The organism is Candidatus Paceibacterota bacterium (assembly GCA_041663045.1).
Taxonomy (GTDB): Bacteria; Patescibacteriota; Minisyncoccia; order Phycocordibacterales; family GWA1-40-21; genus Bog-1340.
The window spans coordinates 1-57,671 of record JBAZRH010000002.1 but is presented as its reverse complement, the minus strand read 5'-3'; the positions used below and the strand labels follow the sequence as shown (position 1 = coordinate 57,671).

Genomic DNA, 57,671 nt, shown 5'->3' with positions numbered 1-57,671 from the left:
CAAAAATGAAAGTTTGAATCTTTCAATCGTCGGTAAGTTCAAAGATACAAAAGAGTTTGAGAATATTTTGAAGTTTTAGAATAGGCTCGCTCAACAGTATCCTTTTTGGAGCACGCATAATTTTCTGCTGAAAATTTGCTCCCTCTCATGCCGTCGCATTCCGAGAGTCTCCAAAAAGGATACTATTTCGCTCGCCTACAAAGGATCATATTCTCCCGTTGCTTTTTAAAAAATATTGTGCTAATCTTACGCGCATGAGTAAAAAGGAAAAAGTAGTCAAAAATAACGAGGAAAAGGTATACGAAATCGGATACCATGTCATTTCTTCTGTTGCAGAAGAGGGAATACCCGCTGAAGTAGAGAAAGTAAAAGCCATCTTGAACAAAGAGAAAGCCGAAATCATATCCGAAGAAATTCCTAAACTAAGACCTCTTGCATATTCAATAAAGAAAGCCTTCGGAGGTCAGTATAAGACCTTTGATAAAGCATATTTTGGCTGGATTAAGTTTAATCTTCCCCTTAGCGGAGATATAACAAAGATAGAATCTGCGTTAAAAGGAAGTGATACTCTTTTGAGATATTTGGTAATAAAAACTATTAGAGGAAACACAATGTATTCTCCCAAGATTACAGTATTTTCTGACAAAGAAGCAAAGATAAAACCAATGGCAGTAAAAGAAGCGAAAGAAGCAAAGCCAGCATCTATCGAAGAAATAGATAAATCAATAGATGAGCTTGTGTCAGAAGAGGTAAAAGTATAATATATAAGTATGTATTTAAACAAAGCATTTGTCATAGGGAATCTTACAAGAGATCCAGAACTCAAATCACTTCCATCTGGTATTCAGGTAGCATCATTTTCTGTCGCCACAAATAGAGTATGGAAAGACAAAAATGGTGTTAAGCAAGAATCTGCAGATTTTCACAACATAGTAGTATTTGGTAGACAGGCAGAGACCACAGCTCAATATTTGAAGAAGGGTAGCAATGTTTTGGTTGAAGGTAGAATGCAGACAAGAAGTTGGGAGACAGAAGGGAAGAAAAATTATAGGACGGAGATAGTAGCGGACAGAGTGCAGTTTGGGCCAAGAGTTGGTGGAGGTGGTGGTATCCCGTCAGGTAAGCCAGTAGAAGCAAGCTCAACGGCTCCAAAGGCGAAAGCACCAGAGATGGATACCATAGAATATCCAACAGAAGAGATTAATCCAGAAGACATTCCATTTTAAAAATAAAATATATGAAGCAGTGCTTTTTTTCACAAAATAATATTAAACAAATAGACTACAAAGATGTAGAGCTTCTTAAGAAGTTCTTGAATCCCCATGCAAGAGTGCAGGGTAAAAAGAAGACTTATGTTTCTGCAAGAAGCCAAAGACAGCTCGCTCAAGCAGTAAAAAGAGCCAGATTTATGGCACTTATACCTTATCTAGCTCGCTAATTAATAGTTTTTAGGAAATTTTTTCTATAACAGCTAGAAACTAACACCTAATACCTAACTAAAATGGGAATGCTTGAGTATAATGAAGTCGTAGAGAAGAAGTTTATAATTCATGAGGGTCAGCCTTATGAAATTTTAAATTCCCATGTTTTTAGAAAACAACAGAGAAAACCAGTAAATGCCGTGAAGATGAAGAATATGATTACAGGTAAAGTTACTGAGGTTTCTTATCATGTCTCTGAAAGGGTGGAGGAAGCGGAAATAGATTATAAGGATGCCAAGTTTTTATACACAAATAAAGGTAAATTTTTCTTCTGTGATCCAAAAAATCCGGCGGATAGATTTGAGATTGGTGAAGATCTTATCGGAACTCCAGGAAAGTTTTTGAAACCAAACAGTGAAGTTGAGACAATGATTTTTGAAGAAAAGATTATCGGAGTAAAGATACCTATAAAAGTAGAGCTGAAAGTGACAGATGCTCCTCCGGCAGTGAAAGGGGACACTTCAAGTGGTGGCACAAAACAGATTACTCTTGAGACCGGAGCTATTATCTTGGCACCACTGTTTATCACAGAAGGTGAATTGATCGCGGTAAATACAGAGACGGGGGATTATGCGGGGAGGGTCAATAGCTAGGCAGAAGTTAAAAGTTCATAAAGTTTTTAAAGTATAAAGAAAGAGGGGTTTCGCTTCGCGAAACCCCTCTTCTGTCATCCCATTGAAGAATGGGATCCAGGAATCAGAAAAGTCTGGATTCCGGCCTACGCCGGAATGACAATCGGGGAGGATTGCAATGACGAGGAATCGCCAGAAAAGGGCTTCTCGAAGCCATTTTTGGGCTGTTTCTATAACAAAATGCGAAAAAGTTTGACAAATGGGTTCAAAAGGTGTATACTAGTAGGATAGTTCTTTGATAAGCACTTGGAGTTTTAGCTATAGCAGAAAGTTGATTATATCTTAGTCATCTTTCTGCTATAGCACAAAACCGTGTGGTGAAAAGCTGTAGCAGTAAACAAAAAAAGAAAGTCGAAGGAGAAAGTTGTGAAAACAAACGATACCCTAGACGGAGTTACTGCAGGATTCGTAGCGGCCATTGCAAATGCACTAAGTCGGAACATCAGTTGTGATCGGATGAAAGAGCTCATCGGGAATCCAGAGAAGTTGCGGAAACTTCTGCTCCCCGTCGCCAAGGATGATTATATATTCCTGATGCGGGAGATCGCTCGCCTGAGACCCAATGGAATAGCTGATTTGTGGAGATTGGCGTGCGTTCGCAACTGTGAGTGGCGTGCAAGCCCGCCGACAGTAAGAAACCTTCTTAAAGAAGCTTATGAGAGGAAATACTCACTTCTGAATGAAGAACAGGCTAAACACCTATGTGAGCTCGCGGCCGGGTATTTATACTATTGGGTCGCGTTTCCTTACATTAAATCTGGGAAGATTCGCATATGCAAGCCGACCGTCGAACAGACTGGTGGTATATGTGATATCGCAGTAGACCTGGACAAAATAGATGGACAACTCGAAAATGTCACGTACTTCTTTATGAGTGGGTGGCACGATCGGTCCGACGGCTTCAAGTGCTGAATACACTGCCGACTCGAATGACAACGGAAAACTGCCGTGTCATTACGAGCGGCAGTTTTCTTTTTGTAAATTCTTATACAAGAGGCGGGTGCGAAACGCCCGCCCTTTTTGTATTTTTTTATATCTCTTTCAATTTCTCTCTTATCACTTTCAATATATTATCTGCGACTTTTGGACTCTCTTTTAAGAATGTTCTTGCAGAATCATAACCACGGCCGATCTTCTCACCATTGTATTCATAAGAAGAGCCGGATTTTTTGACTATGCCCATCTTCTCACCGAGGGCGAGCATTTCACCTTCTTTTGAAATACCTTCGTTATACATAAGGTCAAATTCTGTTTGTTTGAAAGGTGCTGCCACTTTATTTTTCACAACTTTCACTCTCACTCGTCCGCCCATTATTTCTTCGCCTTTCTTTATCTGTGCGATTCTCCTGATATCAAGCCTTACCGAAGTATAAAACTTCAAAGCTTTTCCACCTGGAGTTGTCTCCGGATTGCCAAACATTACACCTATCTGCATTCTGATTTGATTTATGAATATTACTATTGTCTTTGACTTCGCCACTATCGCGGTGAGCTTTCTAAGTGCTTGCGACATAAGCCTTGCTTGCTTACCGACATGATACGCTCCCATATCGCCTTCGATTTCATCTTTCGGTGTAAGTGCAGCCACAGAGTCTATGACAATGACATCCATTTTGCCGGAGCGAACCAAGCTGTCCACAATATCAAGTCCTTGCTCGCCTGTATCTGGCTGGGAAATCAAAAGCTCATCGAGCTTTACGCCAAGTTTCTTTGCATACTCTGGGTCCATAGCATGTTCTGCGTCTATATAAGCGCAAATACCTCCTATCTTTTGTGCTTCAGCTACTACATGAAGTGCCAAAGTGGTCTTTCCTGAAGATTCTGGGCCAAATATCTCAACTATTCTTCCACGGGGAAGCCCACCAACACCAAGTGCCGCATCAAGGCCGATAGAGCCAGTTGGAATGGAATTTACATTTACTTTTGGTTTTTCTCCAAGCATCATTATCGCTTCATCACCAAATTTTGTCTTGATAGCCTGCATCGCATCTTCAATCTTACTCATACTAGCTTTGCTAGGTTTATTTTCTGTGCTTTTTCCTTCAGTAGTAACGTCTTCTCTTACTTCTTCTTCAATCTTTTTTTCTTTTATTTTTTTTGCCATTTTTTTAAAATTATAATTGTCTTCATTTTATCACACTTACAAATCACTTGTAAACGATTTCAAGCGTTTTTTCTGTCTTTCTATTAAACTTATCGCTTGCTTTTAGTGTTATAAGATTATACCCATAAGATAGAAGGATTTTTTCATCGAAATTACCAGTTTCATCTATAAAGATTTTCCTGTCATTCATACTTATATCCTTAATATTTTCTGCTTTACCCAATATATTAACAAAAGATTCAGATACAAGGGAACCATTTTTTGGTGTAAGAATTGTTATTCTTGGTCCATAGGCTATTCTCTGTACCTCATAAAGAGCATAGCAAACTACGAACAGAGTAAAAGTACTTATTGAAATTATCTTTATCCATTTTCTTGTTTTATGCCTATCGGTCATAGATAATCTCCATCTTTATGTTCCACTCCAGCTTCTGCTATTTGCTCTTTCAACTTATTTTCTTCTGCTTCGGCTGCACTTCCTACGAGTACATCCCTTGGCTTGGCACCATCGCCCGGACCTATAATACCCCTTTGTTCAAGCATATCCATAATTCTTGCTGCCCTAGCGTATCCTAGGCGCAACTTTCTTTGAATATATGAAGTGGAAGCCTTGCCAGCTTTTATAACCTCATCTTTCGCTTGTTCATACATGTCGTCGTCTTCACCCATCTCTCCGGCCTCAAGCATGGAGCCGAGGGCGTCGCTGTTTTCTCCGCCGACAGATTCAGGTGTAAGGTTTAATTCTCCGCCAATAAGCTCATCCCTATATGCATTTACTAAATATTTTACAACCCCCTTGACTTCTGCTTCAGAGATAAAGGCTGACTGGATTCTTACGGGCTTTGACATTTCTCCACCGAGATAAAGCATGTCTCCGGCACCAAGGAGTTTTTCTGCACCGCTTGTGTCTAGAATAGTTCTTGAATCAACCTGCGATACCACCTGAAGGGCTATTCTTGCAGGAACATTTGCTTTAATAAGCCCTGTAATAACATTTACGGAAGGTCTTTGTGTTGAGAGTATGAGGTGAATACCGACGGCACGTGACATTTGTGCGAGACGAACTATGGCAGATTCAAGTTCTCTCGGGTAAGACATCATAATATCAGCAAGCTCGTCTATAACGACAATGATGTAAGGCATAAGCTCTGGTGCTGTATGTTTCTCTGGGTCATATTGTCCCTTTTTCTTGAGTTCCTCTATTTTCTTCAACTCCGGAGAGAGAATGTTTTTATGATATGAATCTATATCTTTACATGCTTCTGCTTCTAAAATATCATATCTGCGATCCATTTCTTTTGTCGCCCATTTCAAAGCGAGGATAGTTTTCTTGGCTTCTGTGATAACTGGTGTTAAAAGATGAGGGATTTTATTGTACAAGGTAAGTTCCACACGCTTTGGGTCTATCATTATGAATTTAAGATTCTCTGGGGAATTCCTATAAAGTAGGGAAGTGATGATAGTGTGAATTGTGACAGATTTACCGGAACCGGTCGATCCTGCCACAAGAACATGGGGCATTTTAGCCAAGTTTGCATAATGTGATTTACCGGAAATACCTTTTCCTAGGGTGATCATAAGGGGCTTTTCCGATTTCTGGAATTCTTCAGTACCGATAAGAGAGGCAAGGCCTACGATAGATTTTACTGTATTTGGTATTTCAATACCTACGAGTGATTTACCTGGTATAGGAGCTTCGATTCTAAGTGGATGAGCTGCTAAAGCAAGGGCGAGGTCATTTTGTAAGCCGACTATTCTTGAAAGTTTCATGCCCTCTGCGGGTTTAAATGCATATCTTGTGATAGATGGGCCGATAGAGACTTCATCCATTTCTACATCAATACCGAAATTCTGTAGTGTACGTTTTATAATATTTGCATTTGCTTTTATGTCACCAACTCCTGGCTTGCCTTTGTCATTTTCAAGCAGGGATAGTGGAGGGGGAGTGTATTGTGTGTTGCCCACAGCTCTTGGGGTCATTTTAAATTCTTCCTCTTCTTCAGACTTTCTTACAACAACAGCCCTAACTTGCCTTTTTGCTTTCTCGACTCTTTCTACGTCCTCCGTCTCTTCTTCAGAGTTATCTTCTCCTTTTGTGACTCGGAGCTTTTTCATATCCATTTTATTCTCTACTCCTTCTTTCTCAGTTTTCTTCCATTTTCTCCAGAACAATATCGATTCGACAGTTAACTTTGTCTCAAAAAGTACAAGGCAGGAGATAATAAGTACAGCGACAAGGATAATGGTGCTAGCATAGAAACCGAATAGTTTTAGAAGGGGAGTGGAGATGAGCCAACCGATCTTTCCACCTTGTGCTATCCAGTACGTCTTTGAGACGAGATCTATGAGACCAAGTCCAGAAATAAAGAAAAATATTCCACCAGTGACTTTTAGTTTATTAAATTCTCTTTCCTCAGCTTTCAGGAATGAGACAGATAGAAGAAAAAAGAAAAGGGGAATTAGGAAATATCCAATACCCAATAAAACAGAAAGTATATAATAAATCTTATCACCCACGACTCCTGCTTTAGAAAGAGATGCTAGGGTAAAAATTGCCGCAAGGACAAAAAAGGTTACCGCCCAGATTCCTTGTTTTGTTTCATTTTTTACACCGTGCCATAGGCCGGTTCTCTTTTCATTTTTTTCTTTTTGTTTGATAGCCATGATACTTAAATTATAACAAATTTTTTAACTTTTTTCTCCCTTCTCTTCACATCACAGCCCTTTAATAATTTTCAAGCAAGTGTATAACTACTTTTGTTGTGCGGAAACTCTCTCCTGCGGAGAGTTTCCTAATCCTCGGCGGTTTCCGCTGTGGCATAATTATGCCTTGTGATTACACTCGGCATAATTACACCACATCGTGCCAAGCAAACTCGCCTGCGGACACAACAAAAGTAGTTATACACTTACTGTCAACTTGCATCTTTTTTTGTCCCATATATAATGGACACAAATATTTGCTCGTCCTTAAAGATTTTTTAAGAGACATTACTTAAAAGACACTTTTGTTTTAAGGACATTTTATTAAAAGTCATTGTAATCAGCCAAACTTTATGGATAATCAAAATAACAATAATCAAATAGATCCAAATAATCAAAAGACGGCTATAAAAAAGGTTGATGCCAGTTTAATCTTTGGTGATGATTCTTATGGCCTTTTTATATATAAAAAGACAGAGAGACTTGTTGCTGGTATCTATCTCCTGACCAATTATTTGTCCGATAGGGAAGCTCTAAAATGGAATCTCCGAGAGTCAGCGAACACCCTTCTTTTTAAAGTCCTAGCATTGTCCGATAGGGTGTGGGGTGAAGATGGTATTAATAAAGAGATCCTAGTCTCAATCGGGGAGATGTTTTCAATGTTAAATATTACAAAAATAAGCAGTATGATTTCCGAAGTCAATTATGTAATTATTACAAATGAATTTGATAAACTGGCTGAATTTATATCTAGTTCGTCCAAGAATATGTCCTCCGCCAAGATTGCTTTTGGTAGCAATCTCTTTGACGGAGACTATAATTTTATCCCGACTCAGACTTATCAGGGCAGGACATTAGATGGACAGAAAGGGTTGGCGGGAAATTCAGGAGATTTTTATAAAGGACAGAAGGACATAAAGGACAACCATAATAGCTCTGTCTTTAACAAAATGACCGATATGAAAAAGAGTCCCACAGAAAAGAATATAAAGGACAAAGATAACAGACAAAACATTATAGTTTCAATGCTAAAGAGTGGATTGCACCTAACTATAAAGGATTTTGCTCAAAACATAAAAGATTGCAGTGAAAAGACAATTCAGAGAGAACTTTTGGCCCTAGTCTTAAAAGGTGTCTTAAAGAAAGAGGGTGAGCGTAGATGGTCTAAATATTACTTGTCCTAGAAGATCAATATTTTAGATTCCCCCACAAAAATCATCCCAAATATAAGCCTTGTCCATACTTAGGTGAAATACATCAGATGATTTTTGTGAGAGGTTCTGTGCTTTCTTGCATTTTGACCCCAAATATGCGACAATGCACCCTGTGGATTATGTATCAAAAACGGGCCGAAAAAGCCCATTTTGAGTTATCCACAGCTATAATTTTGCTAGATATTCTAGCAGGATATATAATATAGCTTGAGGTTTATGCATGGCGCCAAAAGCGCTATACTAAACCTTATGTAAGTTGGCTCAAAAGCTAGCTTACTCAGGCGACCCGAGAGGGATGTCTGATTTTCAGAAACGCTTTCATCGAGCTCGCTCAAGCTCGGTTGTCAGTGGTCGAGAACTTTGACAACAGAATATTCAGGATTACAGAAAGTCAGTTTAGTTTACGCAAACTAATCCAACTTTTTTGTGTCGAGCCATTCACGAAAAAACTTCTATCTGCTCAAGGTAGTTGTGTGAGTGGAAATATAAAAGAGTCGGAATAGTAGAAAGAAAGTCGTTTGCATTTTTGCCGGTGCAAATGTTAGCAGAGAGTTTAGGGAAGGTCAGTCCCGAAACTGGAAGCACAAAGGCTATCGTCAGTTTTAGAAGATTTGTTTTTAGTCGAAACATTTTTTCTAGTCTGCGGAGATCTTCGGATCAAATCAGATAATATTGACGTGATACTTCAAGAAATAATTCTTTCCAAATTATTAGCGGAGGACACAGTCCTTTATTATTAGTTAACTTAGGAAAAGATTTTTTTTGAAAAAATTAATTAGTTTATGATAATTACAAAATCAAAATTGGTAGCAGGCATTGTCGCTTTGACAATGGTTCTATCATTGGTTGGTGCTACATCAGCTTCAGCTTTGACAGCTCAAGAGATGCTTCAGTTGCTTATCGCAGCCGGAGTTATCGCTCCTGACAAAGCCGCCGCTGCTACAGCTGCATTGAATGCAGTTTCAGCTCCAGCTTCATCATCTTACACATTTGCTAAGGACCTTACAGTCGGAAGCAGAGGTGCAGATGTCACAGCATTGCAGAACTTGCTCGGAGTTTCTCCAGCAACAGGTTACTTTGGTTCATTGACCAAAGCCGCCGTCATTCAGTATCAGTTGTCAAAGGGTATTACACCCCCAGCTGGTTATGTTGGTCCTAAGACAAGAGCAGTATTGAATGCTTCTGTTACGACAACCACAACCACAACAACTATCCCATCTGGAACAGATTTGTCAGTCACATTGGCTGCCACATCACCAGCTGCTGGTTCAATAGTTGCCGGACAAGCTGCAGCAAATCTTGCCGAGTACACATTTAGAAACAACTCAGCTGCACCAGCCGTTGTTACAAATGTAACTCTACAGAGACTTGGCGTTTCAGCCGATACAACACTTTCAAATGTTTATTTGTTTGAAGGAGCTGTTAGATTGACAGATTCAGCCACAGTTTCATCTGGTAAGATTTCATTCAATTCAGGTGCAGGTTTGTTCACAGTTGCCCCTGGTACTTCAAAGACAATTTCAGTTAGATCAAATATTCTAACTGGTACATCAGGACAATTGGTTGCAGTAGCTCTTTCAGGAGTTACAGCTGGTAATGTAGCTGTTTCAGCTTCATACCCAATCGCAGGTGCTTCAATGAACATTTTCACTGCATCTGATATTTCCACAGTTACTTTGGCTTCAACTTCAGTTTCTACATCAGTACAAGCTGGAACATTGGGTCAAACAATCTGGGGTTCATCATTCTCACTCTCAGGAAAAGCAGTTTATCTTAGAAGCTTAGCTGTTAAGGTAATCGGTTCAGTTCCTGCAGATTCACTACAAAACATAAAATTGTTCGTTTCAGGAATACAAGTTGCTTCAGCTTCTGGTATAGATGCAAATGGTATGATCACTTTTGATCTAACATCAGCACCTTACAAGATTGATAGCAATAGAAGTCTTGAAATCAGAGCAGACGTTGTAAATGGTTCAAACAGAACATTCAGCGTTTCAATGCAGAACGTTGCCGATATCTCAATCATAGATTCAAACTACAATGTTGGAATCGCTGCTTTGGGAACACTTCCTACAACCAACACAATAACAATTTCAGCTGGTACATTGTCTATGTCACTTGACACAACATTGTCAGCCGGAAACGTTGTCTACGGTTCAACAGGTGTTACATTGGCAAGATACACAGCAAAAGCTTTTGGTGAGAATATGAAAGTTTCTTACCTTAACGTTGCTTCAACTCAAGATTTAACAAACGTCGCGATTTATGCAAACGGTGCTTCAATTTCAAGCACACAGAACGTTGCATCAACTTCAGCAACTTTGTTCAGCCTTGGTTCATCATTGATAATCAACGCAGGTCAGACAACAACTCTTGAGGTTAGAGGAGATCTAAAGAACTCAGCAGGCACAAGCATTGCTACAAGTTCTACGGTTTATGTTACTTTGAGTAGCTATACAAATAACACTCAGGGTTCATATTCATCCGCATTGACTTCATACCCTACAACAGCTCTTGTTGGTCCTACAATGACAGTTGTTGGTGGAACATTGACAGTTTCTAAGAATGCAGGATATTCAAACCAGACTCTTACTGCTAATACAAATGCAGTTAAAGTTGGTTCATTCATCTTGTCATCAAATTCTTCAGAAGCCGTTAGAGTTACAAGTGTAAAGGTTGGTTTGTCAGGTACAATGCCTACAACCGCTTTGTCAAACTTGAGAATTTCTGAGAGTTCACAGACAGTTACACCTCAAGCTTCAACAACATTTGGAACAGACTTTACAATCGCAGCCAACGGTTCAAAGACAGTTGATGTCTATGCCGATGTAGGCGCTATTGCTTCAGTCGCAAATGCTGCTGATACACAGACATTGGTTACAGCAACATCGACCCCATCTTCAGCTGGTAGAGCAGCTACGGGTACAGTTACATTCACAACAGGATATTTGGATATCGGTGATACTGTTTCTGTAAACGTTCAGGGTCAAAACTTCACATATACTTCATCAGTTGCTTCAACAACAGCAACAACATCGATTGCAGCTTTGGTTACTTACATAAATGCAGGAAGCAGTTATGTAACAGCCGCAACTACAACCAATGATCTTATCCTTCTTACAGCGATAACAGCAGGAACAGCTGCAAACAGCTATACTTTGGTCGCTTCAGAATCAGGTCATTTGGGTACAGTTTCAGCTAACAATGCAACTTTGGTTGGTGGTATTGCTCCTGTCGCACAAATTGCTTCAGTCACACCAGCAAACGTTGAAGTAGGAGATGTATTCACAGTAACAGTCGCTGGTACTTCAGTTAGCTATACAGCTGCTGCAGCTACAGTTGCAGATGTTACTGCCGGTTTGACAGCCGCAATCAATGCTAACGCAACAGTTGCAGCTCTCGTAACAGCAGTTGACGCTACAACAGCAGTCACAGTTACATCAGATACTACAAACTCAGCTACAGCTATTATTTCTGCAGCTACAAACGGTACACATAGCACAACAAACACATTGGCAGCAGCTTTGGAAGTCGTTGCCGCTGGAGTTACAAGCAATGTGGACGCTTCATCAGGAGTTGTAGGAGGTCAGACTCTTACAGTAGGATCAGGTACACTAGGTGCACCAACACGTGTTGCTACATCACCTTCAGCTAGATATGTTCTTGGTGGTACAACAGGTAGTTCAATTGCAACCTTTAACTTTAAGGCTACAGTTGGCGCTGCTACAATCAAGGAGTTGAGCTTCGTTATGAACCCAGCCGCTTCACCTGCAATCACTTCGATTACAGTTGGTGGAGTTACAAAGTCAGTTGCCCTCAGTGCTACAACAACAGTTTCTGGTCTAAACATTAATGTTCCAGTTACAAATGCTGGTACAGATGTTCCAGTTACAGTTGCTTACAACACAGTTGGTAACAATGGTATACCTTCAAACGTATCAGCTATCCTAAAACTTGGTACAGTCAAATATCAGTCAGGTAATACTGAAACAACAAGCAACGTATCCGTTTCTTCAAACGCTATGTATCCTGTTGCCGGTGTTCCTACAATTGATATTGTTGATAGCTCAAGCGCTTTGGCTAACGGTTCAACTGAGATTGCAAGAGTTGCATTCACAGTATCAGGAAGCCCTGTAAGAATTCGTGAAATTCCTATCAAGCTTTCATACGGTGCAACAGCAACAACAACAGCAGTTCAAATCTACGATGGTAGTACAGAAGTAGGTTCAACAACTGCTGCCATGAACGCTGACGGAACAGGAACTATAGTTCTTAACGATGGAGGATTTGTTCTTTCATCATCTAAGACCTTTAGACTTCTTGCTACAATCACCGGAGCTACAGCTGGTGTTGGAACAGACGCTGTTACAACACAACTCGGTGCTGCCGCAAGCTTCCTATGGGATGATGTAGAAGGAGATGTCACTACAGGTGTAGGAACATATATTCCTTCATACTCAACCACAGACACTTCTTTCATCTCAAACTAAAATTAACAAAACCTCTTGTGGTTCTATCTATAGGAATTCGCTATAGAAGAATAGGTTAAGAAAAAATCCGCCGAAAGGCGGATTTTTTCTTTGTCTAATTTAGCGTAGTTTTATTCATAATATATGGATAATAAAAGACCACCCCATGGGGTGGTCTTTTATTATCCACAGTTTTCAATATATTTGCTTTCCTTTGATATTGGATGGTATAATTATCTCAATTATGGATCCAGAAAATAACAAGCCAACCTTAATTAGAATCTTGTTGACTTTTATTGCTATTGTTATTTTATTTTCTGTTGCCTATTCTTTTCGTGATTCACTTAAACGTTTTTTTGGTGTAGCTACAATCTTCTATTCCGTAGAGGCAGAAAGAGCAAGACTTCCTGGTAATAACTGGACAGTTTCAACCACCTCCTCGGCAGTACACTATGCTTGGGGAGAAAATGTCGGCTGGATAGATTTTGCTCCAACAGGCGGTAGTATTTATGTTGCTGATGACGGTCTCTGGGGTTGGGTCTATGGAGAAAATATAGGTTGGATTTCTCTAAATTGTCATAATGATGAACAGACTTGTACAAGTGATGAATACGGTGTTGCCAATGATGGCGAGGGTCGGCTTTCTGGATATGCTTGGGGAGAAAATGTCGGCTGGATAGATTTTGGTACATCAACTTTAGGTTCAAGACCATACGGAGTTACAATAGATTCAAGCGGGGATTTTACAGGTTATGCTTATGGAGAAAATGTCGGCTGGATTTCTCTCAATTCTGCAAATGGTGGAGGTGTTGATTATAAAGTATCTACAAACTGGAGACATCAATCTGACCGCCCGCAATGTAATAATGGTATAGATGATGATAGTAATGGCATCACAGACTATTCTGCTGTTGGAGGGGATCCAGGATGTTCTTTACTTACAGATACTATAGAGAGAACTCCTCTCAAGAGTGAGAATCCAGATGAGCTAGCTCCGGTTATTACTGTTTATGATCCAACGGGCGGTGATCAATGGACTACAGGTAATGATTATAATATAAATTGGGAGCCGATTTCTACTTCCACAGATACATTTGTATATTTAATTAATGGAGGCTACGGAGAAGAGTATGCCCAACCCATTGGTTTTGGTAGTAGTACAGTAGCTAATCTGAAACACTTTGCTTCAGATGCAGATCTTCCAAAAGTCCTTGGAGCAAGTTGGAAAATAGCCGTATGTTCTGGTAAATATGACCCAAGCAATACTGCAAATTGTGGTTTTTCAGGGGTGGTGTATATAAATAGTGGCGGAAAGAAGGTAGATCCAAAACCTTCCATACCATTTATAGCAACCACAACAGAAAGTCCAAATATACCAGTTCCTTTAGCACCGATAAATACAGTCTCTTTGCCGGTAACGATCCCTCAATCTCTTAGACTTCCAGACTTACCAGTATTTAGTGGTAAAGGAAAAGGTGCCTTCACATTTATTCCCCAAATAACCACATTCCTTTTCTCTCCTCTTCCCGAACCACTGAAAAGCACATTAGATAAGTTTCCTAAATTAAAAGATTATTTGGCATCGGTTGGTATTTCCAGAGAACAAGATCTTGTATCAATAGGTATAAATCCTAAATCTTTACCTATGCCACAAGGAATTCCGCCAGAAGGATTATTTATATTAACAACAGGAAGTACAACATTGAGAGCAACGCTTTCAAGTGATTCAAACAGAAAGCTCTATGAGAATTTTAGAATTGCTTCAGGTACTCCCGTAACAATTTCCCTTGTACCTACTAAAAAAGGCGAGGTAACAGCCGTTTGGAATGATAAGATTATTAAATTCACACAAGACGGACCTTATGTGAGGGCAAATTTTGTTTCCGGAGTTCCAGGTAGAAATATTATAACAACATCGGCTTCACCCCTTACCCTTATAATAGAAGTAAAGGCACCAGTATTAAGACAAACAACCCCAACTGTAACACCTTGGTTGTCGAGGGTGCGAGGGTGGTTTGGTTTGTAGTATTGTGATATAATACATTTATAAATTATTAATTATTATTAAATATATGATAACGCTTCAGTCAGGTGTTCTAGATAGAACACGTTTAGTCTCAAACTTTCTCATGTTAGTCTTGGTATCTGGGAACATTTTTTTCAGTATTCAATATACAGAGAATCTTAAACAGCAACAGGTACAGAAAGAAGATAAAATCGGTACTAATATTCAGGTGTCCCGTTTTCTTAAGCTCTTTGTGGACATTGTTTTGAACACAAATGAAGGCCAACAGATCTCTTATGATGATCGTGTTCAACTAGAGAACGATGTAAGACAGATTAAAGACGCTGAAGTTATAGCACAATGGAATTCTTTCGTAGGGAGCAAAGACAGCAAGGTGGCACAGAAGAATGCGGTGGCTCTTATGAAGCTTCTTACAAACAAATTACTTATCGACTAATCAATATAACTAGCCGACCTGTATTTAACTTTAATAATAGAGCCTCCGTGCGTAAACCGGAGGTTTTATTTTGTGAGGATTTTATATAAAACACTTTCTCGAAATAGAATCTTTGCAAAAGTTATCCACAGTTTGCGAGTCGATAGAATAGAGTGGTAAAATGTTTCTCAATTATGCCCAAAAGATATAGTAGATTCTTCATTATTATGATTTTAATATTGACTGGTTTTTCATTTGCCCGACATGTGTCGGCCACTCTTCAAATTAATGAAATTATGTATGATGTAGATGGGTCAGATACAGACAGAGAATGGATAGAAGTATTTAACTCTAGTAATGAGGACTTAGATATTACAAAAGTTAAACTTTCTGAGGCTAATACTAATCACGGAGTAATTGCTTCAGACGGCAACAGTATTTTAGGTTCTATAGGTTATGCTGTTATTGCGGATAATCCTTCAAAATTTAGAACTAACTTTCCAGATTATAACGGTTTACTTTTTGATAGTACTTTTTCTCTTAGCAATGAAGGCGAGTTATTGTCGTTGAAAAATGAAGCGGGGACAATAGTGGATTCTGTAAATTATGATATCTCTATTGGGGCGAAAGGAGACGGTAAATCATTGCAAAAGGTTAATGGCGTATGGATTTCTGCTATCCCGACTCCTGGCGCAGAAAATACTGCTTCTGAAAACGCTACTACCACAGAAAATGTTGCAACTACAACAGAGAATACTGAAAAAGAGACTTCGACGAGCACAAGCAATACAAATCAGAGTACACAAACAATCACAAAGACCGCTATAAGATATGTTTCTGTACATTCAAGTCCAGAAGAATTGAGTGATTATGAAGAAAATTCAACATTCGATATTTCAGCAGGCAGAGAAAGAGTGTCCTATGTCGGTACGCCTATAAAATTCTTGGCAAAATATAAGACTTCTAAAGTCTCAGAATGTGGAACGCCAACCTTTTCTTGGTCTTTCGGAGATGGGACCAAAAATATTGGTTCAGAAGTGAATCATACATATATATACCCCGGTGAATATAATATTGTCTTAAACGGCTCTTGTGGGACAAGGAATTCTGTTTCTAGGACGGTTGTTAAGATATTAAGACCAGAAATCGCCTTTTCTTATCTCCCATCTGGTGATTTAAGATTTTCAAATATGGGCAAGACAGAGATAAATCTTGGTGACTGGAAGGTACGCGGAGATTCGGGAAGTTTTGAAATACCAGAAGATACTATTATAGGAGCAGGGAAGGAGGTGGTAATTTCAAAAGATTATTCAAGAGTGGATTCTGGAAATATTGTTATATCACTTTTTGATCCATCTGGCTCCTTAATCTCTAAAATTAGTTCATCGATTACGGTTGCAACCTCATCACAAATATCGATTGATACTAAGACCAAGTCTGATGACGTTGAAATAACAAAAGCACAAGCGGATGATTTTATTACAGAGTTTAAGAGAGTTTTTGCATCTCAAATGGCTGTTAATAAAGATATCAATACAGGGCCTAAATCACCATCTAAGCCGGACGGGGACATTCCTTCAATAAAGAATATCCAAGTGGCTTCTGTTGCCGAGGCGGTGTCTACTTTTGACGAAGCGAGCTCAACCGGTGGTTTTTGGAGGAAGTTTTTTGGTTTGCCAGTCTGGGGTGTAAAGGTGTTGGCAAAAGTTTTTTATGATATTGAATAATGTTATAATTAACGAGTAAACAATATGTTTAATAATACTTTTCTAAAATTTCTCATCACCTTTGTTGTCTTTATTTTAGTAAGCTTTTTGATTATGGGTTTCGTCAGTAACATAAAATATTAAAATCTTAATCTCTAATCAAGATTTATTATATATAAATTAAGCCAACTTTTCGCCAGTTGACTTTATTTTTGTTTTTGCTAGTATACAGGCTCGAGCTCAGGAGAGCTTATTTGTTTTGATTATATAAAAAAATGGCGAGATCACTAAAGAAAGGACCTTACGTAGATGAAAATCTATTGAAGAAAATCGCAGGAAAGAAACCCGTGGAGACAGGGGTTATTAAAACATGGTCAAGAAGAAGTCAGATCTCACCTGAAATGGTTGGATTTAATTTTGGCGTACACAATGGCAGACAACATACAGAAGTTCTTGTTACAGAAGACATGGTAGGTCATAGACTTGGTGAATTTTCTCCTACGAGGAAGTTTACAAGACACGGCGGTAAGATGCAGAAGGAACTTGATATGAAAGCCAAAGAAGCCGAAGTTTCAGCAGCACAGGCAGCCAAAGCCACAACAGAAGCTAAGCCAGTCAAAAAATAATCACCATGATAACAGCAAGACTAAATGATTATAGACAGTCACCGAGAAAGGTAAGGTTGGTAGCCTCGCTTATTGTTGGTAAGACAGTCGATGATGCGAGAAATAATCTCAGACTTCTCATAAAGAGAGCATCTAAACCCCTTGCTGATTTACTTGATTCCGCTATTGCCAACGCAAAAAACAATTTTAGTATTGATGCAGACAAACTTTTTGTAAAAGAATTTAGAGTAGATGCTGGTGCCACCTTGAAAAGGAGAATGCCAAGAGCAAGGGGTATGGCATATCCTATAAACAAGAGAACAAGTCACGTTTTCATAAAATTAGACACAATAGACAATATGCCAAAGAAAGGCAAAAAAGTAGAAGAAAAGCCAAAGAAAATTGCTAAAACAAAATAATTATTATGTCACATTCAGTACATCCATATGCACATAGATTGGGAATACTTAGAGATTGGAAATCTCGCTGGTTTTCTACTGGCAAAAATTACAAAGAATTTTTGAAGAGTGATATAAAACTTAGAGAATATCTTGAAAAGAAGATGAGGGGTCAGTATGTTGGCTCTATTGAAATGGAGAGAAATGACAAAACCTTTAGACTTATAATAAAGACGACAAGACCAGGTGTTATCATTGGTAGAAGCGGAGAAGGTTCTGTAAAGTTAAGAGCAGAAATATTAAAATTCGCCAAGAGAAGCAAGATATCTATCCCTCTTGATTTTAAACTTGATATAGAAGAGATCAGATCACCAGAATCAAACGCTGCGATAGTTGCTTATATGATAGCCGAGAGTTTGGAAAAGAGATTACCCTTCAGAAGGGTTATGAAGCAGACAGTAGAAAAAGCTATGGCAAATCGTGACGTCAAAGGTATAAGAATTTATCTTGGAGGTAGATTGGGTGGTGCTGAAATTGCAAGATCAGAAGAATTAAAAAAAGGAAGAATTCCACTTCAGACGCTTAGAGCAGATATAGACTACGCCCAAGAGAAAGCCCATATGACATACGGTGATATTGGTATAAAAGTCTGGATATACAAGGGCGATATCTTTGAGAAAGATAATAAACCTAAACAATCATAAAAGCCATGTTATATCCTAAAAAAGTAAAATTTAGAAAGGCACACACATTCAGGGAACACCCTGACAAGATTGGTGTTGCAACAAGAGGGACAAAGATCTCTTTTGGCTCTTTCGGTTTGAAGGCTACGACTCCAGGAAGGATTAGATCAAATCAGATAGAAGCTGCAAGAAAAGCCATTGCTCACTCAATGAGTAAGAGCGGAAAGATTTGGACGAGAATTTTCCCAGACCATCCTTTTACACAGAAGCCTGCCGAGGTGAAAATGGGAAAAGGCAAGGGAGATCTTCAGGGCTATGAGGCCATTGTAAAGCCAGGAAGGGTGCTTTTTGAAGTAGATGGTGTAGATGAAATCTCGGCCAGAGAGATGCTTAGAAAAGGAGGTACAAAATTGTGCGTCAGAACAAAAGTGATAGCTAGAATTTAATTTAAAATATATGGATACCAAAGAATTAAGGAAAAAGACAGCCAGCGACTTGACCAAAATGCTTACAGAAAAAAGAGAGGCTTTGAGTAAATTTAGATTTGGTATTGCCGGAAGCAAAATAAAAGATGTAAAAGAAGGCAAAAATTTAAAAAGAGAAATCGCTCAGATTTTGACTATCACTAAAGAGACAAAGTAATTTAATAATATGGAAAATATTTCAGTAAAAAATAATAAAGGGAAAGTTTTGAAGGGGAAGATTGTCTCTACCAAGATGAAAGACACTGTTGTTATTTCAATAGATTCTTTCAAAAAACATCCAAAATATGGCAAATTCATCAAGAAACAAAAGAAGCTCATGGCTCACGATGCCGGCAATAAACACAAAGAAGGTGAAATCGTGGAAGTAATAGAGACAAGACCAATTTCAAAGAATAAGAGATTTGCAATTTTGGAAAAATAAAACACCAATATGATACAACCAAGATCAATAGTTAAAATATCAGACAATTCAGGCGCCAAGCTCGGCCGTATCTTCAAGGTACTCGGAAGTGCGAAGAAGAGATGGGCAAAGATAGGGGAGATTGTCGTCCTTTCTGTGCAGAAAGCTGAGCCAAGAAAGCAGGTTAAGAAAAAAGATGTGCTTTATGCTGTTGTAGTAAGACAAAGACAACCATTCAGAAGAGCAGACGGCTCTTATATCAGATTTGACGAAAACTCTGTTGTTATAATAGAGAAAGGCAAGAAAGACCCAATAGCAGGAAGAATTTTCGGTCCTATTCCAAGAGAATTGGCAGACTTAGGTTTCCAAAAGATCGCTTCTTTAGCGCCAGAAATCGTATAAAAACAATATGAAAATTAAAAAAGGAGACAGTGTAATAGTGATAGCTGGTAAAGACAATGGTAAAACCGGCAAAGTTGTAAAAGCTTTTCCAAAAGAGAATCTTGTTATCGTTGAAGGTATAAATAAAATAAAGAAACACCAAAGACCGACAAAATCTGGAGCAAAAGGTCAGGTTATAGAAAAATCTATGCCTATGAATGTTTCAAATGTCATGATAGTAGAGGGCGGAAAAGGTGTGAGAATAGGCAAGAAAGAAATAGGCGGGAAAAATGTTAGGATAAGCAGAAAGTCTGATAAGGAAATTTAATGTTAAAAGATATGAAAAACGTTTCACTAAAAGAAAAACAAAAAAAAGCATTTGATGCCATGAAGGCAGTTTTTGGATACACAAGTGTTATGCAGGTGCCTAAGGTTACAAAGATTGTTGTCAGTTCGGGTACCGGTTCGCTCAAAGACAAAAATAAAAACAAAATCATTGCCGACAGACTTGCAAAAATCACTGGCCAGAAAGCTGTCTTAAAAGTTGCTAAGAAATCCATTGCGACATTTAAGGTAAGAGAAGGGGATCCTGTGGGATATCAGATTACATTACGAGGCAAGAGAATGTTCGATTTTCTGGACAAACTTGTATTTATCGCTTTCCCAAGAACAAAAGATTTTCGCGGGCTTTCAGCAAAGGGAATTGACGAAATGGGAAACTTCACGATCGGTTTCAAAGAGAACACAGTTTTTCCGGAGACTTCCGATGAAGAACTAAAAGATGTCTTTGGTCTTTCAGCTACTATAGTTACTACAGCTAAAAGTAAGAAAGAAGCCAAAGCCTACTTTGATTATCTAGGTTTTCCGTTTAAGAAAGAGGAAGTAAAGAAGTAATTTAAAGGAAACAATAGAAAAGCCGTCCGCCTTTGGCGGACGGCTTTTTGTATTTAGTTATCCACATTTCCCTCACATATTTCTTTACTCTACAAATTACGATATAATAATACCAATGCCTAAATTTAAACGTACACTTCTTTATACTCTCTTCTCCCTCGGTATTCTCACTGTCGTAGTTATAGCTGGCTCTCTCACCCCTTCTGCCACCCCCCTTCCCACATCTTACACTCTCAACGACCTCTACAATATATTAACCGCAGGTACTGAAGCCACAGCAGGTAATCACACACTCTCTACTACTACAGAAGCTACAGCTACTACCTCCCACTCTATTGGAGAAATCTACGCTCTCTTAGCCAATCTCATAAATCCCAACAATATTAAATCAGGCACTACTTACTTAGGTATAACATCAGGCGATGCTGTTCCTACGACAGTCTCTGCTTCCTCCTCTTCTCTCTACCCCACCACAGACCAAGGTACAGCCACAGGCTACTCTCTAGCAGACATTTACAACCTTGCAGTATCACCCTATACCAGAGTCCTTTCCTCCTCCCATACCCTTACCACAAGTAATGCAGTCAACGCTACTATGTACTCCATTACAGAAATCTATGATGCCCTGGTAGCATTCAAAGCAACTCTAAATGCAGCCAATATCAACTCAGGGACAACATATATGGGAGTGGCAGGGACATATATTGATCCCTACACCGATCCTGCTCTTGTAGGTTGGTGGAAGCTAAATGGAGATTCCACAGATTCATCGGGGAATGGCAATGATGGGACGTGGACAGGGACATATACAAACGGTTTCAATGGTGCACAGGCGGGGAGTTTTGATGGGACAAGTGTTTTTGATTCAAGCCAGGTATCTCTTTCTTCAGCTAACAGTCACTCCGTTAGTTTTTGGTTCAATAAAAGCAGTCTTTCTGTCGCTAACACTAATTTGCTCGGTTTTTACAATCCAGCCAGTAGCGGGAGTCTTCAATCTGGTATATCTTACACGGGCAGTACTCTCCAAGCAGTGATTTGTAAAGTGTGGGTTTCGTGTTCTGCAATAAGCACGCATCCAAATATGTCGGATAATACATGGCACCTTATTTCAGTAAATTATCGAGACAACCAACACATGGATGTTTATCTTGACGGAGTATTTATAGAGACAGTAAATCAAACAGTAGCCACGACTTATACTGGAGTAATCCATTTTGGAGTTGCTGGAAATCCAGGGAGTTTCAGTGGGTATCTCACCGGTAGTATGGCCGATATTGCCATCTGGTCCCGCGCCCTCACCGCAGACGAGATATTAGATATTTATACCCGAGGATTCAAACCAGTCGGAGGTTCCTGCTCTGCCAATAATCAATGTCAATCAGAAAACTGTAGTGGTAGCGTTTGTGCCGCAGCCCTCGTACCCTTAGGAGGTGTATGTACACAGACAAGCGATTGTCAATCAAATCTATATTGCGGAGGTAGTGCCGATTACGTATGTACTGATGGAGCTATAGGTGCTTATTGTTTCAATAATGCAAGTTGTGCTTCTAACTTTTGTGACTCGGGTACTAGTCAGTGTGCGGTATCTCCATAGTTAGTAGAAGAGTTTGTGGAGGTGGAATTTCCGCATAAGTAAACGATCTCTATTTTTTATTACTAAAGTAGATAGTTCCAGTAATGGTGTTTCTGACGCCTTAATAAAAGTGTAAAAAACGCGCGGTACTACGCACGCTTCTGCTTTGTTTGACTTTTTTAGTACTTCTTGCTAATATTCACAGACGAGCTTTACGAAGCTTTTATTTAATTATGGCAAAAACATCAGTAGTAGCAAGATCGCAAAAGAAACCAAAATTCGCTTCACGAGTAGTGAGGAGATGTTTTCGTTGCGGAAGGAAAAACGGCTATATGAGAGATTTTGACCTTTGCAGAATTTGCTTTAGAGAATTCGCCAATCAAGGAAAGATTCCTGGAATTAAAAAATCATCATGGTAATTACAGATTCAATAGGAGATTTAATAATAAGATTGAAAAATGCAAACAGAGTAGGCAAAGAGTCTGTTTCTATTTCAGCATCAAAACTAAAAGAAGCTGTCGCAAACGCACTCAAGAGGGCTGGTTTTGTCAGTGCTGTTTCAAAAAAAGGTAAAGATTCAAGATTTTTGGAAATCGCACTTGCTTACGGTGTTGAAAAAGCTCCAAAGATTGTCGGAGTACAAAGAATTTCAAAACCATCGAGGAGAGTCTATCAGGGTTCAAAAGATATAAAAGTATTTAAAAACGGTTTCGGTGCCACCATTCTTTCAACGCCAAAAGGCATACTTTCTGATAAAGAAGCAAAGAAAGAAAAAGTCGGCGGAGAAGTAATGTTTAAGATTTGGTAATAATATGTCAAGAATTGGAAAAAAAGGAATAGTTATCCCTGCAAAAACCGAAGTCAAAAATGAGGGTGGTGTTGTTACTGTGAAAGGTCCTCTCGGTGAATTGAAAAGAACATTTAAAAAGAATATTTCAATAGAAATCGTTGACGGAAAAGTAACACTTAAGCCAATCAAAGAAAGCTTGGAAAACAACGCTCTTTGGGGAACATATACATCACATATTTCAAATATGGTGGATGGTGTGAATAAGCCATATGAAAAGAGGCTTATAATAGAGGGTATTGGTTTCAAAGCAGATGTTACTCCCACAGAGATGACTTTTAAAGTAGGCCTTTCTCACCAGGTTAAAATGCCTATTCCAAAAGGTCTAAAGGTGACTTCAGATAAAGGCATTATTTCAGTGTCGGGCATAGACAAAGAGCTTGTCGGTCAATTTGCAGCATCAGTCAAAGCTGTGAAAAAACCAGAGCCATACAAAGGTAAAGGTATAAGATTTGAAAATGAGGTTATAAGGAGAAAAGAAGGTAAGAAGACCGCATAAAAACATGAGTAATTCAAATACAAAAAGTTTAAATATAAAAGTAAGACATAAGAGAATCAGAGCGAAGGTTTCTGGCACACTTCTCATGCCTAGACTTTCTGTTTTTAGATCAAATAAAAATGTTTATGCCCAGATAATAAATGATGATAAGGGGATTACTATTGTCGGACTTTCTTCAGAAAAAGTAAAAGGCAAGGGTTCGATGGAAAGAGCAGGAAATGTTGGTAAAGAGATCGCCAAACTTGCTATGGAGAAGGGTATTAAAAAGGTTGTTTTTGACAGAGGAGGCTTTCTATACACAGGAAAGATAAAAGCAGTAGCTGATGGTGCAAGAGAAGGTGGACTTAAATTTTAATAAAGATTATGGATACAGCAGTAGAAAACAAAACAAATAATATAGCAGTTGCGGGAGCTCCAGTAAGGGCGGATGCAAAACCTGTCGCTCCTATTGCGGGGAAACCAGCTTTTAACCCAGGTGTAAGAGGTCCAAGACCTTTTGGCACTTTTGGTAGAAGCCCAGGCGGAGATAGATCAAAGAATCCTAGGAAGAGCTTTGGTGGAAGAGGCGAGAGAGTTAAGCCAGAATTCGATCAGAAAATTTTAAATATCAGAAGAGTTACTAGAGTTACAAAGGGAGGTAAGAGATTGAGTTTTAGCGTAGCTACTGTCGCTGGGAACAGAAAGGGTTCTATCGGCGTTGGTACTGGAAAAGCAGGAGATACATCGCTCGCTATAGACAAGGCATATAGAAGTGCCAAGAAAAACATGATGCACCTCGCTCTTACAAAGACTATGTCTATTCCTCACGATGTTTCGGCAAAATATTGTAGTGGAAGAGTTTTGATAATGCCGGCTCCAGGAAGAGGAGTTTCCGCAGGAAGCGCTGTCAGAAGTATTCTTGAACTTGCTGGTATCAAAGATGTTACAGCAAAGATTATTTCTCCATCAAAAAATAAGCTAAATATTGCGAGAGCTTCTATAGAAGCACTGAAGATTTTTAGCAGAAAAGGTGGTGCAGTACAGCCTGTTACAACCCAAGTAAAAGTACCTTTTGTGAATAAGGTTGAAGTTAAAAAAGAAATAAAGAAATAATATGCAGGCACATAATTTAAAAAGAAAGACAGCAAATAGATCTGTTGCCATCGTAGGGAGAGGTGGTAGAAGAGGCAAGACTTCTGGCAGAGGAGGCAAGGGTCAGACCGCAAGAGCCGGGCACAAAGTCAGACCAGAAATTAGAGATTTGATAAAGAGAATCCCTAAGCTTAGAGGCTATGCTTTCAAAGGCTTTGGAGTAAGACCTATCGCTATAAACGTTGGTGATTTGAGTTCTGTCTTTTCAAGCGGCGATGCTGTTAATCCAAAATCAATTGTTAGAGCTGGTCTGGCAGAGCTCGGTGCAGGAAAGAACCCAACAATAAAGATTCTTGCAGGTGGTGAAATAGATAAGAAGTTAATTATCTCAAATTGCAAAGTCTCCGTAGATGCCAAAGCGAAAATAGAAAAAGCTGGAGGACAAGTAAAATAATCCAATGAACTTTTGGAATAAAATAAAAATGATTTTTTCGGATAAAACCCTAAGAAACAGGATCTTATTTGTCGCGGGCGCATTAGTGATTTTTAGACTTTTGGCTACTATTCCTATACCGGGTATAGATGCGGCTAAGCTTTCTACGCTATTTTCTGGAAATCAATTTTTAGGATTTTTGAACATATTTTCAGGCGGAGGAATGAGCAATCTTTCCATAATGATGCTCGGAGTTGGTCCATACATCACCTCATCTATTATTATGCAGCTTTTGACCATGATGGTTCCGAAACTCAAGGCAATGTATCAGGAAGAAGGTGAGGCCGGCAGAAAGAAATTCACACAATATTCAAGGTTGCTTACCGTACCTATCGCTTTCATGCAAGGTTTTGGTTTTTTGACCCTTCTTGCAAAATCTGGAGTTATAACAAACCTAGATTTTATGAGTATGCTTACAAATATTATGGTTATAACAGCCGGCTCTGTGCTTCTTACATGGATCGGTGAGCTTATGACTGAATTTGGTATCGGAAACGGTACATCAATGATTATTTTTGCAGGTATTGTGGCGAGTTTGCCTACGCAGATAAGTCAGATGACTTTATCTTTTGATATTTCCCAAATACCGATGTATATACTTTTCATTGTAGGAGCACTTCTAGTAATTTATGGAGTTGTGGTTGTCTCGGAAGCGGAAAGGCCCGTACCCGTGACTTATGCGAAGAGAATAAGGGGTTCGAAAGTTTATGGCGGAGTTTCTACATATCTACCTTTGAGAGTAAATCAGGCAGGTGTCATTCCGATTATCTTTGCGATGTCTATTCTTCTCTTTCCGCAAATGATATTCAATTTTTTAGCCACAGCGGCTAGCAATGCAACAGTAAGAGGTGTTGCCGGAACATTGAATGACTTTGTATCAAATTCTTGGGTATATGCCATATCATATTTTATTCTTGTATTCTTGTTTACATATTTCTACACCGCAGTCACCTTTGATCCAGATCAGATTTCAAAGAATCTTCAGCAAAATGGAGCATTTATCCCAGGTGTAAGACCCGGTCAATCCACATCAGAATATCTTGGAAAAGTTCTCACAAGGATCACCCTCGTAGGCGCATTATTCCTTGGTTTTATCGCTGTCTTGCCACTTATTGTAAAAGGAATCACGGGCATTACTTCTATCGCTATCGGTGGTACTGCCCTGCTTATCGTAGTATCTGTCGTTATTGATTTGATTAAAAAAATAGAGGCACAGATAACGATGAGGGAATATTAGAGGCTCACTCACATCCCCGCTTTTCTGTGCAGAAATTTTCCCCAGCCGGAAAATTTCCTAATCCTCGGCGGCTTGCGCTGTGGTATACTTTTGCTCGTGAATACACTTCGCAAAATTACACCACATCGCACCGTGCAAGCTCGCCTGCGGACACAGAAAAGCGGGGATGTTCATTCGCTTACGGAAGAGCAGAAACCCCAACTTTGAATTTATAATTTAAATTGCTATAATCTTCTCATGTTGAATATATTTAAAAATAAGGAAGATAAAAAAGCCGAGCCGATGGCTTTTATTTTTATTGGTAGATCAGGTTGTGGTAAGGGTACACAGGTTGAGTTATTTAAGAAGTCTCTCGGAGAAAGAACTGGCTCAAAAATACTACATATTGAAACGGGGGCTTTTTTCAGAGAGTTTATAAAAGGAGACTCTTATACTCAATCTCTGTCAAAAAAGGTTGTAGAATCAGGAGGTCTTATGCCAGGAGCTATGGCTCTAGACCTCTGGGTAAATTATCTTGTCAAGAATTTTTCCGGCAAAGAAAATTTGCTTTTTGATGGAGCACCAAGAATAGTTTATGAAGCAGAGTTGCTTGACGCTATGTTGAAGTTTTATGGTATTCCAAATTATAAAGTAATTTATATAAATACAAGCAGGAAATGGTGTACAGATAGACTTACAGCAAGAGGAAGAAAAGATGATACTGCAGAGGGTATTGATAAGAGAATGTCTTGGTTTGAGAAAGATGTCTTACCTTGCATAGATTTCTTCAATAAGGATAAAGATTGCCAAGTGTTCGACATAAATGGCGAGCAGACTATAGAAGCAGTTCACAAAGAGTTGATAGAGAAGGTTTTGGGATAAGATATATTTTAGTCATTATTGAGAAAATTTCTCATATATTTTGGCGACTAAGTCAAGATGTATTTTGGGAGAGTTTTTTGTATAATTTAGTCTTAGATTTGTTTTTAGAACAAAACACCCAGCAAGGATGTTTTTTAATGTTTTAAGAGTTAATTTTATTAGTAATTTAATTTATTATGGCAAAGAACAAAAAATTCGTTTATTCGTTTGAAGAGGGAAATAGGGATATGAAAGAGATTCTGGGTGGTAAGGGAGCAAACTTAGCAGAGATGAAAAGTTTGGGTATCAATGTCCCTCCGGGTTTTACTATTACAACCGAATCATGCAGACTTTATTATGAAGACGGCAAGAAGATAAACAATGAAATAAAGAAGCAGACAGATATCAAGCTTGCAGAGTTGGAAAAGAAAATGGGCAAGAAGCTTGGGGACGCCAGCGATCCTCTTCTCGTATCCGTTCGTTCGGGAGCAGCATCTTCCATGCCTGGTATGATGGACACTATTTTAAACCTTGGTTTGAATGACAAATCTGTTGAAGGTTTGGTAAAAAAGACCGGCAATGCCCGTTTTGCTTGGGATTCATACAGAAGACTTATGCAAATGTTTGGAAGCGTTGTTATGGAAATGGAACATTCCGATTTTGAGCACATTTTAGAAAATGTAAAAGACACAAAGGGTGCCAAATACGACACAGATTTGACGGCCGAAGACTTGAAAGAAATCGTCAAAAAATACAAAGCTAAAATCAAAGCAGTGAAAGGTGTCGATTTTCCACAAGATCCTATTAAGCAAATGTATCTATCTATAAATGCTGTTTTTAATTCATGGAATAACTATAGAGCTATAAGATACAGAGAAATAAATAATATCAAAGGCCTTATCGGAACTGCTGTAAATATACAAGCCATGGTCTTCGGAAACTTGGGTGATGATTCAGGCACAGGTGTCTGCTTCACGAGAAATCCTTCTACAGGAGAAGCAAAATTCTACGGAGAATATCTGATGAATGCGCAAGGCGAAGATGTGGTCGCTGGTATAAGGACACCGCTTCCTGTTTCAGCTTTGGCAAAACAAAACCCGGCGATTTACAAAGAGCTTGTAAATGTCTGCAATAAAGTTGAAAAGCATTATAAAGATATGCAGGATATGGAATTCACTATACAGCAAGGCAAGCTTTACATACTGCAAGCGAGAAATGGTAAGAGAACCGCCGCCGCTTCTGTCCGTATCGCCGTTGATTTGGTAAAAGAAAAGCTCATTACTCTAGAACAAGCGATATTAAGAATTGATCCAAATCAGCTAAATCAGCTTCTGCACAAACAGCTCGATCCTATTGCAAGAGACAAAGCGGAAGTGATTGCACAAGGTCTTCCTGCATCTCCTGGCGCGGCTGTCGGAGAAGTTGTTTTTACAGCTTCGGAAGCATTTGCAAAAGCTAAATCCGGACTTGATGTTATTTTGGTTCGTACAGAAACATCACCGGAAGATATAGACGGTATGCATTCTTCAAAAGGTATCTTGACAGCAAGAGGCGGTATGACATCTCACGCAGCTGTCGTCGCAAGAGGTATGGGCACATGCTGTGTGGCTGGTTGCTCGGATATCATTATTAATGAAAAAGCAAAAACTCTGACGATAAAAAATAAAGGGATTGTTATAAAAGAAGGAGGATTTATTTCCCTTGATGGTTCCACAGGAAAGGTTTATGCGGGTAAGCTCGGCACACAAGACCCATCACTTTCCGGAAATTTTGGAACGCTCATGTCATGGTCGGATAAGTTCAGAAAAATAGGTGTGAGGACAAATGCCGACACTCCGCACGACGCAGAAGTCGCGAGAAAATTCGGTGCAGAAGGCATCGGTCTTTGCAGAACAGAGCATATGTTTTTTGAAGGTGCCCGTATCAAAGCAGTCAGAGAAATGATTTTGGCTTCAGATCTACCGGCGAGGCAAAAAGCTTTGGCAAAACTCGCTCCATATCAAAAAGGAGATTTCGCCGGACTATTTCGCGCTATGGATGGATATTCTGTCACAATTAGACTTCTAGATGCACCACTTCACGAATTCCTACCGAAAGAAAAGAAAGATATTGAAGAGCTTTCAAAAGAAATGAAAGTCGATGTGAAGACATTGGAAGCAAAGATAGAAGACTTGCACGAATTCAACCCAATGCTTGGGCACAGAGGTTGCAGACTTGCTATTACATATCCAGAAATTTATGATATGCAAGCGACAGCGATCATCGATGCCGCAATAGAGGTTAAGAAAGGTATAAATGGTAAGAAAGTGAAATCCGTTATTCCGGAGATAATGATTCCGATAGTTGCGACAACAAAAGAATATACTATTTTGAGAGATAGAATAGTAAATATTGTTGAGAGCAAGATTAAAGAGGCAAAAATTAAGATAGATTATAAAGTTGGAACAATGATAGAAGTTCCAAGAGCTGCCCTTATTGCCGACAAGATAGTGGAATCTGGAGCAGAGTTCTTCTCATTTGGAACAAATGATCTTACGCAAATGGGAGCCGGACTTTCAAGAGATGATGCCGGAAAGTTTTTGAAAGAATATGTTGCTCAAGATATTTTTGCCTATGATCCTTTTGAAGTCCTCGACCAAGAAGGTATTGGCGAACTTATCCGCATAGCCATAAAGAAAGGACGCGGAGTGAAGAAAGATTTGAAAATTGGAATTTGTGGAGAACACGGTGGTGAACCAAGGACGGTAGAATTCTGTCATAGAGAAGGATTCTCATATGTTTCTTGCTCACCTTTCAGAGTGCCGATTGCAAGACTTGCTGCAGCACAAGCGGTAGTGAGAGAAAAAAGTAAGAAAATATAAAGAACAAAAATACCCAGTCTTTCCAGAAAGACTGGGTATTTTTGGGTTGAAAAAAGCCTATTTTGGGGTATAGTTAGGCTAATGGTAACAATCAAAACCAAGGATGAAATAGAGATATTACGCGAGGGTGGTAGGCGTTTGGCTTTGATATTGCAAGAAGTTGCTAAGATAGTAAAACCAGGCGTTTCTACAGCCGAGCTAAATACTTTGGCTGAAAAATTGGTTTCTGATAATGGCGATAAGGCTGCTTTTTTAAATTACAAACCAAAGGGTATGCGGCCGTATCCAGCGTCTATTTGTGTCTCCATAAATGACGAGATTGTACATGGTATACCAAATGAAAACCCTAGAATTTTAAAAGAAGGAGATATTGTATCTCTTGATATGGGACTTACTCACAAAGGTCTTATTACGGACTCAGCTATAACTGTGCCGGTTGGAAAGATTGACGTTGAATCTCAAAAACTTTTAGATGCTACGAAATTAGCACTTTATGCTGGTATCAAGACTATCAAGGCGGACAAATACACTGGTGATATTGGTTTTACAGTAGAAAGGATAGCAAAAGCAAATGGATATGGAGTGGTAGAAGATTTGTGTGGGCACGGTGTTGGTTATGAGGTTCACGAGGATCCATACATTCCGAATTACGGAGAAAGAGGTTCTGGTGACAAGCTCAAATCAGGTATGGTGATAGCAATAGAGCCGATGTTTAATATGGGAGGAAAAGAGATTATTCTTGCGGACGACGGATGGACATATAAAACAAAAGATGGGAGTAGGAGCGCCCACTTTGAACATACTGTAGTAGTGACAAGCAAGGGTGCGGAAATAATTACAAAACTATAATTTAATAGGATGAATTTAGAGAAATTAAATATCAATAGTGGACAACAGAATCCGGTAGAAACACCCATTACAGGATTGAGTAATAATGTAGAAAATACAAAAGAGGCAATGTCTGCAGTAATAGCATCAAATAATTTTAATGAACTTTTGCTATCCCTTTCTCTATTAAAGAGTGAGAGTGAAGTTGGAAGCGAATCTTATAAAGATTCTGTTTATTGTGCAGCTTTAATAGACTTGATTAAAAAGGGACACTGGCAAGATAAACTAAATTTACAATATATAGATGACGAGAAGATAAGAATAAAGATCGAAGAATTACAATTTGAATATAGAATAAGTCTTGCAAATAGCATTGACGACTTGAAGTCTATAATAACAGAAGTAGATGAAATAAATAAACATAACACTAAAGATATGTGTAAGCATATGGATGAAGCCATATCTTTAAACGGGACAAGATTCCTCAAAGAAGCTTTAAAGATGATAACAAATAAATTCGGTTTGAGGGATAGAGTTAAAGAAATCCTCGAGAAAATGCCGAAATCAGAATTAAAACCAGAAGAAGAAATACCTCCAGATGGCCCATTGATTCCAGAAGATGGCATTGAAATTATTGGACACACTCCGATTGAAAGCCATACTTCAGACACTGTGACTAAAGAGGTTAAAGAAGTAAAACCAATCAAATCTGATAGTGGCAAGTCCCGTTGGAGAAAATTGCTTGGTATTTAATCAAGATAAAAGTCGCCTCACATTGGCTGTGATTAGGGGGGCGACTTTTGTTTTAGATTTGATATAATATTGTGATAAATATAAGAATATGTCAGAAAATTACGGCCAAATTGAAAATCCTCAGAAAAAGTTTACTAATCCGCAAGAAGAATTAGTCTTTCTGCGTTCAGAAGTCTTGAAAAAGGAGAAAGAGATAGCCGAAAATGGTGAATTAACTACGAGAGAAGAGGTTGTAAGAGGAGAGCTTGATGAGCATAAAGATAGAAGTCCAGAAGATATTTTACATCCTGATTATGTTCTTAAGCCGAAAGAAGTAGAGTCTATTGTCTTAAACCTTACACCAGAAGTGCATGACTCAAAAATGGAAGAACTCGTTGTCTTACTCCAAGAAAAAGGGATTTTGAATACGTTGTCTGTAGTCGATCGCATGAAAGACCCACATATTGAAGATGATTTCCACAGATTCCTGGTTCAATATATAAAAGCTGGACTTCTTTCAAATAATAAGGACGAAAAAAGCCCAGTATTTAAGGCTTTGAAGATGACTCTCTTTGAAGTATCTTTGCCGAATACTGATAAAGAAGAAAATCAGAAAGCGAAGAATCTGAAGGAACTTGTCTCAAAGATGGAACAATTCTTCTCAGGTATGTTTTCAGTAAGAGATATAGACACAACGAATTCTGGCTATTTTGTGTTGGAGCTTACAAATGCAAATCATAGTAATGAAATAATATTCTATATGGCGGTTCCAGATCAGAAGATTACTTTATTTGAAAAGCAGATTCTCTCGATTTTCCCGGAAGCAAAGATTCTAGAAAAGAAAGACGATTATAATATTTTTAATGAACAGGGCAGCTTTGTCGGTTCATACGCCGAACTCTCCACCAATGATATTTTCCCACTAAAGACTTATGAGCAGTATGATTATGATCCACTGAACGTTCTCATAAATAGCTTTTCTAAAGTAGACAAAGATGGCGAGGGAGCCTCAGTACAGATTATTGTAAAGCCAGCTGATCCTTCTAAGGCAGGTTTTTATAAACGAGTGTTGAAGGAGATGGAAAAAGGGGAAAAGTTTAAAATAGCTTTGGAGAAATCGGACAGTTCTTTGTGGGCTAGTGTTAAATCTGTCGGGAAAGAGCTTTTTGGAAAGAGCGATGAAAAGAAAGATGGTGAAAACAAACCGAAGATTCCAGATCAAACAGCGATAGATAATATAAAAAATAAGATTAGTAGCCAACTTGCAAGTGTAAATATAAGGATTTTGGCTTCGGCTAGGACGACTGAGGAGGCAGGGGCTATTATTGCTGATATTGAGTCTGCCTTCAATCAATTTGAGAATACAAACGGAAATAAATTTAGATTTAATAGAGTCTTAGGGAGAGATCTGGCAAGAATGAGCCAAGATTTTTCTTTCAGAATTTTCAAAGACAGTTATTCACAAGATTTAAATTTAAAAGAGCTTACTACAATAATGCATTTACCAGAGTCGGAGCTTAGGGGTTCAACACAATTAAAACAGACAAAAGCTGGCACCGCACCAGCTCCACTTGATTTGCCAGAGAATGGTATTTTGTTGGGTGTAAATAAACACAGAAATATAAATACAGAAGTACATATAACACCAGAGGATCGCCTTAGACATTTCTATGTTATAGGTCAAACAGGTACAGGTAAGACGACTCTTTTAAAGACAATGATTCGTCAGGATATTTTGGCTGGGGAAGGAGTCTGTATGATAGATCCACATGGTTCCGACATTCAGGAAGTTCTTTCTTACATTCCACCTGAAAGATATGAAGATGTAATCTATTTTGATCCAAGTTACACGGCAAGGCCGATGGGTCTTAATATGCTCGAATACGATCTAAGATTCCCAGAACAAAAGACATTTGTTGTAAACGAAATGATGTCTATTTTTAATAAACTTTTTGATATGAAGACGGCCGGAGGTCCGATGTTTGAACAATATTTCAGAAATGCCGTTATGCTTGTTATAGAAGACCCAGAGACAGGCTGTACTCTTCTTGATGTTTCAAGAGTGCTTGCAGATAAAACATATAGACAACTCAAACTTTCAAAATGTAAAAATCCTATAGTCGTCCAATTTTGGAAAGAGATCGCCGAGAAGGCAGGGGGGGAATCATCACTTGCAAATATTGTGCCTTATATCACAAGCAAATTTGATATTTTCCTTTCAAATGAAATTATGCGTCCGATAGTTTCTCAAGAGAAATCCGCTTTCAACTTTAGAGAGATCATGGATAATAAAAAAATCCTTCTTGTTAATCTAGCCAAGGGTCGCTTGGGAGATATTAATTCAAATCTTATCGGTCTTATTATTGTAGGAAAGATTTTAATGGCGGCACTTTCTCGTACTGATACATTCGGCGAAGATCTTCCACCTTTTTATCTTTACATAGACGAGTTTCAAAATGTAACGACAGATTCTATATCTACTATTTTGTCTGAAGCTAGAAAATATAAACTTTCTCTTACTGTGGCACATCAATTCATCGCCCAGCTTGAAGAAAAGATTAAAAATTCTGTATTTGGAAACGTTGGCTCTATGGCAGCATTCCGTGTTTCTTCGGAAGACGCAGAGTATTTGGAAAAACAATTTACACCGACTATCACAGCAAAAGATTTAATGAATGTTGATAATCATAATTCTTATGTTAAGATACTTGCAAATGGTAGACCAGTAAAACCATTTAGTATGGAGACAAATATGCCGCCAAGAGGCAACAAGATTTTACTGGACAAGGTCAAAGAGCTTTCATATCTTAAATATGGTAAAGACAGAGTTTCTGTAGAAGAGGAGATTATGCAGAAATATAGAAAACCGGAAATTAAGATTGAAACGCCTATCATGCCGAAAATTTAATTAATTAAAATAAAATAATCATGAGAACAGAAAAAACTTTCGTTATTATAAAACCAGATGGAATCCAGAGGACATTAGTTGGAGAGATTGTAGGAAGATTCGAAAGAATAGGCCTTAAGCTCGTCGCTGTGAAGATGCTTGTTCCGACAAAAGATCTAGCCAGAAAACATTATACATTAGATCCGGAATGGATCAGAAAAGTCGGAGAGAAATCTATTGCCGGCTATATTAAAAAGGGGATAACTCCTCCTTCAACTGATCCTATTGTAATTGGAGAGAAGGTTCTTGAAAGATTAGTAAGGTATTTTACCAGTGGTCCAATTATCACTATGGTCTGGCAGGGAGCACATGCTGTGGGCATTGTCCGAAAAATAGTTGGTGGGACAGAGCCACTCACATCAGATGTCGGTACAATAAGGGGAGATTTTGTCTTGGATTCATATCAGATAGCTGACATAGACGACAGGGCGATAAGAAATCTGATCCATGCATCTGGAAATGTAGAAGAAGCTAAAGGGGAGATAAATCTGTGGTTTAAAGACAGTGAAATAATTAAATATAAACATATTCAGGATGCTATTCTCTATGATGTGAATTTAGATGGAATACTTGAATAAAGACTCTTTTACAGACTAGATAAAGATAATATATCTCTCAAAATAATTTAGATTTAAAAATAACCCTTAAAATAGGGCTATTTTTAATGGGGAAATAGAAGATAGAGAAATACACAAGAGAAAGTGTAAAAAGGCCTTGCAAATTATTTTGTTTCGTATATACTACTCCTTACACAGATTATGTTGATAAAAAACCCATTTTTAAAGCGGAAAGTTTAAGTCAGCGTCATTTAGATGTTGTCTCAAATCACCGCGAAAAAGCGGTTTTTTTTACGGAAAGATTGTAAATTGACAAATAACTCTCGTTAGAAAAAGGTTATAAAATAACCATTCTAATCGAGACACATGCTGTCGTAATATCACCAATTTATCACCAGAGGGTGATTTGGGTCTTTTATAGATATTATAGACAGGCAGGTAAGTCTAATTATTTTTCTTGAAGAAAATAGTTAGATATAAATACTGTTTATGTGACGAGTCGGGCGATGAATTATTTATAATTCATTTTGCGCGATTGATTTTACATAACAGGTTAAAACAAATTTGTCCGTCTTGTAGGCGGATGAATAATTGTGGTTTTTAAATTTCCTAATGGGAAATTTAAGGGCGTATGGTGGATGCCTTGACTCTAATAAGCGATGAAGGACGTAGTATAGCTGCGATAAGCTTCGGGGAGGTGCCTAGCAACCTTTGATCCGAAGATTTCCGAATGGGGAAACCCTGCCATTTATTGGCAATCTTATGCTTGACATAAGATGCAGACCCTGGGAAGTAAAACATTTCAGTACCAGGAGGAATAGAAAACAATGCTACGCAAGTAGCGACATTTCGTTAGTAGTGGCGAGCGAAAACGAAACAGCCCAAACCGATTACTAACTTTGCACACAAATTTTGCGCGTAAAGTTAGTAATCGGTGTAGTAAGGTAATGACGTCATTTATTTATAGATGAGAAAAGTTACAAAATATTTTGTTAGCAGAATAAGCTGGAAAGCTTAACCCTAGGGGGTGATAGTCCCGTATGCGAAAATAAAATATCTTTTCTGTCGTTATTCTTGAGTACCTCAGGACACGAAAAGCTTGAGGGAATCCGCCGGAACTAACCGGTAAGGCTAAATATTGTTAGAGATCGATAGTGAACTAGTACCGTGAGGGAAAGGTGAAAAGCAGCCCGGTGAGGGCGATGAAATAGACCTGAAACCATATGCCTACAAGGAGTCGGAGCGGTTTGCACAGTGTGCATTAATTTTTGTGTTGAGTAGTGGGGAAGGAACAAATATGTTCACAGACGTACAGGCAATTGCCAAGTAGGACCGGACTCTTAATCCGGAATCCATGAGGCAGTGTCGACCTAGCTGTGACCTTATCCTTTTTCGCTCCCGACCTCTTTCTAGGAGGGGTCGGGCCTATTACTCAGTACAAGATTTAGTACATAATGTGCAGACCGTCACGGCGTGCCTATTGAAGAATGAGCCAACGAGTTGATGTATGAAGCAGGCTAAGCCCTTTGCCGGGTGGAGCCATAGCGAAAGCGAGTATGAATAGTGCGTTTGTTTTATACATCAGACCCGAAACCAGAGCGAGCTTGCCTTGAGCAGGATGAACCTTTCAGAAATGAAAGGGGAGGTCCGAACGGTAGAGACGTGCAATCCTCTCCGATGACTTGAGGCAAGAAGTGAAAAGCTAATCGAGCCTGGTAATAGCTGGTTCTCTCCGAAATAGCTTTTGGGCTAGCGTCCGATTTACCTTCTAGGGGTAGAGCACTGGAAGGTCTCGACAGGTGGAAACATCGCGAGACCTATCAAACTCCGAATACTAGAAGTAAATTATCGGGCAGTTAGACTGTGGAGGCTAAGCCCCATGGTCAAAAGGGAAACAGCCCGCATCTATATTTAAGGTCCCTAAATTCATGTTAAGTACACTTAAGGTGGTAATTTTTCTGAGACAGTAAGGAGGTTGGCTTAGAGGCAGCCATCCTTTAAAGATAGCGTAACAGCTCACTTACTAAGAGATTTTGCGCCGCAGATAATCGGGGTTAAACATGATACCGAAACTTAGGACTGCATACACTTTCGAGTGAATGCATTGGTAGGAGAGTATTCGTATCTGCACTGAAGCCAAAGGGGTGACCCATGGTGGAGCGATGCGAAGTAAGAATGTTGGCACAAGTAACCACAATGCGGGTGAGAACCCCGCACACCGAAAAACCAAGGTTTCCTTCGCGATGACAATCAGCGAAGGGTTAGTCGGGCCTAAGGGGATGGTGAGAACCGAACCCGATGGACACATGGTTAATATTCCATGACTTTTATACGTTGCGATGGGAGGACGAAGTTCAGTATGCTTTGCGCATTATTGGATTTGCGTCCGTGCTATAACTGCGATTTCCAGGTAAATCCGGAAGTCTTCCTTTAATGGTGAGCGGGAGTAGAGCGGAAATTCTGCGGTTCGCCGCGGGAGATAAAGCAAAGCGAGCTTCCGAGAAAAATCTCTAAGCTTAAACGTATAAAATCCGTACCGTAATCCGACACAGGTGGTTTGCTCGAGAAGAGTAAGGTGAACGAGTGATAGCTCTTCAAGGAACTCGGCAAAAGATCAGCCGTAAGTTCGCAATAAGGCTTGCCCATAGCAATATGGGCTGCAACAAAAGTATCTCTGCTAACTGTTTATCAAAAACACAGCTCCCTGCGAAGTCGTAAGACGATGTATAGGGGGTGACGCTTGACCAATGCCAGAAGGTCAACCAACGACGTTGTTATCCGCAAGGGTAATGGTGATTGTTGTAAGCCCTGGTGAATGTCGGCCGTAACTATAACGGTCCTAAGGTAGCGAAGTTCCTTGTCAGGTAAGTTCTGACGTGCATGAATAGCGTAATGAGTGGAGAACTGTCTCGAAGAGCAGCTCGGTGAAAATGCAATACCGGTGAAGATGCCGGTTACCTGCAGTTAGACGAAAAGACCCTAGAAGCTTTACTACAACTTGGTATTGAGTATATGTTTTGAATGCGTAGCGTAGACGGGAGGATTTGAGATTTTTCTTTCGGGGAAAGTTGATCCGACAGTGAAATACCGTTCTTTCTGAATATATATTCTAATCTTTGAGGCAAAAACTCATAGAAACAGTATCTGGTGGGTAGTTTTAGTGGGGCGCTACCCTCCCAAAAAGTAACGGAGGGGCCTATTAAGGTCGGCTAGACGCGAATGGAAACCGTGTCGATAGTGTATTGGCACAAGCCGGCTTGACTGCGAGATTTACTCATCGAGCAGGTGCGAAAGCAGAGCAAAGTGAACCGACGATCCGTGTTAGACGCGGTCGGAGATTATCGGACAAAAGCTACTCTAGGGATAACAGGCTAGTTCCGCCTAAGAGTTCATATCGACGGCGGAGTTCGGCACCTCGATGTCGGCTCATCTTATCCTGGGGCTGGAGAAGGTCCCAAGGGTTTGGCTGTTCGCCAATTAAAAAGATACGCGAGCTGGGTTCAAACCGTACAGAAGTTTAAAAGTAAAAAGTTCATAAAGTTTGTAAAGTCAGAGAAATCTTACTTTAAAAACTTTCAACTTTACAGACTTTTGACTATTGTGCAGTTTGAATCCCATTAAGGAATTATTTAAATTATTTTCGTCTAAAAAACTCACACAAGATGAGGAATTTTGTTGTGAGTATAAAAGATAGAGAAACAATCAAATCACGGCGGTCACTATATTATTAAAATATTGTGAACAAGCTGATTTATATCGGTGAAGTCCATTCAATAGGATAATACCGAGGGAATCCGTTAAAAGCGGAGCCCGTAGAGACTAAATATCAGATCCGCCTCGGGCGGAAAGCTATAGTCCATTGCAAAGAGTAATCTTTGATAACAAGCGTGAGACAGGTTGGTCTCCTATCTACTGCAGGCGTTGAATTTTGAGGGGAGTTGACTTTAGTACGAGAGGACCGAGTTGAACGTACCTCTGGTCTATCTGCTGTTCCTGCCAAGGGCACCGCAGAGTAGCTATGTACGGAACGGATAAACTCTGAAAGCATCTAAGAGTGAAACCGTCCCCAAGATTAGAATTCATTTGAGGACCCTAGGAGATGACTAGGTGATAGGCTATAGCTGTAAGCCCAGTAATGGGTTCAGGCGAGTAGTACTAATTATCCGATTCTTATTAGGAAATTTAGAAATACACAATTGTTTTAACCTGTTATGTGAGATTAATTTTTCACAATATTCGAATATTTTGTTCTGGTGATTCGTCGCAGGGGTCACACCTGATCTCATTCCGAACTCAGAAGTTAAGCCCTGTTGAGGCAATGATACTCACTTCGGTGGGAAAAGTAGCTAGTCGCCGGAACAAAGTATTTGAAAAAGAAAACCGCCAATGCAAAATCTGGCGGTTTTTGTTATAATAATTGTATTATGAGTTGGGCACAAAGAAGGAAAGCGACATATCTTAGTGGGATTATTTTATTTTTTATAATAATAATTTTGATTATTGTCGTCCCAAGATTATTTAAGACGGCAACTTGTTTTGATGGAATAAAGAATCAGAGTGAGATCGGTATAGATTGCGGCGGACCATGTCAGATTATATGTAGAGCCGAGTATAGTGATCCTATTGTGCAATGGGTGAGATGGGCAAAAGTTACGAGTTCAGGTACTTACAATGTTTTAGCTTACATTGAGAATCCAAATATAGGGTCCGGTGCGTACGACGCTCCATACAATTTTAAGATCTATGACAAAGACGGAGTCTTGCTCTTTGAAAAGTACGGCAATGCATATATACCACCAAATAAAAAGTTTGCTATATTTGAAGACGGCATAAATCTTTTGGATAAAACACCATCAAGAATCAATTTTACATTTACTACTGGGGCGGTGTGGCAGAAAATGGACAACAGGGAACTAGGAATAGTGTCTGATTCAAATATATTGTCAAAAGAAAGTCTTAAGCCCAGATTGGATTCAGTAATTAGGAATAAAACACTGAGAGATATAAAAGATATAGAAGTTATTGCAATACTATATGATTCAAATAACAATGCCGTTGCCTTTTCTAGGACGAAGATAGATCTACTAGATAAAGAATCCACTCAAAATATTGTCTTCACTTGGCCAGAGCCATTTTCTGGAAAGGTTTATAGAATAGAGACAATATCAAAAATCTTAGGTAAATAATATGACAGAAATTGCCGAAATCAGGAATGAAGGGGGGAAGTATTTTTGGTCTAGGTTAAGAATAGATTGGATAATGTTTTTCTCTACTTTGACGATTTCTATTCTTGGTCTTTTTACCATGAACTCTTTTACCGGTATTGATACTTTCTTTCATAAACAGGTAATATGGCTAGTGATTTCTATTGTTATATTTTTTCTGCTCGGTTTTGGCGATTATAGATTCCTCAAAAAAACAAAAGTGATAATGTCTCTTTTTGTTTTCTTTCTTTTCCTACTTCTGATACTTTTTGCAATAGGTAAAATATCTAAAGGAGCACAAAGCTGGTTTGATTTTGGTGCTTTTGCTTTCCAACCATCGGATACTATTAAGCTCGTCTTGGTAATTCTTCTTGCTAAATATTTTTCCAGAAGACATGTAGAAATAGCGAATATTAGACATATTTTTGTGTCTGGTTTTTATACACTAATTGTTTTTTTGCCAGTTTTACTTCAACCGGATTTCGGCTCCGCACTGATTATATTTTTAATATGGCTTGGTATGATTTTGGTCTCAGGAGTATCAAAAAAACACTTGGCACTGGTCTTTTTGATAGGGGTGGTGGCATTTGGCGGACTCTGGGGTTATGTCTTGAAAGATTACCAAAAAAATAGGGTGATAAACTTCTTACATCCTCTTGCTGATATTCGTGGTGCCGGATACAATGCATATCAGTCCACAATAGCGATTGGATCGGGACAGGTATTGGGTAAGGGAATCGGTTATGGGACACAATCAAAATTACAATTCCTACCGGAATATAAAACAGATTTTATCTTTGCTGCATATGCCGAGGAGTGGGGACTTGTGGGTGTTTTAATTTTATTTTTTTTATTTGGTATTTTAATTTGGAGAATTGTGAGACTTTCGTATTATGGTGCAACAAACTTTGAGATATTGTTTGGGCTTGGTATTGCAATACTTCTAATGAGTCATTTCCTTGTAAATGTTGGTATGTGTCTCGGTCTCATGCCTGTTACTGGTATTAATTTCCCGTTTATGAGTTATGGAGGGACGAATTTACTCTCATCTTTTATTGCACTCGGTCTTCTTACTGGTATGAGTCACTATAAAAGAGATGCCCACAAAGACACGATAAAAAATGAGTTTTTGGGGTTATAAAAATATTTCCGTCTATCTTTAAGAGTTTTCTTATTTGAAAAATAGATAGCCAGTTATTGCATAACAAACCAACGAGAAAATAACCATGTATAATTTTGCGGTTTTTTCATCTTTGGCCCAGCCTTTTGCTATAATCCAGCCAGTCAAACCCGGTACGTTTGCGGATTGATTAAAGCTCCTATTGAAATTGTTATTGTTATCGAATTCTACAGACATATTTTTTATAGAAAATTAATAATAAAACCATTTACATTATATCACTTATTGTAAACTTGAACAGTTTCTTGAATCATTCTCGGTATACTAAATTTAAGATTGACCTTATTCTTCAAGGCTTTTCCATATTTTTCTCTCAAATCCTTATTCTTTATTAATATCTCAATAGCCCTTGAGATTTCTTCAATATTTTCTACTTTCACCAAAATACCGTTTATGTTATTTTCAATAATTTCCGGTATACCCCCCACAGCACTTGCCACTACCGGTAGCTCTGCTTTTCCGGCTTCGAGTATTACATAACCGAGTGCTTCCGTAATCGATGTGAGAGTAAAGATGTCAAAGGCTTTTAAATATTTTCCTGCCTCATCGATTTTACCGACAAGGAAGACTTTTCCTGAAAGGTTGAGTTCTGATATTAATTTATCGAGCCGACCTCTTTCGTCCCCTTCGCCGATTATTATAAAAGAAATATTTTCTGCCAAGTTTTTCTCTATTTTGGAGAAGGCCTCTATAGCGTATTTCAAACCTTTATTTTTATGTAGCTCGGATATAGTGCCGATCCATCTGTTATTTAACATGTCTTTGTTTCCAGCACCTATTTTTTCAAAGATCTTTTCTCTTGCAGAAGATTTGTCGATGAATTGAATATCGGATATACCGTTATTTATTAAAACCAGTCTGTTCCTTATTAAAGGCAAAGACTCTATTTGTTTTTTTACACTGGACGATACGCAGATTGTCATATGACTCATAAACACAGTTTTCCAGTGTATTATTTTTATGAGTGATCTTTGCCAGATTGGTCTATCCTCATTAAACGCCCATCCATGTGCGGTGAAGATTATCTTAGTATTGTGCCTCGGAATCATATTACAGATTCTGCTTGCAAGCGCAGCCATAATCCCCATTTTTGAACTATTGAGATGTAATATATCAGGATTATTTTTATAAATGATCTTCAGTATTGCAAAAAATTCAGCAACGTTCTTTAAAAGCCCTATTTTATTTTCAAGATTTAACCTCTCTATCTTTACACCAGCTCTCTCCAATTTCTCCTGCATCAATCCATTTCCGCCGAAAACTACGGTAATATCAAAATCATCTTTTGGTAAAGATGTCGCCAAATCAAAGACATATTTTTGAGCACCCCCCCAGTTTGATTTTGTAATCCCCAACAAGACTTTACTTTTTTGCGGAAACATGATTATATTTTAGTATGAATAAGATTAGATATCTAAGTATTTTTGTTGCAGATTTGATTCTATTTTTCGGGACACTATTCCTAATATTAGCTTTTAGATATGGTTATCCTATAGATAAAAATGTGATTAGTTCCCATCTTTATCCTTTCTCTATTATATTCGTTTTTTGGGCAATATCAATGTATATAGCCGGATTGTATGATAATAAACTTATGGCTTTTAGGAAAAAGATACCGGAGGCTTTAGGATGGACAATGCTTACGAATTTGATCTTTTCTGTGTTGATGTTTTATTTCTTACCGAATTTTGAAGTTGCACCGAAGACAAATTTGTTTCTATTTATCTTTCTTTTATTTGTCATTACTTTCTTGTGGCGCTCTTATATTTATTTTTGGTTTTCAAAGTCAGTAGTGCAAAAGGCGGTTATTATCGGCAATGGGAAAGAGATAGACGAGGTCTTTAATTTAGCCAAAGACAATCCAGCGCTCGGTGTTTCTTTTGTTTCAAAAATAGATAATATTGAAAACCTCTTAACCAAGATAAAAGAAAGTGGTGCTAAAGTAATTGTCGCTGATTTTAATGATCCTGTTATTAAAAATATAATACCACTGCTTTGTGATGGATTTTTTGCTGGTTTTTCTTTTATTAGTCTTGAAAATATATATGAGAATGTCTTTCATAAAATCCCTATTACTATTATAGATTATTCATGGTTTATAGAAAATGTTTCATCTTTATCCAGGAGAATTTATGATCTTCTTAAAAGAATCTCAGATATATTTTGGTCTTTTGTTCTCGGTGTTTTGTCTTTGATTCTATATCCATTTGTTTATGTTGCAATAAAGATTGAAGATAAAGGCCCTGTATTTATTTCACAAGATAGAGTTGGTCTTAATGGAAAGATAATAAGATTACGTAAGTTTAGGACGATGGGTGGAAATGAGCACGGTGTTTGGGTCAATGAGTCGGTAAACAAAGTTACACGAGTCGGATATTTCTTGAGGAAAACTCGTATAGATGAATTCCCCCAACTTTGGAATGTTCTTGTTGGGGATATTTCCCTCATCGGCCCAAGGCCAGATATCGCAGGTCTTGTGGATAGACTCATAGATGGCATACCATATTATAAATTCAGATATATTGTAAAACCAGGTCTTACCGGCTGGGCGCAGATAAGTCAGGAGAAACCCCCACAGTCCGTAGAAGAAACTCACGATAGATTTGCCTATGATATGTTTTATATCAAAAACAGGGGAGTGATAATAGATTTAAAAATATTTCTACGAACCATAAAGACGATCATTTCAAGGAGTGGAATGTAGTTTACGAAAATGCTATTATGTCGGCAATGAAACACAAAATACTTATAACAGGCGCTTCTGGATATGTCGGCGCAATGCTTCTTGATATTTTCTCCGGCAGGGAAGATGTGGAGACTATTATCGGCGTAGACAAAGATCCACTTCCTGAATTCTTGAAAGAAAATCCAAATAAAAATAAAATAGTTTTTATACAGGCGAATCTCGGGGACGACAGCTGGCAGAACAATGCCCGCTCTTATGCTCCAGACATCGTCATCCACAGTGCGTGGCAGATACGAGAGATGTATGGGCAGAAAGCTTTGCAGTGGAAATGGAATATTACTGGGTCTGACAATGTTTTTGATTTTGCATTTCTAAATAATAGCGTCAAAAAGCTGATACATTTTTCTACAGTCGCTTCATATTCCGCATATTCTACAAATACTTTAGAGCACCGCTTCACAGAAGCCGAACCTTTTAGAAAGAGCGATTATCTTTATGCCGAAGAAAAAAGGATAAGCGAGGAACATCTGGAGGAGAAATTCAAAGAGGCAAAGAAAGCAAATAAAGATATAAAAGTCGCTGTTGTCAGACCCGCCGCCATCACTGGCCCAAGGGGCAGATATATGAAAGTGCGTTTTGGTTTGCAGTCCGCCCTTTCAGGACAGCTCAAAGAAAATATGCTTCACAGGATAATCGCCAAGATGGTGTCTTTTGTGCCTGTTACACCAAAGTGGCTTCGACAGTTTATTCATGAAGATGATGTCGTGGATATTATCTCGCTTCTCACTTTTTCAGATTTAAAAAAAGATTATGATGTTTTCAATATTTGCCCGCCTGGCGACCCGGTGCTAGGAAAAGATATGGCAAAAGCTGTAAATAAAAAAAGTATTACAGTTTATCCTTGGATGGTGAGAATCGTATTCTTTATTTTCTGGCATTTGAGTCGTGGAAAGGTGCCAACCTCAAAAGGTGGTTGGAAATCTTACTCATACCCCATAGCAGTAGATGGTTCAAAGATCACGAGGGCTTACGGCTATCAATACAAATATCCATCTCTTGAAGCATTCTCAAAAATTTTGGGCAGATATTCCAAGTATGTTAAGTAGATGGTAAATTAGTTTGATTTGTTTTATAATCTAAATATGGAAAAGATACCTAATTTTCATGAGATTTCTGAAGGAAGAAAAGAATTGAGGAAAGCAATTCAAGAACTTGATATAAAAGAGGGTGATGAAAGCAGTCCTGAAACTGAAATCTTTGAGAAGCACTATAAAGGAGAAAAAGAAGCTTTAGATAAAAAGGCGTCTGCTTTTAAGATTGCTGATTTTAAAGATAAGAAAAATCCAAACCCAGAAGATAGTGGTTTAAAGGGTGCCAAAGAAGCCCTTAGAAAACAGAAAACAGAATACGAAGGAAACCTTGCAGAAAACTCTTCACAAATCGATCAAGAGGCGATACTTGGGGAAAATCCAGAAATCGCAGATGTCCTAAAGACCGTAGAGAATATTTCTGATTTAAAAGATTTTAGAATGCGAAGAATGTTGGAGATTTTGGATAAAAGGATTTCTTTGCCGACAAGAAAGAGAAATGAAGCGGTGCTCAAGACAATCAAAGAAGAGCTTGAAGCCAGTGAGGCCAGATTAGAACAATCTGATCAGATTACTCTTCGCAAGGCAGAGCTCATAGAATATAAAGAAGATCTTGGTCAAAGCGGGCATATTTGTGTTACTCCAACAGTAGAAAAAGCCTTGGAGGCAATAGGGGACAGAATGCTTACTGGAAAGCCGATATTCTTACATGGGCCAACGGGGACAGGCAAGACATCTCTTGCAAGGTTTGCATCATCGCATTTTACTGGCAAAGATTCGGAGATGGTCTTTTGTAATCCACAGACAAAAGAATCCAATGTCTGGGGCAAGACAGGTATAAGACCAGCCAAAGACGGTGCGATAGAAACCGTCGAAATATACGGACCTCTTGCAAGAGCAATGATGGAAGGCAGGACAGTTATATTTGATGAATTCACGGCTTTGCCAAAAGAGCAAATGGTCTTTATCAAAGGTGTTTTTAATGCAAAAGTCGGTGATAGGATAAATATTGTGGGAAACGGTGTCGTAGAAATCAAGCCAGGCTTTCAGATGGTCTTTACAGCCAACCTAAAATCCGAGAAGAATCCTGAAAGGCAAGATCTCCCGCCAGAAATCGCTCGCGAATTTGAGCAAAACAACTTAGAAGTCAAATATACTCCAGCTGACGAAGCTTATGATATTATGCTTGCTCGCCTTTTGAATAGAGATGGCTCTTTAGATATGTCATATTATGATTTGAATACCACCTTGCCGAACCTTTGTAAGGCGATGGCAGATATACAAGAGTCTTATACCAATGAAACCGACAAAGAAGTGGCAAGAAAAGCCGGTGCGATGGATGCTTCAGGGAAAGTGTATTCACTCAAGAAATTCGTAATGACTCAAGGTTCGGTGGAAGCGATCCTCTCTTCTTGGCTTGTAGAAAAGCAGACCGGTAAAAACGGCAGGACATTTGCCGAGTTTTTGGACGAAAGATTCAAGACAGCTCTCACATTCAAAGAATACACCAAAGAAGATAGAATTTTAGTTGCCAAGATTCTAGCCTCAAAAGGTTTCCTACTCACTCTCACCGCAAAAGAGCTTGATTTGCCGGATGATGTCTTTAAATTCAATACTATCAAGGCAATGCGCGGTGAAGAAGCGGTTGAAGAATTGAAAGAAAAATCAGGAGACATTAAGCACTTAAGCTTAAAAGAAGTCGCCGAGCTTGACCCGTTTCATAAACGAGCCGAATTATTGAAGGGTAAAGCTGAAGCTCTTTTGGGAGATGAAAATGCCGAAAAGGGAGATAATTTCAGTAAATCTATGAGGAGAAAATTAAAAGGCAAGCCAGACAAAAAACAGGAGACTCTTGATTCCGAATCCCTCAAGACCGAATTCACCTCTTTCCTTGAGCAGACATATAAAATGTGGGGTATTTCAGATGAGAAAATAAAAGACACTACCATAGAACCAATAATCATGGATCCGAAGACCGAAGACTATCAAGCCAGAAAAGCTGATATTGATACCTCTAAATTTGGTGAGTTTACTGTAAATCCCGATACTCAAAATCTGGACTGGGAGTCTCTAAAAGACAAAATCTTCGTCCCCGACCTTTCTGCTCTCAACGGTAAACCACTTTCGGAAGTAGCAAAACACCTGATTGACAATTATTCAGACAAATACCGACTACCAGGCATTGAATACTGGAAATTTATATTGGAAAATCCGGACAAAGTGCCAGCTGATGCAAAAGGAGTGAATTTAAAAGACGGCAAATACTACTTCAACTTTGGTTCCCTCGTTCGCAATTCCGGCGGCTACTGGATTGTGCCGTGTGCGTCTTGGGACGGGTCGGGTTGGTATCGCAGTGCGCGCTGGCTAGGCGATTCGTGGAGTGCCGCGTATCGCGTTGTCCTCCTCGAGATTTGATTTTTGCGCCCGCCGTTCTTACGGCGGGCGTTTGTCTTCTCTTCTGCCTTTCTGTTTTTTGATTTCTCTTGTTTTTGCGAATTTTTTTGGATTGTGGGGATATAATGTTATATTGTTTAGGCACTTGCAAATATGCGTGCGGGATTAACCCTGCTAAAGCTTTTAACGGAGTGAATCTTTCACGATGCAGTGTCGAGATATATGGTGCCAGGATTTTCTGCGAAATTTCAAAGAAAAGTGTGTTCCATATTCTGAAAAAAGATAAAAAATCTGTGCAAAGACTGGGGCATTATGATACCAAATTATATTCAGCCGGTACAATTGGGTAAGGCCTCTTGCTGGCAGTGGACTCGATGGCCTTTGCACTATCGTTCCCTCGTTCGCAATTCCGACGGCAACTGGAATGTGCCGTATGCGAATTGGGACGGGTCGGATTGGAATCGCAATGCGAACTGGCTAGACAATTCGTGGAATGCCGAATATCGCGTTGTCCTCCTCGTTACTTTTTATCATTTCCAATAGGTTCGGCTTTTGTCGAACCGTTTTGGTTTTGTCTTTCCACTTGATTTCTCCAACCGTATAGCACTCGGCCGATCTCTTCCATTTTCAATGAGATTTCACTGAAGGCGTCTTCTTTCAGACCTTTTAGTTCAAACAAGACATTGAGCATGAATTTGAGTAAATCATTTCTGGTATTAGCCTTATCTATCAAGAGGGCTCTCTTTTCTGGAGAAGTAAATATTGCGATGTAAACTGTCTCTATCATTTCCGCAAAAATAGAATCAATCCGCACACCCATGGAATAGCGGAGCATCTTGGGGATATGTTTGGTCTTACTTTGCCAGAAGACATAAGCTTCCAGTAGATTTGATGTTATCCCTGATAATTTTTTTGGCGGTAAAAATGATTTCTTTTTAATATTCATAATTTAGCTATTATAATGCATAAAGATAAAACATACACTGGCAAGTTTGAAGAGATTTTCTCTTATCAATCTCTGATGAGAAGTTGGTTAGAATTCAGAAACGGCAAAAAGAAAAAGGCAGATGTTGCGGATTTCTTTCTTAACCTATCAGGAAGTATCTTTGATTTAAAAGAGGAAATTATGAATGGCACCTATCGCCACGGAGGATATAAGTTTTTTCAAATCAGAGAGCCAAAACTGCGGGATATTCATAAAGCGACAGTCAAAGACAGAATAGTCCATCACGCTATTTATCGGGCAGTATATCCATATTTTGACCGATTTTTTATTTTTGATTCATATTCTTGTCGTCTGGAAAAGGGGACGCATCGGGCACTGGCTAGGTTTAAGTCTTTTGTCAGAAAAGAAGGCTTAAATAATACCAAAACCGTCTGGATATTGAAGGGTGATATTAGAAAATGTTTTGCTTCTATTGACCATCAGATTTTAAAAAAGATAATCGATCGGCATATAGTATGTCCGAGATTTATTCAGGTCATTCATACGGTCATAGACAGTTTTCTCAAGGGTATACCGCAGAGATAAGTTGTGGCTTGAAGGTTTGATACCTAAGGTGAAATTATTTCTAGCAGAGAATTTAAAATTAGAATTACATCCGGACAAGGTATTTATAAAAACCGCGAGCTCTGGAATAGATTTTCTCGGTTGGGTACATTTTGAGAAATATTGAGTCTTACGGACGAGGACAAAAATAAGAATGTATCAAGCCATTTTCCCCGATACAAAGGAGGAAGTGGTTTTATCATATTTAGGGTTATTGAGTTATGGAAATACCCACAAGATCAAGACAGATTTGCTAGAAAAGATTGGCAATCTAAGACCATGAGTTATAAGATTATAATCATACCCTGTTAAATTATATTTAAATTTGTTATCATATTAGTATGAATTTTGAAGCTATAAACCAGATGGCTAAAGGCCGTAAATCTCCAGAAAAATCCCAAAGACCAGAGAAAACTCAAGAAGAGCTTCGCCAAGCTCTTTCGGAACGGATGGAGAATATTCGCCTTTATGCTTTGGAACAGATAGATATTTATGAAGACATGCTGGAGAAAGGCGATTTTGATGACAAAGAGGGTGAACCAGAAGGAAGTGGAGAAAAAAGAAAATTAGAGATGCAAAAGGATCTTTTGCGGGCAGACAAGCAAATAGATAAAATAAAAGAAATGCTATCAAGCGATAAAGATCTGCCTCAAGAATCTGTCCCAGATATTACTTCTCTCAATTCTCAAAACAAAGCTATTTTGGAAGGACTTTTTGGAAAACCAGAAAAAGGGTTTGTTCCCACCCTAATCAAGCCAGAAGACCAAGACTACACCGCTCTAAAAGATGATACCGATACTGATAAATTCGGCGAATACATGTTGAATCCAGACATGCAGAATATAGATTTCGAAAATATTCAGGAATCCAAAATCTTTATCCCAGACCTGTCCTCCTTTGTCGGCAGACCACTCTGTGATGTCTTTAAGCATCTAGCGGATACTTACTCTGGTACCCACCACATCCCCGGTTTGGAATATTGGAAATGGCTTACTGAAAACCCGACCAAGACACCACCCTCTTTGAAAGATACGGATGTATGGTTCTATTTTCCCGGTTCCCTCGTTCGCAGTTCCGGCGGCGACTGGTTTGTTCCGTCTGCGCGTTGGGACGGGTCGGGTTGGCTTCGCAGTGCGGACTGGCTAGGCGATTCATGGCTTGCCGCTTATCGTGTTGTCCTCCTCGAGATTTAACCCCGTCAGAAGTCCAACGCGCTTAGTGATTAAAGATAAATTAAAACATTGAAGACTTCTGACGGGGTTTGATTTTTGCGCCCGCCGTTCTTACGGCGGGCGTTTATCTTCTCTTTTGCCTTTCTGATTTTTGATTTCTCTTGTTTTTGCGAATTTTTTTGGGTTTAAGAGTGTTATAGCTCTTATAATTTAAGGATGAAAATATTATCAATGGAAAAAATCAACAAGATTTGGTAAAATAAACTGATGCAAAAAGATTTCGATAAGTGGAATAAATTAAAAAAGGGTATTGACGCTCTAATAATCGATCCAGACCGATTTCCAAAAGAAGGTGAGGTGTGGATGTCTGCTGTAGGGAAAAATATCGGTTTTGAACAAAATGGTAGCGGAGATAATTTTTCTCGCCCGGTATTGATTATTAAGAAATTTAACAATCATATGTTTTGGGCAGTATCGCTTTCTACTAAGCAGAAGAAATTCGATTTCTATTTTAATTTTACCGATCTAAATGGTAATAAAGTATCGGCTATTCTAGCCCAGTTAAAACTTATAAGTATAAAAAGATTAAATAGGAAGCTCTATGATTTACCAAATAAGCAATTAAAAGAAGTTAAGAGTAAAATTAAGGATTTCTTGTAGAAACTCGAAACCCCGCTTTCGCGGGGTCTCTCGGAGCCTTTCGGCACTTTGTACATATAGTGTAGCAAATCGACATTCATTGTCAAGCGGGATAAAAAGAGTAATATAAAGATATGGAACGAATAAGTATAATAGAGGCGAAAAGAGCCGAAGACCCAGAAATACCAAAGGAATCAGCCGAAATGGCTGAACACGCCGAAGCGGTGGCTTTTGTGGAAAAGCACAGAGATTTTTTTGAGCATTATGCCAAGGGCAAGGTGAATATCGAGCCTGCCCCGCAAGGTCTTCTGACTTTTGCTTTTGATTTAGAGAAAAATACTATTTATGTCAATTCTATGTTTTATAAGAAACAAGGTTTTTCCGATGAAAAGACTCTTTTTGCGATATGTCATGAGATAGAACATTTCTCGGAAAAGAAAGCCATGCTTTTGGAAGAGGGTGGAGAAAAGAAATTTGAAAAATATTTGAAGAGGATAAAATCTTCCAAAGCTTTTTCTTTGATTGATAATTGCAATGGCGATATTAGGGAAAACAGATCTGTAGTTCAGAGAACAAACGAAGGTATGAAAGATCTTGAAGTCAAAACTTACAAAGAATATTTGTTTGCAGAAACTGATTTTACCTCACAGCCAAGGCATATACAGTTCAGCCATGCTCTCTTAAGAGAGGCACGAGTATCTGGCGAGCAATGCAAAGTTTCGGGAGATGTTAGAGTCGCTCTCGATGAAGTGGCAAAAGTAAAAGGGCTGATGGACATAATGACAAATCCAGAGACACCTATGTCTGTGCGTTTGAGATTGCAGGATAAATATATAATGCCTAAAATTGAAGCTCTTTTAGAAAAAGATATTGAGGATAAAAAGAAGCAAAAAGAAGAAGAGAAAAAAGGAGAAGGGCAGAAAGGACAAAGTGGTGAAGAGGGCGATAAGAAAGAAGGTGAGCAAGGAAAGGGAGAACAAAGTGAAGAAAGTGAAAAGAAGGATGATGGAAAAGATGAAAAGGGCAAAAAAGATGACAGAGGGAAAACAGAGAAGGGTCAGAAAGATAAAAGAGGCGACGAAAAGGGTGAAAATGAGAAGGGAAAAGATGGATTGCCACCCTGGCCGGGCAGGCGCTCTGCTCGCAATGACAGAGAGAAAGGAGAAAAAGAACCCGAAGAAACAGATCCAAATAAGATTTTTGCCGATGAATATGCCGAAGCCGAAAAGAAATTCCCAGAAGCTGTGCCGATGGAAGAGATAGAGAAAGCTTTCAAGGAGTGGAAAGAAGTGCAAAAAGGTAAAGATACTGCCGATAAAGCAGATGAAGATTATGCCAAGAAAATCGGTGTAGAGAAAAAGGATTTGCAGAATTATAGAAAAGTCGTCGAATCGCTTCAAAAAGCGGTGAACCCAGAGACAAATGTCGGAGTATTGGAAGAATTAAAGAATCTTTTTCAGAGAATAATTTCTAAAAGGCTAAAAAAGGCTCTTGCCCCGAAGTATCCTGTAGCCGAAGGTGATGAACTCGTAGATCCCGCACAGCTTGTCGCAGATGTGAAGTCTGGCAATCTAGAACCGCGGGTCTGGGAAGACACAGAGATAAGAGAAAGGAAGGGTGATAGATTTGGCGAAGTGGAGATTACCCTTGTTTGCGATAGATCAGGTTCAATGCAAGAGGGTCAGAAAGCCGTAGAACAACAAAAATCTGCTGTCTTGGTAATGGAAGTATTAAAAGAATTTGCTGAACTATGTGAGTCTGAAAAAATAAATATAGATAAACCCCTTGAAGTAAAATCTGAAATCTACGGTTTTGGTGCTGGCGAGGATAATAAACCGATGAAAAAGATGTCTGTGGAGCTTGGTGAAGCCGAGAGAATAGAAGTTTTGAAAAAGCTGTATGATTTACCCGGGACTACCACAGATTTTAATTGTCTTGAGGCTATAGACACCAATCTAGACGACAAAACAAAAATAAAAATCAAGATAGGCGAGTTGAAAAAGATAGTCATTGTATTTACCGATGGTGGCAGTGATAACCCAGCTAAAGTGCAAGGTGTCTTAAAGAGCTTAAGAGACAGTGGGGTGGTGGCAATAGGAGTGGGTATCACAAAAGCGGGGCAACCGGTTTTATCCACTTATGCGCCAAACGCCTTGGTCGTCGAAGACGCTACAAAATTGCCGATAAATTAAGTTATAATTTACATATGAACCCAGAATCTTTCACCCATCTCGCCAAATCCGCCAGAAAAAGCGAAAAACCCGAAAAATCCCAAGCTGAACTCCGTCAAATCCTCATGGAAAAGATGGAATCTTTGCGCATTTCCACTTTAGAGCAAATAGATATATATGAAGACCTGCTAGAGAAAGGAGATTTTGATGACAAAGAGGGTGAGCCAGAAGGAAGTGGAGAAGAAAGGAAACTTCAAATGCAAAGAAAGCTTCTAGGCGCAGATCAAAGAATAGACAAGATGAAGGCAAGGCTAGACAGCGGGGAAGAGCTACCACAAGAGCCAGTTTTAGATTCCGAATCTCTTAAACTCCAAAACCAAACTTTCTTGCAAGAGACTTTTAAGATTTGGTATAACGAAGTAAAATCCAAAGTAGAACAAATTCCTATTATAATAGACCCAAAGACCGAAGACTATAAAGCTAGGAAAGACGATACAGACCCTGCCAAATTCGGCGAATACACCTTGAACCCTGATACTCAAGATATAGACTTTGAAAATATACCAGAATCCAAAATCTTCGTCCCCGATCTTTCTTCCTTTGTCGGCAAGCCACTAGAAGAGGTAGCTAAACATATAATAGACACTTATTCTGCCACTCACCATATCCCCGGTCTAGAATACTGGAAATGGCTTATAGAAAATCCGACCAAGTCTCCAGTTAAACTAAAAGACGGTAAATACTACTTCAATTTCGGTTCCCTCGTTCGCTATTCCGGCGGCTACTGGGGCGTTCCGTGTGCGGATTGGGGCGGGTCGGATTGGGATCGCGATGCGCGCTGGCTAGGCAATTCGTGGGCTGCCGAGTATCGCGTTGTCCTCCTCGAGATTTGATCTTTGCGCCCGCCGTTCTTACGGCGGGCGTTTGTCTTCTCTTTTGCCTTTCTGATTTTTGATTTCTCTTGCTTTTGCGAATTTTTTTGACTTTCCCCTCGGTCATTGCGAGCTTCACGCCTGCCCCGTGAAATTGATTCTTTATTTCACTGGGGAAGCAATCCAGAATTCACCTCTGTCATTTTTTTCTCTATTGCAAAAAACTAAAAAATAGCTATACTTTCTCCATTATGATTAAAAGAAGATTTTGGGCTGTGGTGCTATTGCTTGCCTCATGCCTTGTCGGATATTTTGTATATTCAACCGAAGCACCGGCTTCAAAGTTTAAGTTCAAGCTAGGCCTTGACCTCAACGGCGGGACAGAGCTTGTCTATAAAGCAGACCTCACAAAAGCGTCTTCCACGCCTTCAGAAATCAAGAGTTCAATGGAAGTCTTGAGAGATGTTATTGAAAGGAGAATAAATGTTTTCGGAGTTTCCGAGCCCGTCGTCCGTGTTGAGAGAATCGGATTCACCGGAGCCGACAGCGAGCAACAGCTTATCGTAGAGCTTCCAGGCGTTACAGATATCAATGCCGCTATCGCTATGATCGGTGCTACCCCTTCGCTTGAATTCAGACTTCTCGCAAAAGATGCGGAAAAACTTACTCAAGATGAATTGAAAAATAAAAAGCCAGAAGAAATCTTTGAGGTGACAGGCCTCACAGGCAGACTTTTGAAAAAGTCTCAGCTTGAATTCAATCAAACCACAGGCGAAGCTATGGTGGGGATACAGTTCAACGCCGAGGGTGATGAACTCTTTGCCAAAATCACAAAAGAAAATGTCGGCAGAAGCTTGGCGATTTTCTTGGATGGCGATCTTAAATCCATGCCAACTATAAAAGAAGAAATCCGCGGAGGGAAGGCAGTAATCTCTGGAAGCTTCAATGGTAGTGCTGGTATAAAAGAAGCGCAAAAGCTTGTAAACAATTTGAATCTTGGTGCACTTCCTGTGCCGATAGAGCTTATCTCAACCCAAAGCATAGGAGCTTCTCTTGGACGCGATGCGGTAGATGCTTCCGTAAAGGCCGGTATTCTCGCATTTATTTTGATTTCAATTTTCTTGATAATCTGGTACAGACTTCCGGGAGTTTTGGCGGTTATCGCCTTAGCGATTTACACAGCTGTCAACTTGGCGCTGTTTAAGCTTATTCCTGTCACACTCACGGCTTCAGGTATCGCAGCATTTATCCTTTCTGTCGGTATGGCAGTCGATGCAAATATTCTTATCTTTGAAAGAATGAAAGAAGAGCTCGCAAGAGGCAGAGAGCTCGGTGATGCGATACAAGAAGGTTTCCACAGAGCATGGACATCTATCCGCGACAGCAATACTTCAAGTATGATTACCGCCGTTATCCTTTATATGTTCTCAAGCACGGCAGTCGTAAAAGGCTTTGCACTAGTATTCTTCATCGGCGTTGCCGTTTCAATGTTCTCGGCTATCACAGCTTCAAGAACCTTACTTTTGTCTGTGAAGCACGATCATGCAGGAAGAGTTTTAAGATTCCTATTCGGTGGAGGTTTTAGAAAAGCTAGGACTAATCTTCAATAAAAATATGTTTATAGTAAAAAACAGGAAAATATTTTATACGCTTTCCATAATCTTGGTTGTCGTATCAATAGTTGCCCTTTCAGTCTGGGGACTTACACTTGGTATAGATTTCAAAGGCGGTTCGTCTATAGAATTCCAATATTCGGCAGACAAGCCAGCGCTTGATGCGGTGAAAACACAGATAGACACATTGGTCTTTGAGCCGTCAATAAAAGGCACATATCTTCTTGCTCCATATGGTGCAAACGGCTATGTCTTGAATTTGAGGACAATAACAGAGGGGGAGAGGACACAGCTTGTCTCGGCAATCACAGATACAGTCGCTAATGCTTCGTCAACAGCAGGAACAGTCGAATTCAAGAAGTTTAACTCCGTTGGCCCAGCCCTTGGAAAAGAAGCACAGACAAAATCATTGATATCTATTATCCTTGTCTTGGTATGCATCGTGCTTTTTATCACTTTCGCTTTCAGAAAAGTTTCAGAGCCGGTTTCTTCTTGGAAATACGGTATTATCTCAATCATTGGTCTTTGCCACAATATAATAATCCCAGCTGGTGTATTTGCTGTCCTTGCGCACTATTATCCAGGGTATGAAGTGGACACGCTTTTTGTCACCGCAATCCTCGTGATTCTCGGTTTCTCAATTCATGACACTATCGTGGTGTTTGATAGAGTTAGAGAAAACTTGAGAAACAGTAATGCTTCAAAAAATAAAAAAGGATTTGACGAAGTCGTCGGACAGAGTATTTCCCAGACATTTGTAAGATCAGTAAACACTTCTCTTACAACTCTTATCGCAATCCTTGTCGTCTATCTTATTGGCCCAGTAGCCACCAAGAATTTCGCCCTCGTCTTATTCATCGGTATTTTCTTCGGAACATATTCTTCGATATTTATTGCTTCGCCTTTGTTGGTTACAGTTGATACTTGGAAGAATAAGCAAGCTGTCAGAAAATAAAAAAGTAAACACAATAATACAAACAGCCGCGCACTTCGTGCGCGGCTGTTGTTTATATTAAATTATACCAAATAATATCCTTAAAATCAGGCATTTTTAGTTATCTACACCTTATCCAGAGAAAGCCCCAAAATCGCTTGACTCCAAACTAAATATGAGTATAATGGTTGAGCTATTCCTTTTACTAGGAATAGCGTTCTTTTACAACTAAATAGTCAGGTACGCATTTAGTGAATGTGTACTTGGCAGTACAAGATTTATGATCGCATTATCCGAAGAGGATAATGCATAGCCCCAGTAGTAGAATAAATTCACTACGGGGTAAAAATTGTGCGAGTCTAGGTCAAAGTCATGACGAATCATGACAGTTATATTCTGTAATTTTATTTCATTTAATAATGTGAAGTAAAATGCAGAACTAAAATAAACCCAGTGAAATAACAAATCAAATTTCACGGGTCAAGTTATTGTTTTTTCTTTTGTTCCGTTTGGAATTCCTAAAGAATTTCACCCGAGTCAATTTATTGATTTTCGGGCCCGAAACTAAATACTTTTTTTAAAAGTATTTTTATTTTAGAGTTTGATCCTAGCTCAGGATGAACGCTGGCGGCGTGGATAGGGCATGCAAGTCAAGGGGACCCGCAAGGGTAACCGGCAGACGACATAGTATAAAGTAGGTACGAACCTCTGAGTCAGGAATAGCCTGTCGAAAGACAGGGTAATACTTGATGGTCCGTATGCGAACTTTGAACAGAAAGTTTTTTGTGTTTAAAGTTCACATACGGTAAAGATTTATCGCTTAGAGATCGGCCTGCTCGGTATCAGCTAGTTGGTAGGGTAATGGCCTACCAAGGCAATGACGCCTAGGGGGAGTGAGAGCTTGGCCCCCATGGATGGAACTGAGACACGGTCCATACACCTACGGGTGGCTGCAGTCGAGAATATTCGACAATGGAGGAAACTCTGATCGAGCGACGCCGCGTGGAGGATGAAGTACTTCGGTATGTAAACTCCTTTTGTAGACTAGTAATTTTTGAACAGTCTAAGAATAAGAGGTTGCTAAACTC

51 protein-coding genes and 3 rRNA genes (1 of these 54 running past the window's edge) are annotated in these 57,671 nt (G+C 39.1%); 49 read left to right on the top strand and 5 right to left on the bottom strand.

Annotated features, from left to right (window positions below):
* The 6 genes from WC631_02495 to WC631_02470 all read left to right on the top strand — a co-directional run.
* Window positions 1-79 carry the end of a pitrilysin family protein gene (locus WC631_02495; GenBank protein ID MFA6227317.1) on the top strand. It extends 1,190 nt beyond the left edge of the window, so the window shows 79 of its 1,269 coding nt (coding positions 1,191-1,269); its start codon lies beyond the left edge, outside the window; the stop codon is at window positions 77-79.
* A 175-nt stretch (window positions 80-254) separates the two neighbouring features.
* Window positions 255-761, top strand: a complete 507-nt coding sequence (locus WC631_02490) for a 30S ribosomal protein S6 (GenBank protein MFA6227316.1) — start codon at window positions 255-257, stop codon at window positions 759-761.
* Window positions 762-770: 9 nt separating this feature from the next.
* Window positions 771-1,226, top strand: coding sequence for a single-stranded DNA-binding protein (gene ssb / locus WC631_02485; GenBank protein MFA6227315.1), 456 nt, complete (start codon window positions 771-773; stop codon window positions 1,224-1,226).
* Between the two features lie 11 nt (window positions 1,227-1,237).
* Complete coding sequence (gene rpsR / locus WC631_02480) at window positions 1,238-1,438, top strand: 30S ribosomal protein S18 (protein MFA6227314.1); 201 nt, start codon at window positions 1,238-1,240, stop codon at window positions 1,436-1,438.
* A 69-nt stretch (window positions 1,439-1,507) separates the two neighbouring features.
* Window positions 1,508-2,074, top strand: a complete 567-nt coding sequence (locus WC631_02475; protein MFA6227313.1) for an elongation factor P — start codon at window positions 1,508-1,510, stop codon at window positions 2,072-2,074.
* 405 nt (window positions 2,075-2,479) lie between these two features.
* Window positions 2,480-3,025 (top strand): hypothetical protein, encoded by a 546-nt coding sequence (locus WC631_02470; GenBank protein MFA6227312.1) that lies wholly within the window; start codon window positions 2,480-2,482, stop codon window positions 3,023-3,025.
* A 118-nt stretch (window positions 3,026-3,143) separates the two neighbouring features.
* Here the strand turns inward: WC631_02470 and recA are convergent, their stop codons facing one another.
* The 3 genes from recA to WC631_02455 all read right to left on the bottom strand — a co-directional run bounded on the left by recA (window position 3,144) and on the right by WC631_02455 (window position 6,881).
* Window positions 3,144-4,118, bottom strand: coding sequence for a recombinase RecA (recA, locus tag WC631_02465; GenBank protein ID MFA6227311.1), 975 nt, complete (start codon window positions 4,116-4,118; stop codon window positions 3,144-3,146).
* Window positions 4,119-4,260: 142 nt separating this feature from the next.
* On the bottom strand, window positions 4,261-4,614 hold the full coding sequence (locus WC631_02460) for a hypothetical protein (protein MFA6227310.1): 354 nt from the start codon (window positions 4,612-4,614) through the stop codon (window positions 4,261-4,263).
* On the bottom strand, window positions 4,611-6,881 hold the full coding sequence (locus WC631_02455; protein ID MFA6227309.1) for a DNA translocase FtsK 4TM domain-containing protein: 2,271 nt from the start codon (window positions 6,879-6,881) through the stop codon (window positions 4,611-4,613). The genes WC631_02460 and WC631_02455 overlap by 4 nt, the downstream gene beginning before the upstream one ends.
* 392 nt (window positions 6,882-7,273) lie before the next feature.
* On the opposite strand from WC631_02455, the gene WC631_02450 reads away from it, so the two are divergent.
* The 32 genes from WC631_02450 to rodA all read left to right on the top strand — a co-directional run bounded on the left by WC631_02450 (window position 7,274) and on the right by rodA (window position 41,426).
* Window positions 7,274-8,104, top strand: a complete 831-nt coding sequence (locus WC631_02450; GenBank protein ID MFA6227308.1) for a hypothetical protein — start codon at window positions 7,274-7,276, stop codon at window positions 8,102-8,104.
* An 812-nt stretch (window positions 8,105-8,916) separates the two neighbouring features.
* On the top strand, window positions 8,917-12,624 hold the full coding sequence (locus WC631_02445; protein ID MFA6227307.1) for a peptidoglycan-binding domain-containing protein: 3,708 nt from the start codon (window positions 8,917-8,919) through the stop codon (window positions 12,622-12,624).
* A gap of 223 nt (window positions 12,625-12,847) precedes the next feature.
* Window positions 12,848-14,629 (top strand): hypothetical protein, encoded by a 1,782-nt coding sequence (locus WC631_02440; protein MFA6227306.1) that lies wholly within the window; start codon window positions 12,848-12,850, stop codon window positions 14,627-14,629.
* A 46-nt stretch (window positions 14,630-14,675) separates the two neighbouring features.
* Window positions 14,676-15,065 (top strand): hypothetical protein, encoded by a 390-nt coding sequence (locus tag WC631_02435; protein MFA6227305.1) that lies wholly within the window; start codon window positions 14,676-14,678, stop codon window positions 15,063-15,065.
* A 173-nt stretch (window positions 15,066-15,238) separates the two neighbouring features.
* Window positions 15,239-16,771, top strand: coding sequence for a lamin tail domain-containing protein (locus WC631_02430; GenBank protein MFA6227304.1), 1,533 nt, complete (start codon window positions 15,239-15,241; stop codon window positions 16,769-16,771).
* Window positions 16,772-17,025: 254 nt separating this feature from the next.
* The gene (gene rpsS, locus WC631_02425) at window positions 17,026-17,376 is read left to right on the top strand and encodes a 30S ribosomal protein S19 (protein ID MFA6227303.1); all 351 of its coding nucleotides are present in this window, start codon (window positions 17,026-17,028) and stop codon (window positions 17,374-17,376) included.
* A 5-nt stretch (window positions 17,377-17,381) separates the two neighbouring features.
* Window positions 17,382-17,774, top strand: coding sequence for a 50S ribosomal protein L22 (gene rplV / locus WC631_02420; protein MFA6227302.1), 393 nt, complete (start codon window positions 17,382-17,384; stop codon window positions 17,772-17,774).
* Window positions 17,775-17,779: 5 nt separating this feature from the next.
* The gene (rpsC, locus tag WC631_02415) at window positions 17,780-18,457 is read left to right on the top strand and encodes a 30S ribosomal protein S3 (protein MFA6227301.1); all 678 of its coding nucleotides are present in this window, start codon (window positions 17,780-17,782) and stop codon (window positions 18,455-18,457) included.
* 5 nt (window positions 18,458-18,462) lie between these two features.
* A complete protein-coding gene (gene rplP / locus WC631_02410; protein MFA6227300.1) occupies window positions 18,463-18,882 on the top strand; it encodes a 50S ribosomal protein L16 in 420 nt (139 codons plus the stop codon).
* A 10-nt stretch (window positions 18,883-18,892) separates the two neighbouring features.
* Window positions 18,893-19,078, top strand: a complete 186-nt coding sequence (gene rpmC, locus WC631_02405) for a 50S ribosomal protein L29 (GenBank protein ID MFA6227299.1) — start codon at window positions 18,893-18,895, stop codon at window positions 19,076-19,078.
* 18 nt (window positions 19,079-19,096) lie between these two features.
* Window positions 19,097-19,342: a 30S ribosomal protein S17 gene (gene rpsQ, locus WC631_02400; GenBank protein ID MFA6227298.1), complete on the top strand. Its 246-nt coding sequence runs from the start codon at window positions 19,097-19,099 to the stop codon at window positions 19,340-19,342.
* Window positions 19,343-19,351: 9 nt separating this feature from the next.
* Complete coding sequence (rplN, locus tag WC631_02395) at window positions 19,352-19,723, top strand: 50S ribosomal protein L14 (protein ID MFA6227297.1); 372 nt, start codon at window positions 19,352-19,354, stop codon at window positions 19,721-19,723.
* 7 nt (window positions 19,724-19,730) lie between these two features.
* Entirely contained in the window at window positions 19,731-20,030 is a 300-nt protein-coding gene (gene rplX / locus WC631_02390; GenBank protein ID MFA6227296.1) for a 50S ribosomal protein L24, read from the top strand.
* An 11-nt stretch (window positions 20,031-20,041) separates the two neighbouring features.
* Window positions 20,042-20,596, top strand: coding sequence for a 50S ribosomal protein L5 (rplE, locus tag WC631_02385; protein MFA6227295.1), 555 nt, complete (start codon window positions 20,042-20,044; stop codon window positions 20,594-20,596).
* A 115-nt stretch (window positions 20,597-20,711) separates the two neighbouring features.
* Window positions 20,712-22,190 carry a LamG-like jellyroll fold domain-containing protein gene (locus tag WC631_02380; protein MFA6227294.1) on the top strand — a complete coding sequence of 493 codons (1,479 nt, stop codon included), beginning with the start codon at window positions 20,712-20,714 and terminating at the stop codon, window positions 22,188-22,190.
* Between the two features lie 212 nt (window positions 22,191-22,402).
* Complete coding sequence (locus WC631_02375; protein ID MFA6227293.1) at window positions 22,403-22,588, top strand: type Z 30S ribosomal protein S14; 186 nt, start codon at window positions 22,403-22,405, stop codon at window positions 22,586-22,588.
* Complete coding sequence (gene rpsH / locus WC631_02370) at window positions 22,582-22,977, top strand: 30S ribosomal protein S8 (protein MFA6227292.1); 396 nt, start codon at window positions 22,582-22,584, stop codon at window positions 22,975-22,977. Before WC631_02375 ends, rpsH begins: the two co-directional genes overlap by 7 nt.
* A 4-nt stretch (window positions 22,978-22,981) precedes the next feature.
* Entirely contained in the window at window positions 22,982-23,515 is a 534-nt protein-coding gene (gene rplF / locus WC631_02365) for a 50S ribosomal protein L6 (GenBank protein ID MFA6227291.1), read from the top strand.
* A gap of 4 nt (window positions 23,516-23,519) precedes the next feature.
* Window positions 23,520-23,870 (top strand): 50S ribosomal protein L18, encoded by a 351-nt coding sequence (rplR, locus tag WC631_02360; GenBank protein MFA6227290.1) that lies wholly within the window; start codon window positions 23,520-23,522, stop codon window positions 23,868-23,870.
* Between the two features lie 8 nt (window positions 23,871-23,878).
* The gene (locus WC631_02355) at window positions 23,879-24,607 is read left to right on the top strand and encodes a 30S ribosomal protein S5 (GenBank protein MFA6227289.1); all 729 of its coding nucleotides are present in this window, start codon (window positions 23,879-23,881) and stop codon (window positions 24,605-24,607) included.
* A gap of 1 nt (window position 24,608) precedes the next feature.
* Window positions 24,609-25,040 (top strand): uL15 family ribosomal protein, encoded by a 432-nt coding sequence (locus tag WC631_02350; GenBank protein MFA6227288.1) that lies wholly within the window; start codon window positions 24,609-24,611, stop codon window positions 25,038-25,040.
* 4 nt (window positions 25,041-25,044) lie between these two features.
* Window positions 25,045-26,316, top strand: a complete 1,272-nt coding sequence (secY, locus tag WC631_02345) for a preprotein translocase subunit SecY (GenBank protein MFA6227287.1) — start codon at window positions 25,045-25,047, stop codon at window positions 26,314-26,316.
* Between the two features lie 237 nt (window positions 26,317-26,553).
* A complete protein-coding gene (locus WC631_02340; protein MFA6227286.1) occupies window positions 26,554-27,177 on the top strand; it encodes a nucleoside monophosphate kinase in 624 nt (207 codons plus the stop codon).
* A 176-nt stretch (window positions 27,178-27,353) separates the two neighbouring features.
* Window positions 27,354-30,017, top strand: a complete 2,664-nt coding sequence (gene ppdK, locus WC631_02335; GenBank protein MFA6227285.1) for a pyruvate, phosphate dikinase — start codon at window positions 27,354-27,356, stop codon at window positions 30,015-30,017.
* 81 nt (window positions 30,018-30,098) lie between these two features.
* Window positions 30,099-30,866 carry a type I methionyl aminopeptidase gene (map, locus tag WC631_02330; protein MFA6227284.1) on the top strand — a complete coding sequence of 256 codons (768 nt, stop codon included), beginning with the start codon at window positions 30,099-30,101 and terminating at the stop codon, window positions 30,864-30,866.
* Window positions 30,867-30,875: 9 nt separating this feature from the next.
* Window positions 30,876-31,598 (top strand): hypothetical protein, encoded by a 723-nt coding sequence (locus WC631_02325; protein ID MFA6227283.1) that lies wholly within the window; start codon window positions 30,876-30,878, stop codon window positions 31,596-31,598.
* An 88-nt stretch (window positions 31,599-31,686) separates the two neighbouring features.
* Entirely contained in the window at window positions 31,687-34,485 is a 2,799-nt protein-coding gene (locus WC631_02320; protein ID MFA6227282.1) for a type IV secretory system conjugative DNA transfer family protein, read from the top strand.
* A 20-nt stretch (window positions 34,486-34,505) separates the two neighbouring features.
* A complete protein-coding gene (locus WC631_02315; GenBank protein MFA6227281.1) occupies window positions 34,506-35,102 on the top strand; it encodes a nucleoside-diphosphate kinase in 597 nt (198 codons plus the stop codon).
* A gap of 587 nt (window positions 35,103-35,689) precedes the next feature.
* Window positions 35,690-39,261 (top strand): 23S ribosomal RNA (locus tag WC631_02310).
* A 69-nt stretch (window positions 39,262-39,330) separates the two neighbouring features.
* A 5S ribosomal RNA gene (gene rrf, locus WC631_02305) occupies window positions 39,331-39,440 on the top strand.
* Window positions 39,441-39,505: 65 nt separating this feature from the next.
* Window positions 39,506-40,267, top strand: coding sequence for a hypothetical protein (locus WC631_02300; protein ID MFA6227280.1), 762 nt, complete (start codon window positions 39,506-39,508; stop codon window positions 40,265-40,267).
* A 1-nt stretch (window position 40,268) separates the two neighbouring features.
* Complete coding sequence (gene rodA, locus WC631_02295; protein ID MFA6227279.1) at window positions 40,269-41,426, top strand: rod shape-determining protein RodA; 1,158 nt, start codon at window positions 40,269-40,271, stop codon at window positions 41,424-41,426.
* Window positions 41,427-41,683: 257 nt separating this feature from the next.
* Here rodA and WC631_02290 read toward each other — a convergent pair whose 3' ends face one another.
* Window positions 41,684-42,847: a glycosyltransferase gene (locus tag WC631_02290; GenBank protein MFA6227278.1), complete on the bottom strand. Its 1,164-nt coding sequence runs from the start codon at window positions 42,845-42,847 to the stop codon at window positions 41,684-41,686.
* 14 nt (window positions 42,848-42,861) lie between these two features.
* On the opposite strand from WC631_02290, the gene WC631_02285 reads away from it, so the two are divergent.
* The 3 genes from WC631_02285 to WC631_02275 are packed head-to-tail and all read left to right on the top strand — an operon-like array spanning window position 42,862 to window position 47,654.
* Window positions 42,862-44,169 carry a sugar transferase gene (locus WC631_02285; protein MFA6227277.1) on the top strand — a complete coding sequence of 436 codons (1,308 nt, stop codon included), beginning with the start codon at window positions 42,862-42,864 and terminating at the stop codon, window positions 44,167-44,169.
* Between the two features lie 26 nt (window positions 44,170-44,195).
* Window positions 44,196-45,257: an NAD-dependent epimerase/dehydratase family protein gene (locus WC631_02280; GenBank protein MFA6227276.1), complete on the top strand. Its 1,062-nt coding sequence runs from the start codon at window positions 44,196-44,198 to the stop codon at window positions 45,255-45,257.
* 36 nt (window positions 45,258-45,293) lie between these two features.
* Entirely contained in the window at window positions 45,294-47,654 is a 2,361-nt protein-coding gene (locus tag WC631_02275) for an AAA family ATPase (GenBank protein MFA6227275.1), read from the top strand.
* A gap of 499 nt (window positions 47,655-48,153) precedes the next feature.
* Here WC631_02275 and WC631_02270 read toward each other — a convergent pair whose 3' ends face one another.
* Window positions 48,154-48,579, bottom strand: a complete 426-nt coding sequence (locus tag WC631_02270) for a four helix bundle protein (protein MFA6227274.1) — start codon at window positions 48,577-48,579, stop codon at window positions 48,154-48,156.
* Between the two features lie 15 nt (window positions 48,580-48,594).
* Between WC631_02270 and WC631_02265 the strand changes: the two genes are divergently transcribed.
* The 8 genes from WC631_02265 to WC631_02230 form a co-directional block, all read left to right on the top strand.
* Complete coding sequence (locus WC631_02265) at window positions 48,595-49,164, top strand: hypothetical protein (GenBank protein MFA6227273.1); 570 nt, start codon at window positions 48,595-48,597, stop codon at window positions 49,162-49,164.
* Window positions 49,165-49,523: 359 nt separating this feature from the next.
* Entirely contained in the window at window positions 49,524-50,375 is an 852-nt protein-coding gene (locus WC631_02260; GenBank protein MFA6227272.1) for a hypothetical protein, read from the top strand.
* Window positions 50,376-50,621: 246 nt separating this feature from the next.
* The gene (locus WC631_02255) at window positions 50,622-51,014 is read left to right on the top strand and encodes a type II toxin-antitoxin system PemK/MazF family toxin (GenBank protein MFA6227271.1); all 393 of its coding nucleotides are present in this window, start codon (window positions 50,622-50,624) and stop codon (window positions 51,012-51,014) included.
* A gap of 113 nt (window positions 51,015-51,127) precedes the next feature.
* The gene (locus WC631_02250) at window positions 51,128-53,185 is read left to right on the top strand and encodes a VWA domain-containing protein (GenBank protein ID MFA6227270.1); all 2,058 of its coding nucleotides are present in this window, start codon (window positions 51,128-51,130) and stop codon (window positions 53,183-53,185) included.
* A 14-nt stretch (window positions 53,186-53,199) separates the two neighbouring features.
* On the top strand, window positions 53,200-54,057 hold the full coding sequence (locus WC631_02245; protein ID MFA6227269.1) for a hypothetical protein: 858 nt from the start codon (window positions 53,200-53,202) through the stop codon (window positions 54,055-54,057).
* Window positions 54,058-54,287: 230 nt separating this feature from the next.
* Window positions 54,288-55,646 (top strand): protein translocase subunit SecD, encoded by a 1,359-nt coding sequence (gene secD / locus WC631_02240; protein MFA6227268.1) that lies wholly within the window; start codon window positions 54,288-54,290, stop codon window positions 55,644-55,646.
* Between the two features lie 4 nt (window positions 55,647-55,650).
* On the top strand, window positions 55,651-56,604 hold the full coding sequence (gene secF / locus WC631_02235) for a protein translocase subunit SecF (protein ID MFA6227267.1): 954 nt from the start codon (window positions 55,651-55,653) through the stop codon (window positions 56,602-56,604).
* A 568-nt stretch (window positions 56,605-57,172) separates the two neighbouring features.
* A 16S ribosomal RNA gene (locus WC631_02230) occupies window positions 57,173-57,671 on the top strand; the annotation flags it as partial.

Excerpts from the sequence above, each read along its gene's own strand:
- WC631_02490 (MFA6227316.1), top strand. The coding sequence starts at position 255 with ATGAGTAAAAAGGAAAAAGTAGTCAAAAATAACGAGGAAAAGGTATAC.
- ssb (MFA6227315.1), top strand. The coding sequence starts at position 771 with ATGTATTTAAACAAAGCATTTGTCATAGGGAATCTTACAAGAGATCCA.
- rpsR (MFA6227314.1), top strand. The coding sequence starts at position 1,238 with ATGAAGCAGTGCTTTTTTTCACAAAATAATATTAAACAAATAGACTAC.
- WC631_02475 (MFA6227313.1), top strand. The coding sequence starts at position 1,508 with ATGCTTGAGTATAATGAAGTCGTAGAGAAGAAGTTTATAATTCATGAG.
- recA (MFA6227311.1), bottom strand. The coding sequence starts at position 4,118 with ATGAGTAAGATTGAAGATGCGATGCAGGCTATCAAGACAAAATTTGGT.
- WC631_02460 (MFA6227310.1), bottom strand. The coding sequence starts at position 4,614 with ATGACCGATAGGCATAAAACAAGAAAATGGATAAAGATAATTTCAATA.
- WC631_02455 (MFA6227309.1), bottom strand. The coding sequence starts at position 6,881 with ATGGCTATCAAACAAAAAGAAAAAAATGAAAAGAGAACCGGCCTATGG.
- WC631_02450 (MFA6227308.1), top strand. The coding sequence starts at position 7,274 with ATGGATAATCAAAATAACAATAATCAAATAGATCCAAATAATCAAAAG.
- WC631_02445 (MFA6227307.1), top strand. The coding sequence starts at position 8,917 with ATGATAATTACAAAATCAAAATTGGTAGCAGGCATTGTCGCTTTGACA.
- WC631_02440 (MFA6227306.1), top strand. The coding sequence starts at position 12,848 with ATGGATCCAGAAAATAACAAGCCAACCTTAATTAGAATCTTGTTGACT.
- WC631_02435 (MFA6227305.1), top strand. The coding sequence starts at position 14,676 with ATGATAACGCTTCAGTCAGGTGTTCTAGATAGAACACGTTTAGTCTCA.
- WC631_02430 (MFA6227304.1), top strand. The coding sequence starts at position 15,239 with ATGCCCAAAAGATATAGTAGATTCTTCATTATTATGATTTTAATATTG.
- rpsS (MFA6227303.1), top strand. The coding sequence starts at position 17,026 with ATGGCGAGATCACTAAAGAAAGGACCTTACGTAGATGAAAATCTATTG.
- rplV (MFA6227302.1), top strand. The coding sequence starts at position 17,382 with ATGATAACAGCAAGACTAAATGATTATAGACAGTCACCGAGAAAGGTA.
- rpsC (MFA6227301.1), top strand. The coding sequence starts at position 17,780 with ATGTCACATTCAGTACATCCATATGCACATAGATTGGGAATACTTAGA.
- rplP (MFA6227300.1), top strand. The coding sequence starts at position 18,463 with ATGTTATATCCTAAAAAAGTAAAATTTAGAAAGGCACACACATTCAGG.
- rpmC (MFA6227299.1), top strand. The coding sequence starts at position 18,893 with ATGGATACCAAAGAATTAAGGAAAAAGACAGCCAGCGACTTGACCAAA.
- rplN (MFA6227297.1), top strand. The coding sequence starts at position 19,352 with ATGATACAACCAAGATCAATAGTTAAAATATCAGACAATTCAGGCGCC.
- rplX (MFA6227296.1), top strand. The coding sequence starts at position 19,731 with ATGAAAATTAAAAAAGGAGACAGTGTAATAGTGATAGCTGGTAAAGAC.
- rplE (MFA6227295.1), top strand. The coding sequence starts at position 20,042 with ATGAAAAACGTTTCACTAAAAGAAAAACAAAAAAAAGCATTTGATGCC.
- WC631_02380 (MFA6227294.1), top strand. The coding sequence starts at position 20,712 with ATGCCTAAATTTAAACGTACACTTCTTTATACTCTCTTCTCCCTCGGT.
- WC631_02375 (MFA6227293.1), top strand. The coding sequence starts at position 22,403 with ATGGCAAAAACATCAGTAGTAGCAAGATCGCAAAAGAAACCAAAATTC.
- rpsH (MFA6227292.1), top strand. The coding sequence starts at position 22,582 with ATGGTAATTACAGATTCAATAGGAGATTTAATAATAAGATTGAAAAAT.
- rplF (MFA6227291.1), top strand. The coding sequence starts at position 22,982 with ATGTCAAGAATTGGAAAAAAAGGAATAGTTATCCCTGCAAAAACCGAA.
- rplR (MFA6227290.1), top strand. The coding sequence starts at position 23,520 with ATGAGTAATTCAAATACAAAAAGTTTAAATATAAAAGTAAGACATAAG.
- WC631_02355 (MFA6227289.1), top strand. The coding sequence starts at position 23,879 with ATGGATACAGCAGTAGAAAACAAAACAAATAATATAGCAGTTGCGGGA.
- WC631_02350 (MFA6227288.1), top strand. The coding sequence starts at position 24,609 with ATGCAGGCACATAATTTAAAAAGAAAGACAGCAAATAGATCTGTTGCC.
- secY (MFA6227287.1), top strand. The coding sequence starts at position 25,045 with ATGAACTTTTGGAATAAAATAAAAATGATTTTTTCGGATAAAACCCTA.
- WC631_02340 (MFA6227286.1), top strand. The coding sequence starts at position 26,554 with ATGTTGAATATATTTAAAAATAAGGAAGATAAAAAAGCCGAGCCGATG.
- ppdK (MFA6227285.1), top strand. The coding sequence starts at position 27,354 with ATGGCAAAGAACAAAAAATTCGTTTATTCGTTTGAAGAGGGAAATAGG.
- map (MFA6227284.1), top strand. The coding sequence starts at position 30,099 with ATGGTAACAATCAAAACCAAGGATGAAATAGAGATATTACGCGAGGGT.
- WC631_02325 (MFA6227283.1), top strand. The coding sequence starts at position 30,876 with ATGAATTTAGAGAAATTAAATATCAATAGTGGACAACAGAATCCGGTA.
- WC631_02320 (MFA6227282.1), top strand. The coding sequence starts at position 31,687 with ATGTCAGAAAATTACGGCCAAATTGAAAATCCTCAGAAAAAGTTTACT.
- WC631_02315 (MFA6227281.1), top strand. The coding sequence starts at position 34,506 with ATGAGAACAGAAAAAACTTTCGTTATTATAAAACCAGATGGAATCCAG.
- WC631_02300 (MFA6227280.1), top strand. The coding sequence starts at position 39,506 with ATGAGTTGGGCACAAAGAAGGAAAGCGACATATCTTAGTGGGATTATT.
- rodA (MFA6227279.1), top strand. The coding sequence starts at position 40,269 with ATGACAGAAATTGCCGAAATCAGGAATGAAGGGGGGAAGTATTTTTGG.
- WC631_02290 (MFA6227278.1), bottom strand. The coding sequence starts at position 42,847 with ATGTTTCCGCAAAAAAGTAAAGTCTTGTTGGGGATTACAAAATCAAAC.
- WC631_02285 (MFA6227277.1), top strand. The coding sequence starts at position 42,862 with ATGAATAAGATTAGATATCTAAGTATTTTTGTTGCAGATTTGATTCTA.
- WC631_02280 (MFA6227276.1), top strand. The coding sequence starts at position 44,196 with ATGAAACACAAAATACTTATAACAGGCGCTTCTGGATATGTCGGCGCA.
- WC631_02275 (MFA6227275.1), top strand. The coding sequence starts at position 45,294 with ATGGAAAAGATACCTAATTTTCATGAGATTTCTGAAGGAAGAAAAGAA.
- WC631_02270 (MFA6227274.1), bottom strand. The coding sequence starts at position 48,579 with ATGAATATTAAAAAGAAATCATTTTTACCGCCAAAAAAATTATCAGGG.
- WC631_02265 (MFA6227273.1), top strand. The coding sequence starts at position 48,595 with ATGCATAAAGATAAAACATACACTGGCAAGTTTGAAGAGATTTTCTCT.
- WC631_02260 (MFA6227272.1), top strand. The coding sequence starts at position 49,524 with ATGAATTTTGAAGCTATAAACCAGATGGCTAAAGGCCGTAAATCTCCA.
- WC631_02255 (MFA6227271.1), top strand. The coding sequence starts at position 50,622 with ATGCAAAAAGATTTCGATAAGTGGAATAAATTAAAAAAGGGTATTGAC.
- WC631_02250 (MFA6227270.1), top strand. The coding sequence starts at position 51,128 with ATGGAACGAATAAGTATAATAGAGGCGAAAAGAGCCGAAGACCCAGAA.
- WC631_02245 (MFA6227269.1), top strand. The coding sequence starts at position 53,200 with ATGAACCCAGAATCTTTCACCCATCTCGCCAAATCCGCCAGAAAAAGC.
- secD (MFA6227268.1), top strand. The coding sequence starts at position 54,288 with ATGATTAAAAGAAGATTTTGGGCTGTGGTGCTATTGCTTGCCTCATGC.
- secF (MFA6227267.1), top strand. The coding sequence starts at position 55,651 with ATGTTTATAGTAAAAAACAGGAAAATATTTTATACGCTTTCCATAATC.